We start from the raw sequence: 57,671 nt of genomic DNA on the forward strand, positions 1-57,671 counted from the left end.
GAGCAGCCTCGCTCCCACATTGGATCTGTGTCGTTCACAAATCCCCTGTGGGAGCGAGCCTGCTCGCGATGCTTTTAGGCGCCGAAGGCGTCTTTGAGGAAACCAGGCGCAATGTAGCGCTGGTAATGCGCTTCCGAGAGCAGAAAAAATTCCCGATCAATGGCATCGCGCAGTTCCGGCAGGTTCCAGTCGCGAAACTCCGGCAGCAGCACCATCCCGTAGGCTTCCAGATTGTTGATGACCCGCGCGCCCCGGGCGATCAGCTGATAAGCCCAGCAATATTCCGACTGATGCGGCACAAAGCGGATCTTGCGCTGCTCCAGTTGCAGACGCAGCAAGGCGGGGTCGAAAATTTCCACCTTGCTGGCCATCACTTGCGATAACAGTTGCTCAAGACGCAGCCACACCGCGCGTTTTTCTTCCTCGTTGTAACCGTTCCAGTGAATCACTTCATGGTGGAAACGCTTGCAGCCACGGCACACCAGGTCACCGTAAACAGTGGAGCAGAGGCCGACGCAGGGGGTCTTGATGGTCTGATTGGGCATAGGTAGGCAAAACACGGGAAAGCAGAACAGGTCGGCATGTTAGCCCTTTGTCTAACATTCATCACCCCTCAAAATTTTGGGGCTAACTTACCTTTAATTTTTTTTTGCCGTAGAATCAGCCAGCCTTTTAAGGCGCCAATGTCCGTTAGAAGCTGTTTTCAAAGCGTCACGAGCACAGTCGTTCCTTCAGAGCGGTGTTGGCGAAGGGTTTTTCAGCGGTGAAAAACCTGACGCCAACCCTCATCAGCTCCCCGTTCTGCAGGCGTAAAACTTTGAAAGCAGCTTCTGTAAGGAATTGCCGGTAATTCTGGCTAAGCGGCCCACAACGCCACGCAGCGCATGAGTACGGCAATTTCGGGATGAGCGTCCCGGACACCCATTTGGGACCACTGATGAGGGTAATAACTGTGCTTGAAGCCTACCGCAAACATATCGAAGAGCGTGCAGCACTGGGTATCGTTCCCCAGCCGCTTAACGCCGAACAAACTGCAGGCCTGGTCGAGCTGCTGAAGAATCCCCCGGCTGGCGAAGAAGCTTTCCTCGTTGACCTGATCACCAATCGCGTTCCGCCAGGCGTGGACGAAGCGGCCTATGTAAAGGCCGGTTTCCTCTCTGCCCTCGCCAAAGGCGAAGCCAAATCCCCTCTGATCGACAAGAAACGCGCTGTTGAACTGCTCGGCACCATGCAGGGCGGCTACAACATCGTGACGCTGGTCAATCTGCTGGACGACGCCGAACTGGCACCAGTGGCCGCCGAAGAACTCAAGCACACCCTGCTGATGTTCGATGCTTTCCACGATGTTGCTGAACGCGCCAAGAACGGCAACGTTCACGCCAAAGGCGTTCTGCAATCCTGGGCCGACGGCGAGTGGTTCAAGAATCGCCCTGTGCTGGCCGACAAGATCAGCCTGCGCGTGTTCAAGGTGACTGGCGAAACCAACACCGACGACCTGTCCCCTGCTCCTGATGCCTGGTCCCGCCCGGACATCCCGCTGCACGCCCTGGCCATGCTGAAAATGGCTCGCGACGGCATCGTGCCGGACGTGCAAGGCTCCATCGGTCCGATGAAGCAGATCGAAGAAATGCGCAATAGCGGCTTCCCGATCGCCTACGTCGGTGACGTGGTCGGTACCGGTTCGTCGCGTAAATCGGCGACCAACTCGGTGCTGTGGTTCTTCGGCGACGACGTTCCTTTCGTACCGAACAAGCGTGCTGGCGGCTTCTGCTTCGGCAGCAAGATCGCTCCGATCTTCTACAACACCATGGAAGATGCCGGCGCACTGCCAATCGAATTCGATGTAACCAACATCAACATGGGCGACGTGATCGACCTGTACCCGCACGCTGGCAAAGTCTGCAAGCACGGTACCGACGAAGTCATCACCACCTTCGAAATGAAGACCCCGGTGCTGTTGGACGAAGTCCGTGCCGGCGGTCGTATTCCGCTGATCATCGGCCGTGGCCTGACCGACAAGGCTCGCGCCGAACTGGGTCTGCCAGCGTTCGACCTGTTCAAGAAACCGGATGCCCCGATCGAAAGCACCAAGGGTTTCACCCTGGCGCAGAAAATGGTCGGCAAGGCATGCGGCGTAGCCGGTGTGCGTCCAGGCACCTACTGCGAACCGAAGATGACCACCGTCGGTTCCCAGGACACCACCGGTCCGATGACCCGTGACGAACTGAAAGACCTGGCGTGCCTGGGCTTCTCCGCTGATCTGGTGATGCAGTCGTTCTGCCACACCGCGGCTTATCCAAAGCCGATCGACGTGACCACCCACCACACCCTGCCTGACTTCATCATGACCCGCGGCGGCGTTTCCCTGCGTCCGGGCGACGGCATCATCCACAGCTGGCTGAACCGCATGCTGCTGCCGGACACCGTCGGTACCGGTGGTGACTCGCACACCCGTTTCCCGATGGGCATTTCGTTCCCGGCCGGTTCCGGTCTGGTCGCATTCGCCGCTGCCACCGGCGTAATGCCGCTGGACATGCCGGAATCGATCCTGGTGCGCTTCAAAGGCGAAATGCAACCGGGCGTCACCCTGCGTGACCTGGTTCACGCCATTCCATACTTCGCGATTCAGGCTGGCCTGCTGACCGTCGAGAAGAAAGGCAAGAAGAACGCCTTCTCCGGCCGCATCCTGGAAATCGAAGGCCTGGACAACCTGAGCATCGAACAGGCTTTCGAGCTGTCCGACGCCTCGGCCGAACGTTCGGCTGCCGGTTGCACCATCAAGCTGTCGAAAGAGTCGATCACCGAGTACCTGCAATCGAACATCACCCTGCTGCGCTGGATGATCGGTGAAGGCTACGGTGATGTGCGTACCCTGGAACGTCGTGCCCAAGCGATGGAAGCCTGGATCGCCAACCCTGAGTTGATGGTTGCCGATGCTGACGCCGAATACGCTGAAGTCATCGAAATCGACCTGGCCGACATCAAGGAGCCTGTGCTCTGCGCGCCAAACGATCCGGACGACGCCCGTCTGCTGTCCAGCGTTGCTGGCGAGAAGATCGACGAAGTGTTCATCGGTTCGTGCATGACCAACATCGGTCACTTCCGCGCTGCCGGCAAGTTGCTGGAACAGGTCAAGGGTCAGCTGCCAACCCGTCTGTGGTTGTCGCCGCCGACCAAAATGGACGCTCACCAGCTGACCGAAGAAGGCTACTACGGCATCTACGGCAAGGCCGGCGCACGCATGGAAATGCCAGGCTGCTCACTGTGCATGGGTAACCAGGCACGTGTAGAGCCGAACTCGACTGTTGTGTCGACGTCGACCCGTAACTTCCCGAACCGTCTGGGTGACGGCGCGAACGTCTACCTGGCTTCGGCCGAGCTGGCGTCCGTTGCGTCCATCCTGGGTCGCCTGCCGACCGTCGAGGAGTACATGGAATACGCTGGCAAGATCGACAGCATGGCGGCCGATGTTTACCGCTACCTGTCCTTCGACCAGATCGCCGAGTTCCGTGAAGCTGCTGCGAACGCCAACATCCCGGTCGTTCAAGCCTAACGCTGCAACGCAATAAAAAACGCCGCCCATCGTGAGATGAGCGGCGTTTTTTTATGCCCCACAAAAACCTGTAGGAGCGAGGCTTGCCCGCGAAAGCCATCACACGGACAAACTGCAGGACCGCGTCATCGTTCTTCGCGGGCAAGCCTCGCTCCTACGGGGGATATGTCAGGCTGTCAGGGAGTAGATCAACGCCGAAATCGCCACCAGGCCCACCGCCGTCACGAAGACGTTAGAGGCTTGACCACGAAAGCGCGCCATCGCCGGAACCTTGCGGATCGCGTACATCGGCATCAGGAACAGGATCGCCGCGATGATCGGGCCACCGAGGGTTTCGATCATGCCGAGAATGCTCGGGTTCAGCGTGGCAACGATCCAGCAGACCACCAACATGAACGCCGCAGTCATGCGGTCGAGCGTCTTCGGTGCCGGGCGTTTGCCGCTCTTGACGATCAGGCCCTTCAAGCCTTCGCTGGCGCCGATGTAGTGGCCCAGGAAAGACTTGGAAATAGCCACGAAGGCAATCAACGGCGCCGCGAAGGCGATGGTCGGGTTGCTGAAGTGGTTGGCCAGGTACGACAGGATCGACAGGTTCTGCGCCTTGGCTTCCGCCAGTTGCGCCGGCGACAGGGTCAGCACGCAGCTGAAGACGAAAAACAGCACCATCACCACCATCAAGAGGTGGGCGCGGGACAGGATCTGCGAGCTGCGCTCTTCGGCGTGACCACCGTAGCGACGCTTCTGGTCCACCGCGAACGCCGAGATGATTGGCGAATGGTTGAACGAGAACACCATCACCGGAATCGCCAGCCACAAGGTGTGCAGCAGCGCCGACGACTCAGGCAGCGTGGTCGCGGTGCTGAGGATGCCGCCATTCCAGTGCGGCACCAGGAACACCGCCAAAAACAGCAGCGCGACGATGAACGGATACACCATCAGGCTCATGGCCTTGACGATCACCTGCTCACCGCAACGCACCACTGCCAGCAGGCCGAGAATCAGCACGAACGACAGCACGGCGCGCGGCGGCGGCATGATGTGCAGTTGATGTTCGAGGAAACTGCCCACGGTGTTGGTCAGGGCCACGCTATAGATCAGCAGGATCGGGAAGATCGCGAAGAAGTACAGCAACGTGATCAACGCGCCGGCCTTGATGCCGAAGTGTTCTTCCACCACTTCAGTGATGTCGGCGCCTTCGCGGCCGGATAACACAAAGCGGGTCAGGCCACGGTGTGCGTAAAACGTCATGGGGAACGCCAGCACTGCCAGGATCAGCAGCGGCCAGAAGCCGCCCAGCCCCGCGTTGATCGGCAAAAACAGGGTACCGGCCCCGATTGCCGTGCCAAACAGGCCCAACATCCAGGTGGTGTCATGGCGATTCCAGCTTTCGAGAGTCGCTGGTGTCGCCGCTACATAGCGTTCGTCGACGCTATTGGCCTGATCATTCATCCGCTCGGATCTCCGCTTTCCGGTCACTTGCTACCCGGTCAGGACGAGTCGGAAAAACCCGACAGGCAGCGCCCTGGCCGAAACAGGGGCGCGATTGTCCGGGATTAATGAGCAGAAGCAAAGACTTAGCTGAGGAATGGTTATGCGGATCAGATGCAGGTGGCGAAACACGCGCTCCCCCGTAGGAGCGAGGCTTGCCCGCGAACCAGTCGCCTCGGTCCATCAGGAATACCGAGTAATCGTTCTTCGCGGGCAAGCCTCGCTCCTACGAATCGCGGACAAATGATCTAGTGTTGTCATTAGAAGGATCGCAGGCTTCTCCAGCTCCGACACCGGGAGCCAAAAACCCTGGCCATTGCCAAACCGCTCTGGAGTCAGCAATCTGAAGCGACGTTCGAGCCCCCCGACATTCCGCTGCCCGCAGGAGCCCAGCATGACCGCAACTGTTCTGGTACTGGTTGAAACCATCAATGAATACCTGCCGATCCTCGAACATCAGGGGTTTCATCTGATCCTGGCCCCAACCCCGGCCGAGCGCGCCGCCGCCATTGCCCGACAGGGCAGTCAGATCGATGCAGTGCTGACGCGCGGTCCGTTGGGCCTGCACGCCAATGAAATGGCCGCCCTGCCCAACCTCAAGATCATCTGCGTGATCGGCGCCGGGTACGAGCACGTCGACCTGCAAGCCGCCGCCGACCGCGGTATCACCGTCACCAACGGCGCAGGCGTCAATGCCTCTTCCGTCGCCGACCACGCCATGGCATTGCTGCTGGCACTGGTGCGCGATATTCCTCGGGCCGATGCCGCCGTGCGTCGGGGCGAATGGCCGAAAATCATGCGCCCTTCCCTGGCCGGCAAACGCCTGGGCATCCTCGGCCTTGGGGCCGTTGGCATCGCTATCGCCAAACGTGCCGCCAACGGCTTCGACATGAGCGTGAGTTACCACAACCGCCAGCATCGCAGCGACGTGCCCTACAGCTTCTGCTCCACGCCGGCCGACCTGGCACGCCACTCGGACTTTCTGATCATTGCCGCACCCGGCGGGCTCGGTACCCAGCACTTGATCAACAGGCAGGTACTCGACGCTTTAGGGCCCAACGGATTTATCGTCAACATCGCGCGGGCCAGCGTGATCGTCACGGCAGACCTGATCAGCGCGCTGGAACAACGACGGATCGCCGGCGCCGCGCTGGATGTCTTCGATAACGAACCCCAGGTGCCGGACGCCCTCAAGGGACTGGCCAACGTGATTCTGACCCCGCATGTCGCTGGATTGTCCCCGGAAGCCACCCAAGGCACCGTGGAACTGGTCGGCAAAAACCTGACGGCGTTTTTTTCCGGTCAACCGGTACTGACCCCCATTGCTTTACCGCCGCCGTCTGCAGCCACCCAGCACAATCACTAAAGGACGCCCAACAGCGTCCAGAGTCGCCGGGATTCGGCATCGGCGCTGATCAGTTCGCCAAGCAGCTCGCTCAGGGGCTTGTTGCCCCACTCCACCCCCCGTTTGATCAAATAGGGCACCGGGCTGTGGGGTTCGGTGCGCGCCAGGTACTCGGCGATCAACAGCAATTGCCGGTACGCCTCTTCACGATTCGCCGGCTCGCTGAACACCTGAGGCGCCGCAATGACGGGCGGCACGTCGGCCGGGCTCGATGCAACCACCGCTGGAGTTTCGACAGGCGCCGGGGTCGGTTTTCGTGGATGCATGGCGATGAACTCCTGAACCAGCGTCAACAATGCTTCGATCACATCCTGCAGCGCTTTGAAGCCTGGGGCCTGATTGCCGAGATAAGCGTCGCTCCACACCTCCAGGCGTTGCAGGTGCTGCTGGCTGAGCAGCAACGTGCCCTGGCTGCGCAACCAGAATGACAACGGGGTGGCGCGAATCTGTTCGGTGAGTTTTTTCTGTTCGTTACGCGCGTTCTCCGCCGAGGTCTTCGCCGTTTTACTGTCGCTGGCCTGCACCTGTTGCAGCTGCAACCGACGCCAGGCATCCAGACAGAAGCCATCGAACTCGTTGTTGCGCGGCTCGAACACCGGCACTCGGGTCAGCAACACTTCAGCGTAGCGTCGAGCCAGCCATTCGAGCGGAATCACCCGCCATGACTGATCGCCGTCCTCAGCCTGTGGGTGCAGGTGCTCGGGATAGCGCTCACATAACCCGGCCACCAGCGCCAAGCTGCCCGGCAAGCCTTCAAGCCCATCCTGATGCAGCCAGGCCTCACCCAACCAGGCGCTGAGCATCAAATCCTTGCTGCGTTCAAGCAGCAGGCTGGTGGTCAGTTTTTCCAGTTCCGGCCATTGGGCGCGTTTGATCGACGACTGCCACACCCCCGTGGGCAAACTGGTGTCGTCCTCGCGGCGCAGTTCGCGCAACCGGTCGAACTCGGGCTCATAACGCAGATCCTGACCACAGGGCGCCTGCTCGCTGATCGGTTCGAGCAGTTGGCTGATCAGTTCCGGCAACGGCGTTGAAGGTTGATTCACAGGCCCTCCTTATCCGATTCGATGTCATGGGCCTCAATGCCCGCGGTCGATCTCGTCACCATGAACGGTGAGCGTGGGGCACGGGTTGGCAAGGGCTGAATGGACAGCGGCAATTTCGAGCCCTGGGTCATCAACGACAGGCGCACAAACATCAGGGTTTGCTCGGCGGTGGTGGTGCTGGCCTGCGTCGTCACGGGCAGGCGCAAGGTCAACGGAAAGTCCGTGTAGTCCATGTTCGGCTGGCGCTGCACCGACACGTGCGAACGCATCATGCGTAATAACGACCACGGCCCGCTGTACTCCCAGCCCGCTTCCAGATCCCGCACCACCAGGCTCGGCTGCAACGGATCGTTGGCCGGACGCTGGTAGCCATTTCTGGCCCAACGCAAGGTCAGCCGAATCGGTTGGCCAACCATCCAGCGCAGGTTCTGCTGAGCCTCGCCGGGATAGCTGAGCTGTTGATTGCCGGCATTCAAGCCCCAGGCAATCACCTGATCGGCACCGCGTTCTTCCTCTCGATCGGTGCGCCAGCGCACGTCCATCTCCAGCCCCAACACACCGCTTTTGTCGCGTACAAACATCGGCCCCAGCCACGTGCTGGCTTGCTTCAGACGATTGAGAAAGTCCTCGGCGGCCAGGCGCTCCGGGGTCTGACTCAGCAACAATCCGGCCTGCGCCACCGGCAAACGCTTGTCGATCAGCTCCAGTAAATGCTGAACCCTGGCCGGATCGGCGTCGGCGGCCTGAAGGCCATTGGCAAACGGAAAGCGCTCCGCCAGGTACTGATTGAAATAATTGGCCAGGTCGTTCCACGCCGCCGCAGCCTGTTGCTGTTGCAGGAACTGGCAGCGCTGCATGGCGGCTTGTTGCAGATCCACCGCCCGCAACGCCAGTGTTCCGCGCCCGCCAGACAGGTTGGCGGTTTGCAGGATCTGGCCACAGGACGTGGCGTCCATTTCGATGAAGTCGCGACTGACCAATTGCTCGATCTGCGCCGGCGAACTGGCGGGATTCTGTTCCTTGTACTTGAGCAGTTCGTCGTTGAGCGCACTGAACTGCGTCACGCGTTCATAATCCAGCGCCGAGAGGTTCTGTTGCTGGACTTTGAGCCATTCCAGCGCCGAGGTGCGGCGCTCGGTGATGCCGAGCATGGTGTTGAATTGCTGCTTGAGGCTCAGTTTCAAATCCTGCACGTCGTTGGCGCCATACAGTTGCAGGCCGAGGTTCTTCGAGCCGTCCCACTGGCTGATTTCGGTGCGCCCGCTGAACAGCGGCTGGGCGACGATTTCGTCGAGGCCGCTGACGACTTCGGCCAGGGCGCGGCGGTTCAAGGCAGTTTGCAAACGCGTGGCCAGATCGCTGCGACGCACCTCGATAAAGGCTTTCTGCAAGGCAATCGCCTGGGAGGCCTGCACATTGAAGACGCCCCTGTTGGCCTGTGCATTGTGTTCGCGCAGGCTCGACAACATGGCCTTGACCACTGCGCCTTCGGCCGCTTGCAACAAGGCGCCGCGATACGCCGGGGGAATGCGTGGCAACTCTTCGGCGGCGTAACTCTTGTAGCTGGCGAAATAGTTCAGCGCACTGTCGAGGTCGTCGCCATCAACGCCCTGCCCCTGCCCATCCGGGGCTTCGGAGCGATCCGCCTGTAAGGCGATGGCCACAAAGTCACGCTTGAACAGCGCCTGCACCGCGTTGTTGAGCTGCACCACATGTTCCTGCAAGACCAGTTGCCCGCTGCCTTGCTGAATCAATAAATTGTCCCGGGAGCCGGCCTGGACGATCCATTGATCGCGAAAACTCTGTTGCAGCTTGGCCGCCTGCATTTCCAACTGTTGCTCCAGTTGCGGTCCGAGCAAGGCGCTTTTGCGCACGTTGTCCAGCAACTCGCGATAGCCAGGCACCAGGTCCTGGCCCTTGCCGCGACCCCACGCCGAATTCGTCAAGCCGATCACCGTTTGCAAGTCATCGACCAGTGCGCGCAAATCCTCGAGCTCGGTGAGGGAGTTGCCACTGCCGGCCTCCAGCCGTTCCAGATGCAACTTGAGATAACCGGCCTGGCGCACGAAATTGTCGGCCAGGAAATACTGGTCCAGCCAGCGCTCCATGAGCCCGAGGAAATTTTCCTCGATCACCGGGCGCTCGACGGTCAGGTCCAGCGGTCGCAAATCGCTGCCATCAGCATCGAACAACGCACGGTTGTAAAAACCGGCGCGGTGCAAAGTGCCGACGTTGAGGTTCAGCGACAATGCGTTGTTGCTCAACAACACCAGGTCTTCGAGGGGAGCCTTGGGGTTGTTCAGCGCCTGACTGAACCACTGGTTCTGCTGTTCCAGATTCACCGCACGCTCCACCAGATCCTTGGCCTTGACGTAGTTTTGCCATTGGGCCGGATCTTCGCTTTCGACATTGCCCCGTCGTTCGGTGTTGCGGATGGTCTTGAGTTGCGCCAGCTCCGCGCTCAACAGGTCGCGTAACGGCAACATCAAATGGCTCTGGGCGGTCAGGCGCAACTCGCTCGCCAACTGCGCATCCAGCGAAGAGAACCAGGAGGTCGGAAATACCACTGAAGAGAAGCTCCAGCCCGGCGCCTTTTCCAGCACCCGCCAGAAGCTCTGGACATTGCGCCGGGTCGACTCCAGCCGATGAGATTCATCGGTGACCGCCGCGTAGTTTTTCTGCGCCCCTTGCAGCAGGCGCGAGAGTTCATGGGCCTCTTTGACCGAATCCTGCCAGACCCACAGCATGCCCGCGCCCCAAACCACCGCGACCACCAGCGCCACTCCACCGGTCACGCGCTGCCAGCGTTGACGCAGGCGTAACAGACGCGGCACCACCTGGGCCAGACCGCGCTCGGCGACCACCCGCCGCTGCCACAATTGCCGGGCAAAGGCGCTCTGCTGCAACCCGGTGTCATAAGCCGAAAATCCGTCAGCGCTGTCTTCCGAGGGCTGATTGGCCGTGAAATAGATACCGCGAAAGCGTGGCGCCTCACCTTGCGCATTGCCCTGGAAAACCGGCTCCAACAAGGATTGCAGATGGCGCCGCATAGCTTCGAAGCGTTCCGGCAAGCCATACAGCTCAGTGCTCAGTTGCCCGGACAAGGCACCGATTTCGATGATCGATTCCGCCAGCGCCCGAGTCACCTGATCCAGCGCCTGATCGCTCCACTGCGCCTGCCAGACCGCATCGGGTCCGTGGGGCGACGACCAGCCCAGCGTGCGTTCGCGGGCCTCGACCGGCAGCGCGGTGATCAACTCCTGAAAGCCCGGCAACTCTTCCATGCCGGTAATCACCACGTACACCGGCAGGCTCAGCCCGAACCGTTGCAAAACATCGATGAAGCGTCGACGCGCCGCCAACCCGAGGGTCGCGGCTTGCTCGACGTTGCCCAGTCGACTGACCGGCACCGTCCAGATCACTCCGTCCAGCGGACGTTGACTGCGCAAGCGCAGGATCAATCCCAGCAAGCGCCACCAGCCGCCGCGTTGCAAGTGCATGCCTTCGTCCGGCAAAAACAGCGCCTGTGGCACCACCAACACTGCACCTTCAGGGTCCGACCACCAGCGACCGAACCAGGCCGGTTTGTCGGTGGGCTGCAAGCGCCACTGAGTACATAACTGCGTGCCCTGGGTTTCGTTGCCGAGCATCAGCAGCCATGGAACCTGGTAGCGGTCCTGGGCGCCCTGCTCCTGCTCCATGTGCCGCACCGCCAGGTAAAAACTGCGAATCGCCGCGCCGCTTTGCGTGCGCAACCACCAGACCGCTACCCCGACAATCGCCAGCAGCAACAGCACGGCGATGATGAGGCCGATAATCCCCAGCGTGCTCATGAGTCTTGCTCCGAGGCGGCCACGGAATCGGTCATCTGCAACACCGGTTCGAGCTCCAGACGAATGTCACGCCAGAACAGCTGCCCCAACCCGGTCAGCAGCAGGACCATGGCGAGAATCCCCACGCCCAGGCGAAAACCGTCGGGCAACGAAAGGCGCACTGGCAATTGCAGCGGCGGCACGGCCGAAGGCTGTTCGAGCCGGGCACTGACGTCGGCATAATCCGCCTCGTGCTGCCAGGCAAAGGTGAACAGCGCCAGGCGCCATTTTTCATGTTGAGTCTGATTCTGTTCGCCGCGCAGACGGCCCTGAAACCCCAGCACCAGACATTGCAAATAGACATTGGCCAGATCGCGAGTGGTGGGGATCTGCTCGTCCAGCAGTTCCTTGATCGCCAGCGGTATCCGCTCACCGGCCTGACGGCTGGCGTACAAGCGCGATTCCAGCGGTTTTTCCTGCCAGGCCGACTGGCCCGGCCACGGCGTGAACAGCAAGGCTTCATCGACCAGCGCGACGAAGGCATAGACCAGCGCCTTGACTTGCTCGGTGGCGGCGTCGCCGACTTTAGCGAATGCCGTTCGCCACAGTCGTTGGGAGATTTGCGTAGACAGTTCGACCACCGCCTCCACCAGCGCTTCGTCCTCGCTGTCCTTGGGCAACTGGTTCCAGTCCTGGGACCATTGCTGCCAGGCCTGGCGAAAAGCACTGCTCAGCGGTGCTTCGTGGAGGCCTCGTGTACCCGACCCGGCATTCCCCTCAGACATAGGACGTTCCTTCCTTGATCAAGCACTTTCACTCGCCTGGGCCACAAACAACACCACTTGCCATGGACTGCTGGCCAGCCTGGAAGCCGGTGCGGCAATTAGCAACGGCAACTGCCCGTCGAACCATTGGCCTTCGGCCGTCACCACAAACAACCGCGTATCGTCGCCAACGCTGTAGGCCACTTGTTCATTGCGACTCATGGCCTGATGGGACAAACCGCTCATGCGCTGGCGACTGAGCAGCGCGATGTGCGGCTGCGACGCGATGATCGCCCCGCGCAACCATTCGCTCGCGGCCTGCTCGCTGGCACCGTTGGGCATGCGCAAACCGATGACCAGCCGTTGGCTCGGCTGATCGTCGGGCAATTGAATCGAGAAGGTCTGTTCGTTGCGTTCGAACGCCAGGCTGCGATAACCGGCGCGGATCAGTTCGAGGGTCTTTTCAAGCCAGTCGAGCACCGCTTCATAGCCACGTTGCAGCTCAAGAAAGTCCAGCGGCGCGAACGCTGGAACGCCAGCCAATGGATCGAGCGCCGACCACGCGCCGGCCAGCCCGAGCAACAAACCATACAACGCCTGGGGCGTGGCCAGGCGACTGTTCAGCAGGCCTTCGACTTCCGGCAGCCGCGCCCAGAGCGCCGTCAACTGGCGACGAATTTCCAGCGCGTCGTCCTGATTGCCGGCCTGCTGCGCCTGGCGCAAACGACCGGCGAGGAACATGCATTTCTCACGCGCCCTGGCGCACAGCCCCACCACTCGACGCCCCAACACCGAGTCGGGCAATAGGCATGGCGTTGGCGGTGTGTAGGGCAACGAAAGAAAACCGCCGCCCTCCTTGCGAATCCTCAGCAGCGGCAGGCAGACAGAATCCGCCTTGTTCAGTTGCGTGCATAAGCGCGGGTTCGGACGCCACACCGTGATTGATTCGGGGTACTCGCCGCTCGTGAGATCCGGCAGCGCATCGCCGACCACCGATTGCAGTCGCCCCTTGAGCGGCAGCAACTGCCCGGCGCGCCACAGCGGGCTGATCGCCAGGTACACGGTGACGGTGGCGTTGTCGGTGGCGTCGATCGCTTCACTGACGTCGAGCTCCAGCATCGGCCCCACACCGGCCTGCAGATTGACCGGCAAACCGTCCGGCAAGGTCGCCTGCAAATTGATCAGCCGGACGAGCCCGGCGCTCAATGCCGAAGGATCGAACTCGACTCGCGTCACGCCCCAGAACCACGGATTACAGGCCTGGGCGAAATGCGCCACCAGCGCTTCGGCCCGCAGCCCTTGCAACTGAAAATGCTGGGGCAACAACTGCATGCCCTCATGCCAGCAAACCGCGTCAGGTAGCAGACTCATACGACTCCTTTCGACCTCTTGTGGTGCCTGACTTGAACATCAGCCCTTGTGGGAGCAATCCTGTGGCGAGGGGGCTTGCCCCCGTTGGTTTGCGAAGCAGCCCCAAAATCGCTGATGCACCAACAATCTTGTGAGTGCTACGCACTCAAACGGGGGCAAGCCCCCTCGCCACAGAGCCCCCTCGCCACAATCCTGTGTTCAGTTCGGGTGGTCGCTGACCAGCGTCATCTCGCGACTGTCGAACTTGAGCCAGGCGCTGTTCTGATCGTCCAGCCGTAACCGGTGTGCTCCGGGAGTGTTATAGCTGGCGAAGACTAAAAGTCCAGCCGCCCGCTGGCCCCCCAGCGGGAAGGGTTGTTTGTCGATGAATTGACCGGGCACCAGCTCCAGTCCCCAGACCGTCATCAGCTGTCGGTAGTCGCGCTGAAACTGCTCGCGCTCGGCGAACCATTGGCGGGCGGTAATACCCGACAACTGCTTGAGCAGATCCGGGTCGTTAACCGCAATGAAGTCCACCGCAATCGGCGTGTCATCGTTGGCGCGGGGCGCGACGTCCAGCGTCAGGTTATCGAGGTCGACACGAGGCCCGAACAACGAACACCCGGCGAGTGACAGGAGCAGAACCAAAGAAAAAAAACGTACGTACAAAATGAATTTTCCTTTTCTCGATACAGTCCAAAAAAGCTTTTTGTTTGCTTTTTTATAGACCTGTTCTAGCGTCTTGGGTAGTTCGGTCGGCACGACGAATGTGGAAGGTTCGTCAAAGGAATGACAGGTCCTCTGCCCTCCCTTTCTAACCTACGGTCCAGTAAGGGAATGCGATGAAACGGGCCTCCCGATGCATTGCGCCCGCCTCATGCATCGGAGTCAGCCACCATGGCAGAAAGTACTCAGCACAAGCTCGACAGGGTTCGCCCGCCCCGGGTGCAAATCACCTACGACGTCGAAATCGGCAACGCCATCGAGAAGAAAGAATTGCCATTGGTGGTCGGCATTCTTGCCGACCTCTCCGGCAAACCTCTCGAACCACTCCCGAAATTGAATGAACGGCGCTTCACCGAAATCGACCGCGACAACTTCAACGAAGTGCTCGCCTCGATCGGCCCGCGCGCCACCTTGCAGGTCACCAACACCCTCACCGGCGACGACAGCAAGCTCAACATCGAGCTCAACTTCAAACACATCGACGACTTCGATCCGGTCAAGGTGGTTGAGCAAGTGACCCCGCTGCGGCGTCTGTTCGAAGCCCGTCAGCGTCTGCGCGATCTGCTGACCAAGCTCGATGGCAACGATGATCTGGACAAACTGTTGCGCGATGTCATCGCCAACACCGAGGGACTGCAAGAGATCAAGTCAGCCCGCCCGGAAACGGTCGCCCCCGCAGGCGATGCAGAAGTACCGGCCGAACCGCAAGCTTGATCACCTATCCACGTAGGGAGAAATTGCCATGCCAGCTTCATCCGCCGCCCAGAGCCAAGCCAGCGACAGTACCGCCCAGACCTTGTCTCTGCTCGATGAAATAATCGCCAAAGGCCGCATGGCCCATGACGACAGCCAGCAAGATTACGCCCGTGACATGCTCGCGGAATTCGCCACCCAGGTACTCGACGAAGGCATGGCCATCGACAAGGACACCGTGGCGATGATCAACGACCGCATCAGCAAGATCGACAAGCTGATCAGCGCTCAGCTCAATGAAGTGCTGCACCACCCGGACCTGCAAAAGCTCGAAGCTTCCTGGCGCGGCCTGCACCTGCTGGTGAAAAACACCGAGACCAGTTCCCGGCTGAAATTACGGTTGCTCAACGTGACCCAGAAAGAGCTGCAGAACGATCTGGAAAAAGCCGTCGAGTTCGACCAGAGCGCGCTGTTCAAGAAGATCTACGAAGAAGAATACGGCACCTTCGGCGGCCACCCGTTCAGCCTGCTGGTGGGTGACTACACCTTCGGCCGGCACCCGCAGGACATCGGCCTGCTGGAGAAACTCTCGAACGTTGCCGCAGCCGCTCACGCGCCGTTCATTGCTGCCGCCAGCCCCCGGTTGTTCGACATGAACAGCTTCACCGAACTGGCCGTGCCGCGTGACCTGTCGAAAGTCTTCGAAAGCCAGGAGCTGATCAAATGGCGTTCGTTCCGCGAAAGCGAAGATTCGCGTTATGTGTCGCTGGTGCTGCCGCACTTCCTGCTGCGTCTGCCCTACGGCCCTGACACGTCGCCGGTGGAAGGCATCAACTACGTCGAAGACGTCAACGGCAGCGACCACGGCAAATACCTGTGGGGCAATGCCGCGTGGGCCTTGTCGCAACGAATCACCGAAGCCTTCGCCAAGTACGGCTGGTGCGCGGCGATTCGCGGTGCCGAAGGCGGTGGTGCGGTGGAAGGCTTGCCGGCCCATACCTTCCGCACAACCTCTGGCGACCTGTCACTCAAATGCCCGACTGAAGTGGCGATCACCGACCGACGCGAGAAAGAACTCAACGACCTCGGCTTCATCGCCCTGTGCCACAAGAAAAACAGCGACGTGGCAGTGTTCTTCGGCGGCCAGACCACCAACAAATCCAAGCTCTACAACACCAACGAAGCGAACGCCAACGCGCGGATTTCGGCGATGCTGCCGTACGTGCTCGCGGCCTCGCGTTTCGCGCATTACCTGAAGGTGATCATGCGCGACAAGGTCGGCAGCTTCATGACCCGCGACAACGTGCAGACCTACCTCAATAACTGGATCGCCGACTACGTGCTGATCAACGACAACGCGCCGCAAGAGATCAAGGCGCAATACCCGTTGCGTGAAGCCCGGGTGGATGTAACCGAGGTGGCCGGCAAACCGGGTGCCTACAAGGCCACGGTGTTCCTGCGGCCGCACTTCCAGCTCGAAGAGCTGACCGCATCGATCCGCCTGGTCGCGACCCTGCCGCCACCGGTAGCCGCCTAAAGTCGGTGAAACCTCTGTGGCGAGAGGGCTTGCCTCCGTTGGGGCGTGCAGCGGCCCTTGCTTTTAGGTCTGCTGCGCAACCCAACGGGCGCTAGCCCCCTCGCCACAGGTCTAAATTGAATTTCTTCAGGAGTTTCATGCGATGGATGCAATCATTCTCGACCTCGGCGGCGACATCAAAGGCGATAGCCTGCTCGAGGGTTACAAGGACAAGATCGAAGTCATGTCCTACAGCCACAACGTGGCGATGCAGGTGACCAATGACGTCAGCAACTCGGAGCGTACCTCCGGCAAGCCGCACATCGGCGAGTTCACCCTGACCAAATTCGTCGACAGCTCGACGCCCTCTCTCAACGAGTATTGCTGCGCCGGCAAACCAATCCCGGAAGCCAAAATCACCATCGGCCGCAACGCCGCCGAAGGCAGCGGTCAGCTGATGCCGTTCATCATCTACACCCTGACCAACGTCGTGCTGTCCAACGTCAGCGTCAGCGGCGGTACCGGTGGTAAACCGGTGGAAACCCTGTCGCTGAACTTCACCAAGATCAAATGGGAACTCACCGCCCAGAAAGACGACGGCACCAAGGAAGGCACGGCCGCCTCGACCTGGGACATGGCCGCCAACAAGCTCGTCAAGTAAGCGGACGCGTCGGCCATGGCAGGCACCGGCATCCTCCCACCGTTGTTCGAGCGCCTCGCTTCAAGCGAGGTCGACACCGTGCAGGTGTTCGATCGCCAGGGGCTGCTCGACTCGGTACACACGGAGTTGCTGCGCCTGTTCAACACCCGACGCGGCCAACGTCCACTGACCTCCCCGCCGAGCATTCTCGACTACGGCATCGCTGACTGGACCGCCTTGCAACAGCAGCGCAGCGATGACCGTCGTCAGTTGGCACGGGAAATTCGCGAGGCCATCACCCATTTCGAACCGCGTCTGCAACTGGGCGAGGTCCAGGTCAATCCGGTCCCCGGCCATCCGCAGCAACTGAGCATTCGGCTCCTGGGCGAGTTGCGCAGCGGCCAGCAACACTGGCCCGTGGCATTTGTCATCGAGAAGGCCGGCAATGGCCTTGAGGTGCGTCATGAGCGACTCGATTGACCCGCAACTGCTCGATTACTACCAGCGCGAACTGACCTGGTTGCGGCACGCCGGGAGCATTTTCGCCGAGCGTTATCCCAAGGTCGCCAGGCGCCTGGAATTGTCCCCCGGAGAATGCCCCGATCCGCATGTCGAACGACTGCTCGAAGGTTTTGCCTTGCTCGCGGCGCGTTTGCAACGGCGGCTTGATGACGACTACGCCGAATTCAGCGACGCCTTGCTCGAACAGCTTTACCCGCTGGCCATGCGGCCATTACCGTCCTGCGCGATCGTGAAGTTCGAGCCGGACCCGAGCAAAGGCAACCTCGCCGGTGGTTACCCGTTGCCCAGGGACACGCCGCTGTTCGTCACCACCACTAAAGGCGAAAGCATCCATTTTCGCACCAGCGCCGCGGTTCGCTTGTGGCCGCTGGAAATCAATGAAGCGCTGTTGCTGGGCAGCGACGAAGCGCAGGCCCTGACCGGCGTTGCACAGGCGCGCTCAGCGCTGCGCCTGAGCCTGCGCTGTCTCGGCGAAAGCCAGTGGTCGGAGTTGGCGATCAAACAGTTGCGCGTGCACCTCGCCGCCTCCCCGGTGATCAACGCCTGCCTGTATGACCTGCTCGGCGCCCATGCCGTGAAGGTGCTGGCCGGCCCCGTCGGCAGCGTGCCTAAAGTGCTTGCGGGGCTGCCAGACATCGTCGGTTTCGCCAGCGACGAAGTGCTGTTGCCGGACGAGGACGGCGTGCATCCGGGCATGCGCCTGCTCGCCGAGTATTTCGCCTTCCCGGACAAATTCAATTTCTTCGATATCCCGTTGGCCGGTGCCACCAGCGACAGCCAGACGCTGTACCTGTACATCGTCTTCGACCGCGCCCCGGCCAACCGTCTGCACCTTCAGGCCAGCGACTTCGCCTTGGGCTGTGCACCGGTGATCAACCTGTTTCCGCGAACCTCGGAGCCCCTGCGCCCGGACGGCACCCGCAGCGAGTACCGCCTGGTCGCCGACAGCCACCGGGAAAACAGCGTCGAGATCCACAGCATCCGAGCGATGCGCGCCAGTTCCAGTCAAGGTGTGCTGCGCGTTCCCGCTTATTACGGCAGCCAGCACATCGGCGGTGAAAAGCAATGCTACTGGCACGCGCGACGGGTCAGTGGCATGACCCCGAATCGCCTGGGCACCGACCTGATGGTGAGCCTGGTGGACACCCGACTCGATCCATTGTCGGAGACCACCGAATACAGCCTCACCGCCGAACTGCTGTGCACCAACCGACACTTGGCCCAGAGCCTTCCGGCCGGGACACCACTGGGTTTCGAACGACCGGGGCCAGTGGCCTGGGCACGCCTGCGCAATCCACCCAGCCCGCAAAGCCTGCCGCGACTGGACGGTGAATCCCGTTGGCGGTTGGTATCGCAACTGACCCTCAATCATTTGTCGCTGGTCGAGGGGCCGCAGGCGCTGGATGCCCTCCAGGAAATCCTCCAACTGCACAACCTGCGTGACGAGGCCAGCGCCCTGCGGCAGATCGAAGGCTTGCTCGGCCTTGGCTGTGAACGGGTGATCGCCCATGTCGGCGAAGATGCGTGGCGCGGCTGGCGCAATGGGCTGGAGGTTCAGCTGCAACTCGATCCGCAGCATTTCGTCGGCAGCAGCGCCGTGTTGTTCTCAGCGGTGCTGGCGCAATTCTTTTCACTCTATGCCACGGCCAATCGCTTTGTGCGCACGGTCCTGGTCCAGTCAGACAAGGAGGTCAAGACATGGCAACCCCAAGCCGGCATGCCACTCTCCCTCTGAGCCTGAGTCAAAAGCTGCGGCGCGATCCACAGGCGTTTGAGTTATTGCAGGCGTTACTGCTGCTGGAACGCGAACACCCACAAGCCGAATCCCTGGGCAGCGGCACCGCGCCTCAAGCGGAAGCCCTGCGACTGCGCGGGCCGTTAACGGCGCTTTTTTCCGCCAGCGAAATCGAAAGCCTGACCCAGGAACCCGGTCAGCAACCGACGCTCAGTACTCCGGTGTTTGGCCTCGGCGGGCCCGACGGTCCCCTGCCCTACGCTTATCAGGAATGGCTGCAGCAACGGGCCCGCGCCAAGGACCATGCACCGGCCGAGTTCCTCGACCTATTCCAGCATCGCTTGCTGAGCCTGCTGTACAAAGTGATGCGCAAACACCGGATTGCCGTCGGCTTTACGGCCCCCGGCGCATCCCCGGTGCAGGCGCAACTGCGGGCGCTGACCGGGTTGTTGCCCAAAGCCTTGCAGGAACGCCAGGCCGTTCCCGATTCCGCCGTACTGGCATGCAGCGCGCTGTTTGCCGACGGTCGTCGCTCCCTCGCCGGCTTCGCCGCGATTGTGCGCGAGCACTTCGAACTGCCGGTCGCACTCAGCGCCTATGAAGGTGCCTGGCGGGAAATCCCACCCGCCAGTCGCAGCCGCCTGCAACCGGGAGGCCGCAACCTGCAACTGGGCCGCAGCGCCGTGGCCGGCACCCGGGTCTGGGATGAACACGCCGGCATCCGCCTGACGCTCGGCCCGCTGACCTCGGCGCAGGCGACGCGGTTTCTGCCGGACGGCGAATCCCACCCAGCACTGGCCAGCCTCAGCGCGCTGTATTTCGGTCCCGATCTGGATTGCACCCTGGTGCTGTTGGTGCGCGGTGCCAGCCCGATCAAACTCGGTCGCCAGGCCCCGCCCTTGCTCAGTTGGAACGGCGGCCTGCAACGCCAGACCAGCCTCGCCGTGCAACAGATCGAAACCCGCCTTCGTCAGCTGGAGATCACCTGAACATGGAACTGGCCAGCCTGATCGGACGCCTCAACCCGGACAACCGCCGCGCCCTTGAACGGGCCGCGCAACGCTGCCTGCAACGGGGTCATCATTACGTCGAAATCGAGCACCTGCTGCTTGAGTTGCTGGACATTGAGGGCGGTGACTTCGCCTACCTGCTGCCGCGCTTCGGCCTGGAGCGCGATGCCCTGACGGCGGAAATCAACAAGGCCCTGGAACTGTTCAAATCCGGCAGCACCCGCACCCCGGCGCTCTCGGCGCAAACCATCGGCCTGCTCGAAGACGCGGTGGTTCAAGCCAGCGTGCTCGGTCTCGACAGCATTCGTTCCGGCTTGCTGCTGCTGGCTTTGCTCGACCGCGATGAACGCCGCAGCCTGCTGCTCAATAGCGCCTCGTCGCTGTTGAAAATTCCGCGGGAAGCCTTGCGCAGCAACCTGCTGGAGTGGACCGAAAACTCTCGCGAACACGTCGGCGGCACGCGGCCTGTCAATGCCGGCAAGCCGCAGCCGAAACAGGATTCGGTGCTCGATCAGTTCACCCAAGACCTGACCGCCGACGCTCATGCCGGGCGCATCGACCCCATCGTCGGGCGCGACGGCGAGATTCGTCAGTGCATCGACATCCTGCTCAGGCGTCGGCAGAACAACCCGATCCTGGTCGGCGCGCCGGGCGTGGGCAAGACAGCCGTGGTCGAAGGCCTGGCCCTGCGCATTGCCGCCGGCGATGTACCGCCGTCGCTGCAGGAAGTCAGCCTGCGGGTACTCGACCTCGGTTTGTTGCAGGCCGGAGCCGGGGTCAAAGGCGAGTTCGAACAGCGGCTCAAAGGCGTGATTGACGCGGTGCGCAGCGCCGATAAACCGATCATTTTATTCATCGACGAAGCCCACACCCTGATTGGCGCTGGCGGCGCGGAAGGCGGCAGCGACGCGGCCAACCTGCTCAAACCGGCGCTGGCCCGTGGCGAGTTGCGCACCCTCGCCGCCACGACCTGGCTTGAGTACAAAAAATACTTCGAGAAGGACCCGGCCCTCGCTCGGCGTTTTCAATTGGTGCAAGTCGAGGAACCGGACGAAACCACTGCCGTGGAAATGCTCCGTGGCGTGGCCGCGAAACTGGAACAGCATCATGGCGTGCAGGTACTGGACGCGGCGATCCACGAAGCAGTGAAACTGTCCCACCGCTACATCTCCGGGCGTCAGTTGCCGGACAAAGCCATCAGCGTGCTCGACACCGCCTGCGCCCGGGTCGCCCTCGGCCAGCACGACGTGCCGCCGCCGCTGGAAAGCCTGCGCCATCGCCAGAACAGCCTCAAGGATGAAGTCGAACGCCTGCGTCGCGAACAAGCCACCGGGCTCGATCATCGTGAGCGCATCACCCTGCTGGAAACCGAATCAGTCGGTAACGTGCAAGCCATTCGCGACCTGGAAATCCGCTGGAACGAAGAACGGATCGCCGTGCGCGAACTGCTGGAAACCCGCCGCGAGTTACTCACTTTGAGCGAGCGCGCCGACAACGAAAAACCGGACGAAGCTACTGACAGCCGCATCGATCATCTGGCCGCTGAACTGGTACGACTCGAGGCTGGTCTGGATGCCATTCGCCAGGACGATCCGCTGGTGCCGGAACAAGTCGATGCGAAAACCGTAGCCGCCGTAATCGCCGGCTGGACCGGAATTCCGGTGGGCAAGATGCTCGCCGACGAAGCCCACGCCGTACGCACCCTCGGCCAGCGCATGGGCCAGCGGGTCATGGGCCAAAGCACCGCGCTGAACACCATCGCCCAACGCCTGCAAGCCTACCGCGCCGGCCTCACCGACCCACAGAAGCCGGTCGGCGTGTTCCTGCTGGTCGGCCCCACGGGCGTGGGCAAAACCGAAACCGCTTATGCGTTGGCCGATGCGCTGTATGGCGGCGAACGCAACCTGATCAGCATCAACCTTTCCGAATACCAGGAAGCCCACACCGTCAGCCAACTCAAAGGCGCCCCCCCCGGCTACGTCGGTTACGGCAGCGGTGGCGTGCTCACCGAAGCGGTACGGCGCAAGCCCTATTCGGTGGTGCTGCTGGACGAAATCGAAAAGGCCCACCCGGATGTGCTGGAGGCGTTCTACAACGTCTTCGACAAAGGCGTCATGGAAGACGGTACCGGGTTGGTCGTGGATTTCAAAAACACCGTGATGCTCGCCACCAGCAACGTTGGCGCTGAGTTGCTGCTCGATACACCGGTCGCGCAACTGGGCACTGATGCCTTCAACGAAGCGTTGCACAAAGTGCTGCTGAAAGCGTTTCGACCAGCGTTTCTGGCGCGCATGACGGTGGTGGCGTATCGGCCGCTGGATGAGGCGACGCTGGAAGGGATTGTGTTGGCGAAGCTGGAGAAATTGCGCGGGCGGTATAAGGCTGCCACCGGGAAACAGTTTGAATTTGATGCCGGGATTGTGCAGGCGGTGTTGGCCAAGTGCAGTGCGGCTGGGGCAAGGGATGTTGAGAATGTGTTGATGACGCAGGTGACGGGGAAGTTGGCGGAGTGGGTGTTGGAGTGAGTCCCGTCGGGAGACTTCCATGGCGTCAATGCAGCCAAAAAGAAGCTGAATAAAAGGCAGATCATTCTGAATGACTTAAGGAGCCCACCATGCCAATCACCATCATTATCGGCACAGGTATTTCGTCAGCCGCCTATCTCCTGTCCGTAAAACAGTACTTAACATCCACGAATCAAGCGTTAGGTAATGTAGGCGTGGTGGGTGGCGCCGACCTCTGGCAAAAAATGAGTCACGCCCATGCCATGGGACAACCCACGCAACTCCTGACCGGGAACCTTTTGGGCCGTGGCCGGGAAGTCAGAGGATTCACCCCTCAGCAACTGTCAGACCGGGGCTTCCTGACCGCAGGACAATTTTCGAGAACAATACAGCACTACCTGACTCAACATTCTTGCGCCCAACTTGCTGACTCGTATGTTTATCGAATAACCAAAGAGGGATCAAAGTACTTGCTTGCCACTCATGTCGAAGGTGAAATCGGCGGCATCATTACCTGCGACAGGGTCATTTTCGCGCCGGGACCGGGGCCTGCCCGGCCACTCGCTACCGAAGCGGGAATCCTGTCGGAAGAAGAGATCGCAGGCTTTGGCAGACGCATTATCAAAGGCAATGACTTCATGTCCCCGGATTGGACAACGCCGCTCAGTCTCTCACCCGAAGAAACCATTGTTGCTGTGTACGGTGGGTCTGCGACTGCGGCGTGGGCTGTAGAATTGGCTGACATGCGGAAAATGAATGTAACTTGCTGGTTCACTCGCCCGGGGAGAGATAAAGACGCCTGGAATGCCAAGGTCAGGTTCAGCGAAGCATTTCCGGCGGGCGACAGAAACAATACCGTAGAAGAAGTTTATGAAACGCGTCGGCATGTTTATAAACTCAAGAAAGTAGAGAGCGTAGAAAACTCAACAAAAATTCGACTGATTTTCGAACAACAAGATGGGCGTGACGTTGTAACGTATGTCGACCTTCTGATTTATGCTCTGGGCGCCGAACACACGCTGACACAAGGCGTAAGAAGCGTACTGGCGCCTGCACTTTGCGATAGCCTTGTGGCGTATTACGACAAAAACCGTGCCATTAGTTCAACACCCTCATTATTGGCTATCGGAACCGAAGATCGTTCATTAATGGTTGTCGGCTCGGCAATGAGCAGTGCAGGCGGTTTTGGAGGAAGTACGCTGCAGGTACAAGGCGATGCGAGCCGAACTATTAGTACGCTGGCCCCTTACAGAGAGATCAACAAAACACTTCCCGATGCAGCCAAGCCCCCAGAGGGGATTGCCATGGTCATGGCAGGCATAGAAGCCCTGAACGAATACGTACCGGCCAGGCCCGTCAGGGGAGGAAGAAAAGCGGTCTTCATTCCACCCCGATTAACAACAAGTGAGGGGAGAAGGCTACCTAGAGGCTCGGCGAACCCTGATGCCAACCGTATCTCCTCCCACGATATCGACTTCGAATGGGACATCAACTTCAACACCAGCAATCGCACCCAACTGGCAATTTATATTGCCCAGACGACGGACCTCTCACCCTTTGCCGCCAACCTGGCAGTGGCGTTGATCGTGTATTTCAGGACGCGCCCCGAAAACGTGCGGGGGCTAAGCGACCCACAAGTGACCACCATTATCACTTGCGCGGATTTGATCTATAAAAAACTGGCCGAATTAAATCATGACCTTGACGCACAACTATTGCACTTTGACAAAAAATGGGGAGCCGAACAGCACGTCGTCAACTGCGTTGGATACGTAACCACTACAACTGAATGGAAAGTGTTCTGGCGCAACGAGGGGATATCACTAACATGAGCGGCGGGGCCATTCCCGACTTGGCCAGTATTTGCCATGAATCCTCTTCAACTCGTCGCGCCCTGGCCGGGTCGGGAGCGTCTCATGGAACCTGTTTCGCCCTGGTCGAACATTTCGATGCCGCACGGGGCGTGCTGATGTACAAATTCGGCGACAGCGCATTGAAGCTGGATCTTCTCGGCAACTACACCACCACGACCAAGAAAGTCGTCACTACCCTGCGCGGGCATGCGGAAATCAGTGCATTGGTCCAGGCGATCAATAGCGTCGCCCTTCCGGACGGTGATTACAGCAACTTCGTCACCCGTATCTATATCGAACTCAGCCCCTGCCCTCTTTGTGCACCACAACTCGGCCCCTATGTCGGTAACTCGGTATTGATGTACAGCTACGTCTATGGAAATGAGAGAGCGATGGATGGGTGGGTCAGCGACAACCAGGCTGCAATCCATGAAAAAGGCGGCACGTTCAAGTGGTAAATCTTCCCCTTACCCACCACCTGAGGCCATTCAATGCCCCGCACCACCGACAGCAATACCAGCCTTTCCCTCACCGCCGCCTCGCTGTCGGCGCTATACCCTGAGTCGCTGTCCGGCGAAGAAACCCTCAATTCGCTGGGCACGCTAACCCTCAATGGCCTCAACGACGGCACCTCGCTCACCCTGACCACGGCCGTCGCCACACACGTCACGACCACCCTGCACAACGACGCCCTGACCCGTCCAATGGACGCCCTGGTCGCCGAAATCCGCCAACTCCCGGCCGACGCCACCGCTGAGCGCTATCAGCTTGTACTGCGACCATGGCTCTGGTGGCTGACCCTGGCCAGCAACAACCGCGTATTCCAGAACCTCAGCACCTCTGACATCGTCACCACGATTTTCAAGGCTCATGGTTTTACCGACTTCCTGCTGAAGCTCAGCGGCAGCTACACCCCACGCGAATACTGCGTGCAGTACGGCGAAACCGATTTCGCGTTCGTTTCGCGGTTGTTGGAAGAAGAAGGGATTTTCTGGTTCTTCACTCATGAAGACGGCAAGCACACATTGGTGTTGGGTGACAGCAGCGATGCTTTCGTGCCGATCCCCAATGGCCCAAAGGTGAGTTATCTCGGCCAGCACGTGGGCGAGCGCGAACTGCACGGCATTCGCTCCGGGCAGGTCTGCGTGCAAGCGGTGGCCGGAGTGTATCGGGCAACGGATTACGAGTTCACCACCCCGACCACTTCACTCTACGGCCAGGCCGAAGCCGTCGCCGGGCCTCGGTCGATGTACGAACATCCGGGCGGCTACAACGCCAAGGCCCGGGGCGATGCGCTGACCAAGCAGCGCGTCGATGGATTGCGCAGTCAGGAGAAGCGTTTTGTCGGTGAGAGCGATTGCCGCTGGCTGGTGCCGGGGCACTGGTTCACTCTTGCAGAGCACGATGATTCGACGTTGAACATCGATTGGGTGGTGACGGCGGTGACTCATGAAGCCAGCCACGACAGCTATCGCAATCGCTTCGAAGCCATCCCCAAAGCCACGCCTTTTCGCCCGGTGAGAACCACACCAAAGCCGCGAATGCACACGCAAACCGCCATCGTGGTCGGCAAGTCGGGCGAAGAAATCTGGACCGACGAATACGGCCGCATCAAGTTGCAGTTCCCGTGGGATCGCGACGGCAAGAACGACGAAGCCAGTTCCTGCTGGGTCCGTGTGGTGCTGCCTTGGAGCGGTAAGGGTTTCGGCATGCAGTTCGTGCCGCGCATCGGCCAGGAAGTGATCGTGACGTTTATCGATGGCGACCCGGATCGGCCGCTGGTGACCGGTTGCGTCTACAACGGCAACAACGCCCTGCCCTATGCGCTGCCGGCCAATCAGACCCAGTCCGGAATCAAGACCCAATCGTCCAAGGGCGGTGGCGGTTTCAACGAGTTGCGCTTCGAGGACAAGAAGGATGCCGAAGAGGTGTTTTTGCAGGCGCAGAAGGATTTCAAGATCAATGTGCTCAACGACACCACCGCCACTGTCGGCCACGACGAAACATTGACCGTACAGAACGCCCGCACGCGCACGGTGAAAGAAGGCGACGAGACCGTGACCCTTGAAAAAGGCAAACGCAGCGTGACCATCCAGACTGGCAGCGACAATCTGGATGTGAAGGACAGTCGCACAGTGACTGTGGGCGCTGACCAGACCCACAGCACCGGTGGTAATTACACGCACAAGGTGACCGGTGATTACAGCCTGACGGTGGACGGCAACCTGACCATCAAGGTGACCGGCACCCTGACCCTGCAGAGCGGCGGCAGTTTCACGATCAAGAGCGGCGCCGATCTGGCGGCCGAGGCCAGCACCTCGATCAGCCAGAAGGCCGGCACCTCCCTGAGCAATCAGGCCGGTACCTCATTGGAAAACAAGGCAGGCACGACAATGACCAACGATGCCGGGATCAGCCTGACCAACAAGGCCGCCGCTTCACAGACCGTGGATGGCGGCGGCATGCTGACCATCAAGGGTGGGCTGGTGCAGGTCAACTGACAAGGAGAACCCATGGCCATCACCCCGCTGGACTTGCAGCAGAACGATAAACAGCTCAAAGGTCGCTTGCTCGATGGCCAGCTCGACGGTGCGTTGCACATCAAGGATGACGGTCGCGCGCAGGCTGATTTGCACTACAGCCAGGGCGAGCTGCAAGGCACTACCCTGCTCTATCACTCCAACGGCAAGGTCTCGGCGCAACTGCCGTTTGTTCGTGACAAGCTGCAGGGGATCGCCAGTTTTTATGCGCCGCAAGGCTGGCTACAGCGCAAGGCGACTTACCGCCGAGGGCTGCTGCATGGCGAGGCGTTCAATTACTTTCCCGACGGGCAACTGGCCGAGGCCGAGTTCTACCGCGATGGCGTGCGCGAGGGGCGGTATCAGCGTTTTCACCCCAACGGTAAACCGGCCGTGGAGGCCCGTTATCTCAACGGTCAACTGCTGGAACCGGAACAGGGTTTTGCTGCTGATGGGCGACCGCTGGACGCCGAAGGCAAGCCGATCTCACGGGTGCGCTGGTGGTTCAGACGCTGGAGTGATCCGGCCGAGGCCTGAGCCTGTTGTGGTGAATATCATGGCCTCATCGCGAGCAGGCTCGCTCCCACAATTTGATCCGCGCCGTATACAGATACTGCATCCACAGAAGATCCCTTGTGGGAGCGAGCCTGCTCGCGATGAGGCCCGCGCATCCAATATCGATATCGCCTGACACCCCGCCTTCGCGGGCAAGCCCGCTCCCACAGTGATCACTGTTATTCACAAATACTGCATTCACAGAAGATCCCTTGTGTGAGTCAGGGAATCAGCATTTGCATCTGCCCCGGCATCACAATCTTGATCACGCCGGCCCAGTTGCACATCAGGGTGCTGTTGGCATCGATGGCCGGCATGCCGCCCAGCAGCAGGGTCGGCGCGCCACCGGGAATCCAGGGGGTGGCGGTGGCCGGGATGCAGGGCATCGGCGTCAATACGCCAAGCGCTGCGGCAGTGGCGGCCGCGACCATCGGGTTGGCCATGCTCATGCACGTGCCGAACGGCATGACGTTGACCAGCGGAATGTGATCCATGATGTTCGCCGCTGGCATGCCTCCGGTCAGCGTGCGATTCACCGGCAGCACGTTGAGTACCGCTGGTGCCGCGCCGAAACTGCATTGCAGGGTCGCGGTGGCGCAAACTTGCGGACAGCCCATGTCGAATCTCCTTCCTGGAAGCGGCGCTCCCCTGAAACCATAGCCCGCCTGGCCTGTTCGTGCACATCAGGAACGCTGATTATCCGGCAACACGCTAACCTATAAGACCGTGCCGCGCTTGTGGCCACCCCGGCGCACCATTAGATTAGCCAATGATGTCTGGCCTCCAAAATAAGCAGAAGGGATAAGCATGGCGCTTACTGACCAGTCCACCCGTATCCGCTCTGGCGAAGAACTCGATGCCAGCCTGATCGATCCGTACCTCAAGGCGCACATTCCGGGCCTGAGCGGCTTACCGAAAATCAGCCAGTTTCCGGGCGGTGCGTCGAACCTGACTTACCTGCTGGAATACCCCGTACAGGAATTCGTCCTGCGTCGGCCACCGTTCGGCCACAAGGCCAAATCCGCCCATGACATGGGCCGCGAATTTCGCATTCTCAATCAGCTGCGGGACGGCTTCCCCTATTGTCCAAAAGCCTATGTGCACTGCACCGACGAATCAGTGATCGGCGCCGAGTTTTATGTGATGGAACGGGTCAAGGGCATCATTCTGCGCTCCGAACTGCCACCAGAACTGGGGCTTGATTCAGCGAAGACCGAAACCCTGTGCAAGAGCTTCATCGACAAGTTCGTGGAATTGCACCGGGTCGACTACAAGGCCTATGGCCTGGGCGACCTCGGCAAACCCGAAGGCTATGTGGCACGGCAAATCAAAGGCTGGAGCGAGCGCTACGAAAAAGCCCTGACCCCGGACGCGCCCAAGTGGGAAGCGGTCAAGGCCTGGCTCAACGACAAGATGCCGGCCGACCACCCAACGTCGAGCATCGTCCACAACGATTACCGCTTCGACAACGTGATCCTCGACCCCGACAACCCGATGCAGATCATCGGCGTGCTGGATTGGGAACTGACCACCCTCGGCGACCCGCTGATGGACTTGGGCAACACCCTCGCCTACTGGATCGAAGCCGACGACCCGGCGCCGGTGCAACTGATGCGGCGCCAGCCAAGCCACGCTCCCGGCATGCTGACCCGCCGTGAGTTCGTCGATTACTACGCCGAGCGCGCCGGCATCCAGATCGACAATTTCGACTTCTACTACACCTATGGCCTGTTCCGTCTGGCCGGCATCGTGCAGCAGATCTACTACCGCTTCTTCCATGGTCAGACCCAGGACAAACGCTTCGCACAGTTCATTCACATGAACAAACTGCTGGAGCAGATGAGCCTGCAAGTCATCCAGAAATCCAGCCTCTGATCGCGCCCATAACAAGGAAAAATCATGTCCAAGACCCAGTTGTTCGACCTCGATGGCAAGATCGCTTTCGTCTCCGGCGCCAGCCGCGGCATTGGTGAAGCCATCGCCAAACTGCTGGCGCAGCAAGGCGCTCACGTGATCGTCTCAAGCCGCAAACTCGACGGCTGCCAGCACGTCGCCGACGCGATCATCGCCGCTGGCGGCAAGGCCACCGCAGTCGCCTGCCACATCGGTGAGATGGAGCAGATCACCCAAGTCTTCGCCGGCATCCGCGAACAGTTCGGGCGCCTGGATATTCTGGTCAACAACGCGGCGACCAACCCACAGTTCTGCAACGTACTGGACACCGACCTCAGCGCCTTCCAGAAAACCGTCGACGTGAACATTCGCGGCTACTTCTTCATGTCGGTGGAAGCCGGCAAGCTGATGCGCGAACACGGTGGCGGCAGCATCATCAACGTCGCCTCGATCAACGGCATCTCGCCGGGGATCTTCCAGGGCATCTACTCGGTGACCAAGGCAGCGGTGATCAACATGACCAAAGTCTTCGCCAAGGAATGCGCGCAATTCGGCATCCGCTGCAACGCCCTGCTGCCGGGTCTGACCGATACCAAGTTTGCTTCGGCGCTGGTGAAAAACGACGCCATTCTGAAAACCGCGCTGCAGCAGATTCCGCTCAAGCGCGTGGCGGACCCGAGTGAAATGGCCGGTGCGGTGTTGTACCTGGCGAGTGATGCGTCGAGCTACACGACAGGGGTTTCGTTGAATGTGGATGGTGGGTTCTTGTCCTGATTCGACTCCACCAGATACACAAAAGGCAGCCTCAGGGTTAATGCCGGTAAGTTAAGACGCAGAACCTGTGGGAGCGTGGCTTGCCCGCGAAGAACGATGACGCGTAATACCTGAAAAACCGCGGTGCATTCTTCGCGGGCAAGCCACGCTCCCACAGTATTTTCGTCGTTCAAATTTCTTAACTTACCGGCATAGAGCCTCGGGGCTGCCTTTTGGGAACCACACTGTTCATCCCCGCACAAATTCAACCGGCTTCCCAGTCAAATCCAGAACTCTAAAATAACCCTTGATACTCTTTACGTTACGGATCGCCAGCTGAACATGCGTTTCATGCGTAAAGTCCGTCCCAGGATAAAGACGTTCACCCTCCCAGAATGGTGAACGAACAGAGTCGTACGCAGGTGCCTCCGTAAACTCCCGGAAGGTGTGTAAAGCGTCAATGACCTGACAATCCAAACGACGTAGGTACGGATTATTTTTCTTGAGAGGTTGACCGCCCTTTTCTTTTGAGGCGGCTTCAAGCCAGAGGTAGGTCTGACGGATTTCACACAACGCACTCTCAGTCGTGAAATCCAGGCAACGACCCAAGTCAATCACGGCCCCAATCACAAATGGATTTTTGATAGTGCTCCGCTTTTGCGCATTGGTCGCAAAGCTCAACGCGCGCTGTGGGTTGTTTTCCCAAAAATAGGCGCCGCGACCAAGCCAATCATAGTCATTAGTGCTATCAAGTAGCGTTGCTTCGCCAGCCAGTACGCGTTCGCCAATTTCTCGCTCGCACCCATGGAAACCAAGAACAAAAGAAGGAGAAATGCAATACATCAGCGAACCTTGGCGTCCCCATTTACACGTTTGAAAAACTCCCGAACCTTGTTCGGATCCTTGAGCATTTCAGTAGCGTACTCATCTATACGCACCGAAGCGCAAGTGTCGGCTGATATCTTGTTGCCGTTAGAACCGACCATGATCCAGCCGGTTTCAGTCGATGTTTTGTGTCCTGCGCGTTCCATATCAAGCGTCACTCCTGACCCACTTTTTGCAACTGCGGCTGCGATTAGTCCGTATAACCTCTCGGCGTTTATTTTGACAGTACTGGCATGACCGCTAACAATTTTACCGTTCGTTAGCCGGACAATACCGCCGCGCTGGAATCCTGCCGAATCACGCACAGCCTTAGCTTCGTGACGATCACCATCAACGAAAACATAGGTCGTTTTACCGAGATCCTTCGACATTGCCACCTCTATTCGAGCGTTGGTGCATTGCTCAAATTTGATTAGTTAGTGGCCAATATAGTCCGCGGTGTATGTCCCGTCATTAAAGTCCGCGATTTGTCGTTGATCTGCGCACATGGAAACGATAGAGGCCGGGAGCAAGACGCGCAAGCCAGCGGATTCCGGCGTGGTTGTAGGCAATGTCGTAAGGCGTTGTAGCCATTTCGTGTGCCTTCCTGACACCGAACACAAAGAGAATATTTATTCCACAGTGTTGCCATTTGAGAATATTTATTCCATAAATAGCCCTCCTGAAAATAAAATCCAAAGGACCCCGGCTATGCGCGAACTCGGTATCGGACTCATCGGCACAGGTTTCATGGGCCGCGCCCACGCCTTGGCCTTTCGCAACGTCAGCGCCGTTTTTGAATTGCCGCTGAAGCTCAAACTCGCTGCCCTCGCCGACGCCGATCCGCAGCGCGCCCGGCACTGCGCCGACGCCTGGGGCTTCGATACCGCTCACAGCGACTGGCAACAGCTGATCAATGACCCCAAGGTCAACCTGATCGCCATCACCACCCCTAACCATCTGCACTACCCCATGGCCATGGCCGCCCTCGCCGCCGGTAAACCGGTGTACTGCGAAAAACCGCTGGCTGTGAGCCTCGAACAGGCCTGCGCGATGCGTCTTGCCGCCAAAGCCGCAGGCGTGGTGACGCGGGTCGGTTACAACTATCAGCACAACCCGATGATCGGGCTGGCCCGGGAGCTGATTGAAAACGGCGACTTGGGTCAGATCATCAGTTTCCAGGGTGAATTCAGCGAAGACTTCATGGCCGACCCCGCGTCGCCCTGGTCGTGGCGTTGCGAGGCCGATCATGCCGGTGGCGCACTGGCCGATCTGGGCAGTCACTTGTTGGCCATGGCCCGTTATCTGGTGGGCGATGTCGATGCAGTGAGCGCCGACACCCAGACCGTGCACCGGCAACGTCCCGCCACGGTTGGCAGTCCGGAACAACGCAGCATCGCCGTCGATGATCAGGTCCATGCCTTGTTGCGGTTTGCCAACGGCGCCCGTGGCACGTTCAGCAGCAGTTGGCTCAAGCACGGCTACAAGAATCACCTGAGTTTTGAAATCAGCGGCACCCGAGGGACGTTGGTATTCGATCAGGAACGCTTGAATGAACTGCGTCTGTTTCGTGCCGGTCAGGACGGTTTCCAGCGCTTGCTGGCAGGGCCGAATTTGCCGGGTTATGCGGCGTTCAGTCCGGCGGCAGGGCATCAACTCGGATACAACGAACTCAAGACGCTGGAAGTCCATGATCTGGTGATGGCGCTGGCAGGCTTATCTCAGGGTGGAACGGATTTCGAACAGGCGTGGGAAGTCGAACGCCTGGCGACGGCGATCCGGTTGGCAGCGCGGGAGTCGCGTTGGGTCAGGATTGAGGAAGTCTGAGCGACGCGCGCGGATACCCGCCAGCAGCACAGCGCTGCTGGCGGTTCGACGTGAGCCGATGGATGCTTATTGCGTGACGCAACGAGTGAGCGTCGTTTCCCGGGTCACCTGCCCCTCAGCCCTCACATCGCCTTGTACATCGATGTTTTCAGTGGTTTGGCAGGTGCGCACCGGGGGTGGAGGCGGCGCAGCCGGAGGTGGCGGTGGAGGACTGGCACAACCACCCAGAATCGCTATCCAGAGTGCGAACGACAGTGTTGTAAAAGTGCGTTTCCCAAGACTTTTCATAGGTTGACCCGCGGTAAGTGATCGACATATTTCCGCGACCCAACACGCTCACCGCGTACCCGCGGACCGGTCACAGAAAAAATACTCTCGTATTCCTTATACGACCGCCGGCAAAACCTGACAGTTCCTAGGACGTCTCGCGACAATGCAATGTGTTGCTTTCGAGTTCATAACGCAGCTCTTCGATCAACGCTGCCACCGCCTCCGGCGTTCTGAGGTTGGCCACGCTCAACCCACTGACCACCAGATCCACCTGCCCCGACACCGGATGATAGAGCTTCACCGTCAGTGAATGATCACCCGTTACCTTGCACTCACAGGCCAACGGCGAAAAGCTCCGCTCCAGTTGCATACGCAATTGCGCCACATAAATCATCCGGCAGTTCCTGTCGCTGTTTTGAAAAGGACGCGATACCCGAAGACCTGTATCGCACCCTTACAGCCTAAGAACCGCCGCCCCCGTCCAGAACATCAATTTGCACCCCCTCGAGTAGTGCATTTGCACCTAACGCTGGGCCTTGGGCCGCCACTCGCTGGAGAACAAACCGCGCTCGCGAGCCCAGACAATTGCCTCGCTACGACTGTGAACGTCGAGCTTGGAATACACCGTCGAGACATGGTTGCGCACCGTGTTCGGCGCAAGTTTGAGCCGTGCGGCGATTTCCTTGTCGGCCAGGCCTTCGCAGATCAGGCCGAGCACATCGCGCTCGCGGGCGGTCAGGTCGGTGAAAGACACACTGGGCAACTGCGGCGAGTTGACGTTTTTCACGTTAGCGAGTTTCTCGATGAGCGTGCGGCTGAACCAGGAGGCGTCTTTCATGACCTCTTCGATCGCCGACACCAACTCCAGCTCCGTGCGTTTACGTTCGGTGATGTCCATAAACACCAGCAGGTAGCAGGGACTGTCCTGAATGTTCACGGTGTCGGCCGAGACCGCACAATCGATCAATCCGGCGCCTTTCTTGCGTACCCGGACATCAACACGATCGACGCTTCCGTTTTTTTCCAGCGCCGTAAACAGTCGTGCGCGTGCGCCTGTGTCATCGATAAAATCGATCTGCGTCACCGATTTTCCAAGCACTTCTTCACTGGAATACGCGAGCGTATCGAGGAAGGCTTCATTGACGTCCATCACCACCTGATCGCCGGCGTTGCACACCAGGATCGGCACCGGGGTCAGTCGGAAAGCCTTGGCAAAACGTTCCTCGCTCTGGCGCAGGGCGACTTCGGCCTTATGCCGAGGCTCGATGTCGACGAAGGAAAAGAGCATGCAGGCTTCGTCGTTCAGCTCAAGGGGCTGGCCGGCGACGATCACCTGTTTGCTGCCACCTTCGGCTAACTGCAGCTGCGCCTGCATTTGTGGAATGGTCACCCCTTCGCGCAACCGCTGCTTGGCCAGGTCTTTGTTTTCGGCCTCCTCCAGCACGTCCAGTTCATAGGTCGAACGGCCGATCACCTGATCACGGGTATAGCCGGTCATCTCCAGGAAGCCCGGGTTGACTTTGATGTAACGCAAATCGCTGAGGCGACAGATCACCGCCGGGGCCGGGTTGGCATTGAAGGTTTTTTCGAAACGCTGTTCGGCGCTGGCCCACTCCGTGACATCGTTCATGATCAGCACCAGCGATTCCGGCTTGCCAGCGCTGTCGGCCAACACCATGCTGCGCACGCTGTGGACCCAGGTGCGCTCTCCGTCGTCGGCAGGCGTCACTTCAACCAACACATCGCTGAAGGTCTCGCCTCGGGCGACGCGGCTGATCGGATAATTGTCGGTCTGAACCGGGTGATTATTGCGATAACGCAAGGCGAAGCGCTTGGCGTACTCCTTGGCATTCGCCCCGAGCTCGCTGAGTTGCCCGACGCCGTGCATGGCCAACGCGGCATCATTGGCCCAGAGAAGGGTCTGGTCGAGCTCCAGCAGAATCACCCCATCGGACAGGCCGGCGATGATCTGCTGCAACTGACGGCGATTGGTTTCGGTGGTCAGGACGTCCTGGCTCATTGGATCTCCACGCGTACGGCGGCGCATTCATGCGCCGCCCTGTGAAGATTACGACCGCGGGGGGTTGGGATAGTGCAGCAAACATCCCAGATGCGGCGGCGCCACTGTGGCGAGGGGGGCTTGCCCCCGTTGGGTCGCGAAGCGGCCCCCTGCTATCTTTCAGACTCACCGAGTTGCCTGCATTTACGACTGCTTCGCAGCCGAACGGGGCGATGCGGCGTTCCGACAAGCCCCCTCGCCACAAAAGCGCCGTCTGTGTTCAATGACAAGGCACATCCAACGAATCCTGCAGCCCCGCCAACTTCTCCGGGTTGCGCATGATAAAAATCCGGCTCACCCGCCCCGCGTCATCAAAACCAAACGTCATCGACGCAGTAATGACCCCGTCCGCCTTGATGATCACGCCTTGTGCCCCATTGATTTCGCTGGGCAGCCATTCGCAAGTCTGCCAATAGACATGCAGCGACTGACCAATGAATGCCAGCACGCTGTTGATGCCGAACAGGGTTTCGCGGATGGCCGAGGCCTTGCCGCCGCCGTCGGCGCAGAGTTCGACGTCTTCGGCCAGCAGCGTGGTCAGGGACGCGGTTGAGCCGCTGGCGATGGCGCTGTGGAAGGCGCTCAGCAATTGGTCCTGACGCGCCGGCTCCGGCTGATAGCGGATTTGCCCGCTACCCAGACCGGCCTTGGCCCGGGATACCAATTTGCGGCAAGCCGCTTCCTGGACCCCGATCGCCTCGGCGACTTGCGCGTAATCCATGTCGAAAATTTCGTAGAGCAGGTACGCGGCGCGCTCCTTTGGAGTCAGCCGTTCCAGCAAGAGCAGGAACGCGGTGGACAATGACGAGGCCAGTTCATGCATGTGTTCGGGTGAATGCTGATGGGTGGTGTGAATCGGCTCTGGCAGCCAGGTGCCGATGTAATCGACCCGTGACGTGTGCGCCGAACGCAGCAGGTCGATGCATTGCCGGGTGCAGGCCGTGGTGAGCCAGGCGGCTGGCGTGGCGATGGAGGCCCGGTCGGCCTCCAGCCATTTGATGAACAGCTCTTGCACCACATCCTCGGCTTCGGTGCGCGAGCCGAGAATGCGATACGCCAGACCGAGCAAAAAGGGCCGGCGCTGCTCGAATACAGCGGCGGCGTTTTCAGCGGAGTTCATCGATCAGTGCCTCGACACCTGCAAACGGTTCCACAGGTTGATCATGCCGATCTCGGCCGTCAAGGCACCGATCTGAGCATCGTTGAAATGCTCGCGCAAGTCGCCGCGCAGGCTGGCGTAATCGGTTTTTTCATCGAGTACGGTCAGGGCTTCGGTCCAGGCCAGGGCGGCGCGTTCGGCGGCGCTGAAATCGCTGACATGGCGCCAGACGATCAGGCGATCCAGGCGTTCGTTGGTTTCATTGGCCTCCCGCGCCTCACGGGTATGCATCTTCACGCAGAAACCGCATTGGTTGATCTGCGAGGCACGCAGGTGCACCAGGTGTTTGAGGGTCGGGTCCAGGTCATGGCTGTCGAGGGTGACATGGACCTGGGTCAGGCTTTCGAAAACCTGAGGGATGGATTGCAGCAGATTGACCGGTTGGGTGTTGGACGACATCGTGTTGCTCCGCTATTTGAGGGGTTCAACAGGATGACGATCCAGCACCATGGTTTGTGACACATAAAGAGCAATATCAAAAGATCGCAGGCTGCGCCAGCTCCTACAGGGGTACGCATTCCCGTGTAGGAGCTGGCGTAGCCTGCGATCTTTTGACTTTCAGGCCGCCAATTCTCCATCCGCGATGGCCGCCGACGCCGCCAACATCGCCCGCAACAACACCGCACACCCCGCAGCCAAATCATCGGGTGCGGCGTTTTCGATTTCGTTGTGGCTGATGCCGCCTTCGCAAGGCACGAAGATCATCCCCGCCGGGCCGAGTTCGGCGAGGAAGATCGCGTCATGCCCTGCCCCGCTGACGATGTCCATGTGCGACAGCCCCAACCCTTGCGCCGCGCCGCGTACCGCTTCGACGCAGCCCTTGTCGAAGTACAGCGGCGGGAAGTCAGCGGTGGGCGTCAGTTCGAAGGTCAGGCCGTGTTCCTCGCAGGTGGTTTCGATGACCTCGCGGACTTCGGCGATCATTGAATCAAGTCGCGCCGGCTCCAGATGACGGAAGTCCAGGGTCATGCGTACTTCGCCGGGAATCACGTTGCGCGAGCCGGGGTAGGCTTGCAGGCAGCCGACGGTGCCGCACGCGTGGGGTTGATGGCCAAGGGCGGCGCGATTGACCGCGCCGACGATCACCGAGGCGCCGACCAGGGCGTCCTTGCGCAGGTGCATTGGTGTCGGGCCAGCGTGGGCTTCGACGCCGCGCAGTTTCAGGTCGAACCATTTCTGCCCGAGGGCGCCCATGACCACGCCGATAGTTTTGCGCTCATCCTCAAGAATCGGGCCTTGCTCGATGTGGGCCTCGAAATACGCGCCCACGGCATGGCCGCTGACCTGGCGCGGCCCGGCATAGCCGATGGCGTTCAGGGCTTCGCCGACGGTCACGCCCTCGGCATCGACCTTGGCCAGGGTTTCTTCGAGGGTGAATTTTTCCGCGAACACGCCGGAGCCCATCATGCACGGGGCGAAGCGCGAGCCTTCTTCGTTGGTCCAGACCACCACTTCCAGCGGCGCTTCGGTTTCCACCTTCAGGTCATTGAGGGTGCGCAAGACTTCGACCCCGGCCAGCACGCCGAAGCAGCCGTCGAACTTGCCGCCGGTGGGTTGAGTGTCGATGTGGCTGCCGGTCATCACCGGTGGCAGGTTCGGGTTGCGCCCCGGACGGCGGGCGAAGATGTTGCCGACAGCGTCGATGCTGACGGTGCAGCCAGCTTCTTCGCACCAGTTCACGAAGATGTCCCGGGCCTGGCGGTCGAGGTCGGTCAGGGCCAACCGGCAGACGCCGCCCTTGACCGTGGCACCGAGTTTGGCGAGGTCCATGAGCGACTGCCACAGACGGTCGCGGTTGATGTGCTGATGGGTGGACTGCAGAACGTCTACGGCAGCGTTCATGATGATCTCCTCAGGCAGTTGTTATGTTTTTTCAGGCATTTCTTTGGTGTATTCGAGGCCGTCATCGCGAGCAGGCTCGCTCCCACAGTTGAAATGCGTTCCCCTTGTGGGAGCGAGCCTGCTCGCGAAGGGGCCATCCCTCACACCGCCGATTTCACGGCCGTAGGACTCGGCCGCATCACACTCAACCCGTAATAAATCAGTCCACCCAGCACCGAGCCGGTGAACCAGCCATAGTCGTAGAACCAGCTAAACGCATCGCTGCCCAGCGACAGCAGTGTCAGCGCCACCGGCACGCCGAACGCGATAAAGCCGAACCAGTTCCACGCCGGATAAACGTCATCACGGTAAAGTCCGGCCAAATCAAGTTCCTGTTTCTTGATCAGGAAATAGTCCACCACCATGATCCCGGCGATCGGGCCCAACAGGCTCGAATAGCCCAGCAACCAGTTGGAATACACCGTCTCCAGGCTTAAATCCGAAACGATCAGTCCAAGCTTTTTCAGCAACTCATGGGCCATCAGCGCCAACCCGACCAGCCCCGTGAGCATCACCGCTGTGGTGCGGTTGATGTACTTGGGCGCGACGTTCTGGAAATCGTTGGTCGGCGACACGATATTGGCTGCGGTGTTGGTCGATAGCGTGGCGATGATGATCAGCGCCATGGCCAGGGCGACCCAGACCGGGCTCTGGATATGGCCGATAAGAGTGACCGGATCAGAGACAGTGACGCCCACCAGTTTTACCGAAGCAGCCGTCATCACCACACCAAGGGAGGCGAACAGGAACATGGTCAGGGGCAAGCCGATAATCTGCCCGACGATCTGATCCTTCTGGCTTTTCGCGTAGCGGCTGAAGTCCGGAATGTTCAGCGACAAGGTGGCCCAGAACCCGACCATGGCGGTCAGCCCGGCGGCAAAATAACTGGCCACGCTGGCCCCTTCCGGACGCTTGGCCGGGATCGCCAGCAACTCGGTCATCGACACATTCGGCATCGCCCACACCAGCAGCCCCACGCCCACCAGCACCAACAACGGCGCCGAGAGGGTTTCCAGCCATTTGATCGAGTCCGCCCCGCGAATCACCACCCACAGGTTCAAGGCCCAGAACACCATGAAGCCGATAACCTCACCGGTGCCGCCGAGGGCTTTCCAGTCATCGAACACCGAACCGAGAAACAGGTGAATGGCCAGCCCGCCGAACATGGTCTGGATGCCGAACCAGCCACACGCCACCAGGGCACGGATCAGGCACGGTATGTTGGAACCGAGGATGCCGAAGGATGAGCGCAGCAACACCGGAAACGGAATGCCGTACTTGGTGCCGGGAAAGGCGTTCAGGGTCAGCGGGATCAGCACGATGATGTTGGCGAACAGAATCGCCAGCAGGGCTTCGCCCACGGTCAGGCCGAAATAGGCGGTGAGCACGCCGCCAAGGGTGTAGGTCGGCACGCAGATCGCCATGCCGACCCATAACGCGGTGATATGCCATTTGTTCCAGGTTCGTTCGCGCACCTTGGTCGGTGCCATGTCGTGGTTGTAACGGGGACTGTCGAGGACGTCGCTGCCGGCTTCGAGCTCAAACAAGCCGTCGCGCTCGGTCACTTGCGATCTGATCTGTTGCATGGCCGCTCCACTGTTCTTTTGATTATTTTTGCTCATCAGAGGCTGGCGCGAGGTGCGCAAGCCGGACGATGGCCGGAGAAACTGACAACTTTCATGGACCGGCCAAGGTGTCAGCGGCGGCATCAATAAACGTGCCGGGTGCCCCGCTAGCGCATCGGGCAGTGCCATAAAACTTCGCTAACCAACTGATGTTAATCAGCTTTATTTACCCAACTATTGAATCCGCGGTGAGTTGCCATGCCACTCAGGCCGAATGTCAGGCAAGTTGTCCGAACAGTCAGGACTCAATCTGGTGCGTCGATCTTTTTTGAAAGATTGCGCATCAACCATAGACCATCCTCAAGCGGCTGATTTCACATAGAAAATCTCGTCTATTTTTTGAACCTGTCAAGTGCGTCAAAATGGTGAGAGGCCTCACCATTTTGGTGATTTTCAGTTTTTATCGTTATTTTTCAACCAGTTAAATAAGTAATAAGCTTATAAAAAATATTCTTGCTCAATCCACAAACTGCAGCTAGCGTCTATTCTTGACAGCGCTGACAGGAATACACCGATTGGCGTCTGCTTCATATAAAACATTTAGAACCGGCATCAGTCGGTCAATGCCTGCGAGGAACTCGGAATGTCTCTGTTGATCCGTGGCGCCACCGTTATTACCCATGATGAAAGTTATCGCGCCGACGTCTATTGCGCCGACGGCGTGATCAAAGCCATCGGTGAAAACCTCGATGTTCCCGCCGATGCGCAAGTGCTCGACGGCAGCGGACAATACCTGATGCCCGGCGGCATCGACCCGCACACTCATATGCAGCTGCCCTTCATGGGCACGGTCGCCAGCGAGGACTTCTTCAGCGGCACCGCGGCAGGGCTTGCCGGCGGCACCACCTCGATCATCGACTTCGTGATTCCCAACCCGCAGCAATCGTTGATGGAGGCGTTTCATCAATGGCGCGGCTGGGCGGAGAAGTCGGCGTCGGATTACGGTTTCCACGTCGCCATTACCTGGTGGAGCGAGCAGGTCCGCGAAGAAATGGCCGAGCTGGTCAGCCAGCACGGGGTCAACAGCTTCAAGCATTTCATGGCCTACAAGAACGCGATCATGGCAGCCGACGACACTTTGGTAGCGAGTTTCGAGCGCTGCCTGGAGTTGGGCGCGGTGCCGACCGTGCATGCGGAAAACGGCGAGCTGGTCTATCACCTGCAACGCAAATTGATGGCCCAGGGCATGACCGGGCCGGAAGCGCACCCGCTGTCGCGGCCTTCGCAGGTGGAAGGTGAAGCCGCGAGCCGGGCGATCCGCATCGCCGAAACCCTCGGCACGCCGCTGTACCTTGTCCACGTCTCGACCAAGGAAGCCCTCGACGAAATCACCTACGCCCGCGCCAAGGGCCAACCGGTCTACGGCGAAGTGCTGGCCGGGCATCTGCTATTGGACGACAGTGTTTACCAACACCCGGACTGGCAGACCGCCGCCGGTTACGTGATGAGCCCGCCCTTCCGTCCTCGCGGCCATCAGGAAGCCCTTTGGCATGGCCTGCAAGCGGGCAACCTGCACACCACCGCCACCGACCACTGCTGCTTCTGCGCCGAACAAAAAGCCGCCGGCCGTGACGACTTCAGCAAAATCCCCAACGGCACCGCGGGTATCGAAGACCGCATGGCGGTGCTCTGGGATGAGGGGGTGAACACCGGGCGCTTGTCGATGCAGCACTTCGTTGCCCTCACTTCCACCAACACCGCGAAAATCTTCAACCTCTATCCGCGCAAGGGTGCGATTCGAGTGGGCGCCGATGCGGATCTGGTGCTCTGGGATCCGGAAGGTACGCGGACGATTTCAGCCAAGACTCATCACCAGCAAGTCGACTTCAACATCTTTGAAGGCAAGACCGTGCGCGGCGTGCCGAGCCACACCGTCAGCCAGGGCCGAGTGGTGTGGGCCGATGGTGACTTGCGGGCCGAGCGTGGTGCCGGTCGGTATATCGAACGGCCGGCGTATCCGGCGGTGTTTGATTTGCTGAGCAAGCGGGCTGAGTTGTGCAGGCCGGTTGCTGTGAAACGCTGAGATCGAGGCCTTCGGCCTTCGCGGGCAAGCCTCGCTCCTACAGGGGTATGCATTCCAAATGCAGGAGCGAGGCTTGCCCGCGAAGAGGCCGGCCCAGGCAACAAAAAAACCAATGCCCACCAGAGGCAGCACCTCAAATAACCGTGAGGCCAACACCGTGATCAAGACCCTGAACCATCTCCCGCATCCCCATGAGGACGCGGCCGCCCTCGCCGGCCATTTCACCGATCTGGCGCCGCCACTCAACGACCGTCAGGCGCATCTGGAAGCCTCGCGTTGTCTGTATTGCTACGACGCGCCCTGCGTGAATGCCTGTCCGAGCGACATCGATATTCCGTCGTTCATCCGCAATATCCATCAGGAGAACGTTCAGGGCGCGGCGCAAAAAATCCTCTCGGCCAACATCCTCGGCGGCAGTTGTGCCCGGGTCTGTCCGACGGAAATCCTCTGCCAGCAAGCCTGCGTGCGCAACAACGCGCAGGAATGCGCACCGGTGTTGATCGGCCTGCTGCAACGCTATGCCGTGGACAACGCACACTTCAGTGAACACCCATTCCAACGCGCCGCCCCGACCGGCAAGCGCATCGCCGTGGTCGGTGCCGGCCCGGCCGGTTTGTCGTGCGCGCACCGCAGTGCCATGCACGGCCATGATGTGGTGATATTCGAGGCACGGGAAAAGGCTGGCGGCCTCAACGAATACGGGATCGCCAAGTACAAACTGGTGGACGATTACGCACAGAAGGAACTTGAGTTCCTGATGGGGATTGGCGGAATCGAGATTCGCCACGGGCACAAACTCGGCGACAACCTGACCCTCAGCGAACTGCATCAGCAATTCGATGCGGTGTTCCTCGGCCTCGGCCTGGCCGCCAGCAAACAGTTGGGACTGGCCCATGAAGATGCCCCCGGCCTGCTCGCCGCCACCGACTACATCCGCGAACTGCGTCAGGCCGATGACCTGACGCAACTGCCACTGGCCGAGCACTGCATTGTCCTTGGTGCCGGCAATACCGCCATCGACATGGCCGTGCAAATGGCTCGTCTCGGTGCCCGCGACGTCAATCTGGTGTACCGCCGTGGCGTCGAGGACATGGGCGCTACAGGTCACGAACAGGACATCGCCAAGGCTAATCAGGTGCGGCTGTTGACGTGGGCTCAACCTGAAGAAGTGCTACTCGATGATCAAGGCAACGTGCGCGGTATGCGCTTCGCTCGCACCCGGTTGGTGGAAGGTCGTCTGCAAACCACCGGAGAAACCTTCGAACTGGCCGCCGACGCGATCTTCAAAGCCATCGGCCAGGCTTTTGATGGCAGCGCCCTCGCCGATCCGCTGGCCCGTGAACTCAAGCGTCAGGGCGACCGCATCCTCGTCGACGAACAGCTGCGCACCAGCATCCCCGGCGTGTATGCCGGCGGCGACTGCACCAGCCTCGATCAGGACCTCACCGTGCAGGCCGTGCAGCACGGCAAGCTGGCCGCCGAGGCTATCAACGCTCAACTCATGCTCAACGTGGAGGCTGCGTAAATGGCCGATCTCTCGATTGTCTTCGCCGGCATCAAAGCCCCCAATCCGTTCTGGCTGGCCTCCGCGCCGCCGACCGACAAAGCCTACAACGTGGTTCGCGCGTTCGAGGCCGGTTGGGGCGGCGTGGTCTGGAAAACCCTGGGTGAAGACCCGGCAGCGGTCAACGTGTCGTCACGTTACTCGGCGCACTTCGGCGCCAACCGCGAAGTGGTGGGCTTCAACAACATCGAGCTGATCACAGACCGCTCGCTGGAGATCAACTTGCGGGAAATCACCCAGGTCAAAAAGGACTGGCCGGACCGTGCGCTGATCGTGTCGCTGATGGTGCCCTGCGTCGAAGAGTCGTGGAAACAGATCCTGCCGCTGGTGGAAGCCACCGGGGCCGATGGCATCGAGCTGAATTTCGGCTGCCCCCACGGCATGCCGGAACGGGGCATGGGCGCGGCGGTCGGCCAGGTGCCGGAATACGTCGAACAGGTCACCCGCTGGTGCAAGACTTATTGCTCGCTGCCGGTAATCGTCAAGCTCACACCGAACATCACCGACATCCGTGTCGCCGCCCGTGCCGCGCACCGTGGCGGGGCCGATGCGGTGTCGTTGATCAATACGATCAACTCGATCACCAGCGTCAACCTGGAACGCATGGTCGCCAATCCCGCCGTCGGCAGCCAAAGCACCCATGGTGGTTATTGCGGCTCGGCGGTGAAGCCGATTGCGTTGAACATGGTCGCCGAGATCGCCCGCGATCCTCAGACCCAAGGCTTGCCGATCTCCGGCATTGGCGGCATCGGCAGTTGGCGCGATGCGGCGGAATTCATTGCGCTGGGCAGCGGCTCGGTACAGGTGTGCACGGCGGCGATGCTGCATGGTTTCCGGATTGTCGAGGAGATGAAGGACGGTTTGTCGCGCTGGATGGACAGTCAGGGCTACGCCAGCGTGTCGGAGTTTTCCGGGCGTGCGGTGGGCAATACCACGGACTGGAAGTACCTGGACATCAACTACCAGGTGATTGCGAAGATTGATCAGGCGGCGTGTATCGGTTGCGGTCGCTGCCACATCGCTTGCGAAGACACCTCGCACCAGGCGATTGCGAGCCTTAAGCAGGCGGACGGGACGCATAAATATGAAGTGATCGATGATGAGTGCGTGGGGTGCAATCTGTGTCAGATCACGTGTCCGGTGCAGGATTGCATCGAGATGGTGCCGATGGAGAACGGCAAGCCGTTTCTGGATTGGAATCATGATCCGAGGAATCCGTACCATGTTGCCCCTTGAAATCAGCGGCGTCTGAACGGACGCCATCGCGAGCAGGCTCGCTCCCACAGGGATCTTTGTTGTACGCAGGATTGGTGTACGACATAAAACCACTGTGGGAGCGAGCCTGCTCGCGAAGAGGCCGGCAATAGCGCCAAAAATCTCAAGGCTCCAACCCGATCCCGCGCAGGATCACGCTGGTCACCGTCTGCACCGCCCGCTCGAACTGCATGTCCGACAGCGGCTGGTGATCGTTAAGAATATTCACCTGGTGATCGAAGTCCGCGTAATGCTGGGTCGAGGCCCAGATCATGTACAGCAGGCTGGACGGCTCCACCGGCAGGATGCGTTTGTCCTCCACCCACTGGCGAATTTTCGCTTCTTTCATCTTGGCCCAGTCGTACAGGCTGGCGTCGAGTTTCTCACCCAATGTCGGCGCACCGTGGATGATTTCGTTGGCCCAGACTTTCGAACCGTACGGCCGGCTGCGGGAATGGTTCATCTTGGCGCGGATGTAGCTGCTGAGCACCACTCGCGGGTCATCGAACATCTCGAAGCACAGGGCATCCTGCTTCCAGACCTCCAGCAAACCCAGGAGCACCGCGCTGTACAGCTCGCTCTTGGTGCTGAAGTAGTAATGCAGGTTGGAACGCGGCAGTTGCACTTCGGCGGCGATGTCGGCCATGGCGGTGCTGCCGAAACCTTTTTCGGCGAAGACTTTTTCGGCCCCCAGCAGAATCTTTTCGACGTTACTGCGACGAATCTCGATCTTGTGATTGCCCATGAGGGCTCCCTGACAACAACGTTGATCAAGACTAGCATCCGCTCTGGATCGGGGCGACAGGGGAAAACGAAACTTCGTACGGCGGTCTTGTGGCAGGTAAACTGGCCGCCTCTTTGAACCTGCCGTTGAGGTCTTCACGATGCTGCTCAAAAACGCCCTGACTGCCACCGCCCTCCTCGGCTCGATGCTCGCCGCCTCGTCGGTGTTTGCCCACGCGCACCTGAAAAGCCAGACCCCGGCGGCCGACAGCACCGTGAGCGCGCCGTCGGAACTGCGCCTGAAGTTTTCCGAAGGGGTTGAAGCGACGTTCACCAAAGTGACGATCAGCAAGGACGGCGCCTACGTCCCGGTAAAAAGCCTCGCCACCGAAGGCAGCGACAAGAAAACCCTGATCGTCACCCCGGCCGCGCCGTTGGCCGCTGGCGATTACAAAGTCGAATGGCACGCCGTGTCGGTCGACACCCATAAAAGCGAAGGCGCCTACCGCTTCAAGGTGGGTCAGTAATTCATGGCCGAGGCGCTGGTGCTGTGCCGCTTTGTGCATTTCACCGTGGTGCTGATGCTGTTCGGGGCCTGGGTGTTCAGGCCTCTGCTGTTGGGCCGTGAAACCGCGTGGCTGGATCCGTCCCTGGCGCGAGTGACTCGCTGGCTTACCGCTATAGCGTTGATCAGTGGGGTCGTCTGGTTGCTGCTGATCACCGCCAGCATGGCCGGCGCCCCGGAGGCGGCATTCGATCCGGCGACGCTAGGGTTGGTGCTGAGCAATACCTTTTTCGGTCAGGTCTGGCGCTGGCATCTGCTGCTCAATCTATTGCTCATGGCCCTGCTGCTGACGCCCTGGCGTTCCAGCGTGACTTGGCGCATCAGCCTTTCCTGCCTGCTGCTCGCGACCCTGGCCCCGGTCGGTCATGGCGCCATGCTCGATGGCCTGCAAGGCCAGTTGCTGATCCTTAACCAGATCATTCACCTGACCTGCGTCGGCGCCTGGCTGGGTGGGTTGATGCTGTTGGTGATGATCTTGCGCCAACCGGCCGATCATCCCTTGAACGCGATATTGCAACGCTTCAGCGGGATCGGTTACGCCTTGGTGGCGGGACTGGTGATGACCGGGCTGATCAACGTGCGGGTATTGACCGGCGCGCTCTGGCCGACGCCGTTACTGTCCGGGTTTGCGCTGATCCTGTTGATCAAGGTTGTGCTGGTGATCGGGATGTTGGGGTTGGCATTGTTCAATCGGCTGCGGCTCAAGGATTGCCAGCAGTGCCCGGACCTGTTGCGTGCCAGCGTCATGCTCGAGTGGTTGCTGGGGATTGGCGCGGTGGCAGCGGTTTCGCTACTGGGGACGATGCCCCCGATGACCACTGCCTGAACACAAATCCCTCCGTAGGAGCGAGGCTTGCCCGCGAAGAGGGACTGTCAGCCGACATCAATGCTGAATGACAGACCGCTTTCGCGGGCAAGCCTCGCTCCTACAGGGGGCGGTGTCAGTCAGCGGTGATCGCGGCGGCGGTATCAATACTCACCACCACCGACATCCCCGGTCGCAACCGCTCGCTCTGTTCCTGGTCGGCATCGACGGTGATCCGTACCGGCACCCGCTGGGCAATCTTGACGAAGTTGCCGGTGGCGTTGTCGGCCTGCAACAGGCTGAACTCGGATCCCGTGGCCGGCGAAATCCGCTGTACACGCCCGTGGAATTCACGGTGGTTCAGCGCATCGACCGTGAAGCTCACCGGCTGGCCGACCCGTACGTTGTCCATCTGGGTTTCCTTCATGTTGGCGATCACCCACAACTGGTTCGGCACCAGCGCCATCAGTTGTGCCCCGGAGTTCACGTAGGCGCCGAGGCGCACGCCGATCTGTCCGAGTTGCCCATCGCGCGGCGCCAGCACGCGGGTGTTCGACAAGTCGATCCGTGCCAGTTGCACCGCCGCTTCAGCGTTGGCCACCGCGGCTTCCAGGGAGCCGCGATTGACGATCACCGTTTGCAGATCCTGCCGGGAGATTTCCAGATTGGCCTGGGCCTGCGCCACGGCGGCAATGGTCTGCGCATTGGCGGCCAGGGTCACGTCCAGTTCGCGTTTCGACACCGAGCCATCGCTGATCAGCTCCTTGTTACGGCGCAAATCCGCTTCACTTTTGCGCAACTGTGCCTGGGCGTCGGCGACGGCGGCCTGACGCAACTTGATGGTCGCTTCGGCGCTGTTGCGTTGCTGCACCACGTTGGCCAGCGCGGCTTTCTCCACCGCCAACTGCGCCTGGGACTGATCGAGGCGCTGCTTGTAGATGCGGTCGTCGAGGCGCACCAGCAAATCCCCGGCCTTCACAAACTGGAAATCCTGCACCGGCACTTCGTACACGTAACCGCTGAGCTGCGGGCCGATGATCGTCACCTGGCCTCGCACCAGCGCGTTTTCCGTGGTCTCGACCGCACTGCTGAACGGCGGCAGTTGCCAGGCGTACAACACGATCAGCACGCCGACGATGGCAATCGCTGCAAAGCCCAGGGACGAGATAATCCGCACCCGCAGCGAACGGGGCTCGGTGGCCGGCGAGGACGGCGGCGTCTGGTCTTCCGGGGTGGCGGCGATGGCGTTGGTGGTCGTGGTCGGTTCGGTCATGAAGAAGTGGCACCGCTGGGTTGTACGGTTGGAGTGGCAGGCTCTGGGGCGACGGTGGTGCTCATCAGCCACAGGGCGCGAATGGAAATCCAGATCATGGTCAACACCGCGATCACGGCAATCAGCATGAACACATCGTTGTAGGCCAATACATTGGCCTCGCGGGTGGCGGCGGTGGCCAGGCTGCGAATGCCTTGCAGGTTGCGCAGGCTCGGGTCAGCGATCATTGAGGCGACCGCGTTACCGCCGCTCTGTACCCGCGCCGCCACCCGCGGGTCGAGCAGGGTCAATTGCTCGACGATGTGGCTGGAGTGGAATTTCTCGCGCACGATCTGGAACGTCCCCAGCAATGCCGCGCCGATCAAGCCGCCGAGGTTCTGGCAGATACCGAACAGCACCGAGAAACTCACCAGATTGCGCGGGCTGCTCAGCACGTTGCGCATGCCGAAGACCATGGTCGGCCCGAGAAAAAACGTCCCGCCGAAGGCCAGCAGGAACTGGCTGAAGTACAGGTTTTCCGGGCGGGTCAGGTTGTTCGAATAACTGTCCATCACCGACCCGACCGCCATCAACGCGAGAGAGATGATCAACGGCATGATCAAGTGTTTGGGATCGATGGTCAGGGCGCTGGTGGCCAGACCGGCAATACTGCCGATCAACATCACCACATACAGGCTGTGCAGCTGCTGGCTGCTCATGTTCAGCGCCTGCATGAACCCCACCGCGCCAGTGGATTGTTCCGAGGTCACCATGCGGATCAGGATCACCGCCAAGGCCAGGCGAACCATTGCGCCGCTGCCGAGCCAGCGGGTCATCAGCATCGGGTTGCTGCGGTTGTGCTCGATGGCCAGGCCCGTGAGGATCAACACGATCGAGGCCGCCGAGGCCACGCCGATCCACTGCGCTTCGAGCCACCAGTCGATCCGCCCCAGGGACAACACCGCGCAAAGCAAAGCCACGCCGCTGGCGAGGATGGCGAAGGTCAGGAAGTCGAGTTTTTCGAAGGTCTTGAAGCGATCACCTGGTGGCAGTTTCAGCAGGAACACGCAGCCAAGGGACAACAGCGCCATGCCCAATTCGAACAGATACAGCCCGCGCCACTCGGCGATCTGCAGCAGGTCTTCGGAGAACAACCGCGCCATGGGCAACGCCAGTTGCGAGGTGCCCAGGCCCAACACCAACGCCTTCATCCGCCATTTCGCCGGGAAGGCCTGGATCATGTAATACAGGCCCAACGAACTCAGCGCCGCACCGACCATGCCGTGGGCCGCGCGCACGGCGATCGCCGAACTCAGGTCATTGACGAACAAATGGCCGAAGGTCACCAGCGCATAGAGCATCAGGAACACTTCGGTGAACGCCCGCAGGCCGAACTGCTGACGAAACTTCACCAGCAGCAGGTTCATCGATACGTTGGTCATCACATAAGCCGCCGGCAACCAGGCCATCTCGGCGGTGGTCGCCCCCAGCGCGCCTTGCAGGTAAGGCAGGTTGGCGATCACCAGCGAGTTGCCGAGGCCGCCGGTCAATGCCACCAGCAAACCCACCAGCGCGTAGGCCAGCCGCTTGGGGTTGGCGTGCAATGGCGTCGAGGGTGAACCGGGCAGGCTGGGCCGCTCGTGGGGCTGCCAGTTGCGCGGGGCGTAGTGATCCATTCGATGGCCTTGGTTCAAGGAGTGTTGTCAGTTTGCCACAGCTGAAACACAAATCCCTTGTGGCACTACCTGTGGCGAGGGGGCTTGCCCCCGTTTGAGTGCGTAGCACTCACAAAACTTTTGTTTACATCAGAGATTTTGGGGCTGCTTCGCGGCCCAACGGGGGCAAGCCCCCTCGCCACAGGCTTACTCCCGCATTGGATTGTGTACTCAGGAGGATTCGTAAATTCTGTTTAAAAGTCTTCTCGCCCGCGGCGGATTTTTCCTGGGCAAGCCAAATGACACCCTAACGGCACTGTTCAACTCAAAAGGTGGCCCCTATGACCACTGCCCGTTGGCAACGCTCCCCCCGCCTGCTGAAAAATCTGCTGGCCGCCGCCGTTACGCCAAGTCCCATCCGAAAGTCAGTTTCATGCACAAGGATCAGATTGCCCAGATCGTGCTGACCGAAAAGAACCCTCTGACCGATAACACCGAGGCAGCGTACAACCATTGACTCAGGTGAATGCAGCCCTCGCTGGGCTGCATCCTTCGCCAAGTCATCGTATAACCAACCCTTGGCCGGACGTTTATCCGGCTCACTGATAGGTCATCATCACGACGATCTATTTCTGCACTCGGTCGCCTGCAATGTGGAATGACCCTCCGTCAATTTCCATGAACCTGTCGTTGACAAGCACCGGAAAGCCTACCAATACTTCGCCTAGTCATACGACAACCTACAACAAACCAATAACAACAACTTCATGTACAGGGACTTTCATGATGACCACTCCCCCAGTCCGTGCGCCTTTCAATCGCCTGCTCCTGACCGGCGCCGCCGGTGGCCTCGGTAAAGTCCTGCGCGAACGCCTGCGGCCATACGCCAACGTACTCCGTCTGTCGGACATCGCCGCCATGACACCGGCAATCGATGAGCGCGAAGAAGTCGTGCCGTGCGACCTCGCCGACAAGCAAGCAGTACATCAACTGGTCGAAGGCGTGGATGCGATCCTGCACTTCGGCGGCGTGTCGGTGGAGCGTCCGTTCGAAGATATTCTCGGCGCCAACATCTGCGGGGTGTTCCATATCTACGAAGCGGCCCGTCGCCATGGCGTGAAACGGGTGATTTTTGCCAGTTCCAACCACGTCATCGGCTTTTACAAGCAGGACGAAACCCTCGACGCCCACTCCCCTCGCCGCCCGGATGGCTATTACGGCTTGTCCAAGTCCTACGGCGAAGACATGGCCAGTTTCTACTTTGATCGCCATGGCATCGAGACGGTCAGCATCCGCATCGGCTCCTCGTTCCCGGAACCACAGAACCGCCGAATGATGAGCACCTGGCTGAGCTTCGACGACATGACCCAACTGCTCGAACGCGCGTTGTACACCCCGAATGTCGGCCACACCGTGGTGTATGGCATGTCCGACAACAAGAGCATCTGGTGGGACAACCGTTTTGCCGCGCACCTGGGTTATGCGCCACAGGACACGTCCGAAGTCTTCCGCGAAAAAGTCGAAGCCCAGCCAATGCCTGCCGAAGATGATCCGGCCAGGGTTTATCAGGGTGGTGCCTTTGTCGCGGCCGGGCCGTTCGGCGACTGAGCCCTCGCCAATCCCCACATAACAAAGCCAAGGGAATGCGTTGCCATGCAAGCCGAATTGATTGTCGATGCCCGCAATGCGGTCGGTGAAAGCCCGGTGTGGGTCCCCGAGGAAAACGCCCTGTACTGGGTCGATATTCCGACCGGTGGATTACAGCGCTGGAATGCCGACAGCGGGCACGTTCACGCCTGGAAAGCCCCGCAAATGCTCGCCTGTATCGCTCGTCACAGCGCGGGTGGCTGGGTCGCCGGCATGGAAAGCGGATTCTTTCACCTGCACCCGCACAACGATGGCAGCCTCGACAGCGAACTGCTGGCCCACGTCGATCACGCCCGCCCCGACATGCGCCTGAACGATGGCCGCTGTGATCGCCAGGGCCGTTTCTGGGCCGGCAGCATGGTGCTGAACATGGGCGCCAACGCCGCCGACGGCAGGCTCTATCGCTACAGTGCAGGACAACCCGGGCCGCTCGACGCCAGGCTCAGCGGTTTCATCGTGCCCAACGGCCTGGGCTTCAGCCCGGACGGCAAGACCATGTACCTCTCGGATTCGCACCCGAATGTGCAGCATATCTGGGCCTTCGATTACGACATCGACAGCGGCACGCCGTCCAACCGTCGGCTGTTCGTCGACATGCATCACTTCCTTGGCCGCCCCGATGGCGCGGCAGTGGATGCCGAAGGTTGCTATTGGATTTGCGCCAACGACGCCGGGTTGATTCACCGTTTCACCCCCGATGGCGGACTGGATCGTTCGCTCCCCGTGCCGGTGAAAAAACCGACCATGTGCGCCTTCGGTGGCAGCCAGCTCGACACCCTGTTTGTGACCTCGATCCGCCCCGCTGACGACCATGACGAACAGTCGCTGGCCGGCAGCGTCTTCGCCCTCAACCCCGGCGTCAAAGGCTTGCCGGAACCGGTGTTCAACGAATTGCTTTAACCCCTCTGCTGCATTGCTGTGCCTTGAATAAAAAAACAACAAGACTGGAGACACACCCCATGGACTTCAAACGCACCTTGCTCGCCGCCGCACTTCCCATCACTGCAGCACTCACCTTCACCCTCAGCAGCGCCGCACAGGCACTGGAAATCAAATTCGCCGACATTCACCCCGCCGGTTACCCGACCGTGGTCGCCGAGGAACAGTTGGGTAAAACCCTGGTGGCCGACAGCAACGGCAAACTGACTTTCAAGATGTTCGCCGGCGGTGTGCTCGGTTCGGAAAAAGAAGTCATCGAGCAGGCCCAGGTTGGCGCCATTCAGATGGCCCGGGTCAGCCTCGGCATCGTCGGGCCGGTGGTGCCGGACGTGAACGTGTTCAACATGCCATTCGTATTCCGCGACCAGGCGCACATGCGCAAAGTCATCGACGGTGAGGTCGGCGATGAGATCCTCGACAAGATCACCAACTCCGAATTCAACCTGGTCGCCCTGGCCTGGATGGACGGCGGCACGCGCAATATCTACACCAAGAAACCGGTACGCAGCCTCGCCGACCTCAAAGGCATGAAGATCCGCGTGCAAGGCAACCCGATGTTCATCGATACCATCAACGCCATGGGCGGCAACGGTATTGGCATGGACACCGGCGAGATCTTCAGTGCATTGCAGACCGGGGTGATCGACGGCGCGGAAAACAACCCGCCGACCCTGCTCGAACACAACCACTACCAGAACGCCAAGTTCTACAGCCTGACCGGGCACCTGATCCTGCCCGAGCCAATCGTGATGTCGAAAATCACCTGGGAAAAACTCAGCCCCGACCAGCAGGTGCTGGTGAAGAAAGCCGCCAAAGCCGCACAGGCCCAGGAACGCACACTGTGGGATGCGAAGTCCGCCAGCAGCGAAGAAAAACTCAAGGCTGCCGGCGTCGAGTTCATCACCGTCGACAAAAAACCTTTCTATGAAGCCACGGCGTCGGTCCGGGAAAAATACGGCGCGCCTTACGCCGACCTGATCAAGCGCATCGAAGCCGTTCAGTAACCCTCCCTGCATTCATGAAAGGCCCGGCACCGTTGACGAGTGAATCGTCAGCGGCGCCCGGTTACGGTGAAACCCGATGAAGAATCTGCTGCTGCGCATCAACGACAGGATTTACATGACCTGCATCTGGGTTGCCGGCCTGTCGGTCCTGGCTATTTCCCTGATCATTCCCTGGGGCGTCTTCGCCCGTTACGTCCTTGGCACCGGTTCCAGTTGGCCGGAGCCCACCGCGATTTTGCTGATGATGGTCTTCACCTTCATCGGCGCCGCTGCCAGTTATCGCGCCGGAGCGCACATGGCCGTGGCCATGCTCACCGACCGCATGCCCCCCGAACTGCGCAAGGCCATGAGCATCGTTTCGCAGCTGCTGATGGCGACCATTTGCCTGTTCATGGCCATCTGGGGCACCAAGCTCTGTATGTCCACCTGGAACCAGTTCATGAGCTCTCTGCCCACTCTGCGCGTGGGCATCACCTACATGCCGATTCCCGTGGGCGGTGTGCTGACGCTGATTTTCGTGCTGGAAAAACTCTTGCTCGGTGACCAGAGCAACCGTCGGGTCGTGCGTTTCGACCTGGTTGAAGAAAGCGAAGGAGCCGCATAAATGGACGCTCTGATTCTGCTCGGCAGTTTTATCGCTTTGATCCTGATCGGCATGCCGGTCGCCTACGCCCTGGGGCTTTCTGCCCTGATCGGTGCGTGGTGGATCGACATCCCGTTCCAGGCGCTGATGATTCAGGTCGCCGGTGGCGTGAACAAATTCTCGTTGCTGGCGATTCCGTTCTTCGTGCTCGCCGGTGCGATCATGGCCGAGGGCGGCATGTCCCGGCGACTGGTGGCTTTTGCCGGGGTGCTGGTGGGGTTCGTGCGCGGCGGGTTGTCGCTGGTGAACATCATGGCCTCGACCTTCTTCGGCGCGATTTCTGGCTCTTCGGTGGCGGACACGGCGTCGGTCGGTTCGGTGCTGATTCCGGAAATGGAACGTCGCGGCTACCCGCGGGATTTCTCCACCGCGGTGACGGTCAGCGGTTCGGTGCAAGCCCTGTTGACGCCGCCCAGCCATAACTCGGTGCTCTACTCGCTGGCCGCTGGCGGGACCGTTTCGATCGCTTCGCTGTTCATGGCCGGCGTGGTGCCGGGCCTGCTGATGAGCGCGTGCCTGATGGTGCTGTGCCTGATCTTCGCCAGAAAGCGCAATTACCCCAAGGGCGAAGTCATTCCGCTCAAGGAGGCGCTGAAAATCTGCGGTGAAGCGATGTGGGGCATGATGGCGATGGTCATCATTCTCGGCGGCATTCTCTCGGGCATCTTCACCGCCACCGAATCGGCGGCGATCGCGGTGCTGTGGGCGTTCTTCGTCACCATGTTCATTTACCGCGACTACAAGTGGAGTGAGCTGCCCAAGTTGATGCACCGCACGGTGCGCACTATCTCGATCGTGATGATCCTGATCGGCTTCGCCGCCAGCTTCGGCTACATCATGACGCTGATGCAGATCCCGGCGAAGATCACCACGATGTTCCTGACCCTGTCGGACAACCGTTACGTGATCCTGATGTGCATCAACGTGATGCTGCTGTTGCTCGGCACGGTGATGGACATGGCGCCGCTGATCCTGATCCTCACGCCGATTCTGATGCCGGTGATTCTGGGCATTGGTGTGGACCCGGTGCAGTTCGGCATGATCATGCTGGTGAACCTGGGGATCGGCTTGATCACGCCGCCAGTGGGCGCGGTGCTGTTTGTCGGCTCAGCGGTGGGCAAGGTCAGTATCGAAAGCACCGTAAAAGCGCTGCTGCCGTTCTATGGCGTGCTGTTCCTGGTACTGATGGCCGTGACCTACATTCCCGCCATTTCGCTGTGGTTGCCGCATTTGGTGTTGTAACCCTTTATTTGCAGGAGCCAGGCTTGCCGGCGAAAGCGTTCTTGAGTACGCCTTCGCCGGCAAGCCTGGCTCCTGCAAAGGCCATTCATTCATGTCCCACAAACCTTCATATCGCTGGTCAACATGACGCCAACAATCCTCGAACTCGAAGACGAACTCACCCGCCTCACCCTCGCCCCCGAACTCGGTGCGAGCATCGTCAACTGGACGGAACGCAGCACCGGCCAACCGCTGTTGCGCCACAGCGATCAGCACGCCTTGAACACCGGCCTGCCCGGCAAACTCGCCTGCTATCCCTTGGCGCCGTGGTCGAACCGAATCTCGGAGGGTGGTTTCGATTGCCCGGATGGCTGGCTCGCGCTGGCGCCCAACAGCCTCACCGATCCCCTGCCGATTCACGGCAGTGCCTGGCAACAGCCGTGGCAGATCGTCTCGCACACCCGCGATGAAATCGTCCTGCAACTCGACAGCACCACACCCTTCGCTTATCGCGCAAGGCAACGTTTCCATCTGAGTGAGGGCAAGTTGAGCATCGATTTGCAGGTCACCCATCTGGCTGAACACGCCGCCTGGCATGGCCTCGGTTTACACCCCTACTTCCCGCGCACTGCAGGCACTCGGTTGCAGACGCAGGCGCGACAGGTCTGGTTGTGCGACAGCACAAAACTGCCAACACAACTCACTTCGATACCCAAGGATTGGGACTTCAGCCAGCCCCGGGCATTACCCGAAACGCTGGTGGACAACGGCTTTTGCGAATGGGACGGCCACTGCCTGATCCAGCAACCCGAACTGGGTTATGAACTGGAATGCCAGGCCACCGGCAGCGACTACTACCTGCTCTACTGCCCCGTAGGCCTGGAATTTTTCTGCATCGAACCGGTAAGCCACCCGGTCAATGCCCATCACTTGCCGGGTCGGCCAGGGTTGCGTTTGCTGGAGCACGGCCAATCTGCCGAGCTCGGTTTCAGCCTGCGCTACCGCTACGCCAACAGCTGAGTCAGCACCGCGCGCAACTTGCCGGGTTTCACCGGTTTGTTCAGCAGCGGCGCGTCGAGTCGCTGCAGTGAGCGCCGACATTGGTCGGTGCGGTCGGCGGTGATGATCACCGCCGGAATCGCCTGGCTGAAATGCTCGCGCAAATGCCGCACCACTTCACAGCCCACCACCCCGTGATCCAGGTGATAGTCCGCCAGAATCACTTCCGGCGCCTGTCCCTGCAAAGCCACCAGCGCGGTGGCCTCGTCGGTGGCGGTGACCACCTCGCAGCCCCACTGGCCGAGCAGCGCGCTCATGCTTTCAAGAATGCTGACCTCGTTGTCCAGCACCAACAGACGCCGGCCCGGCAATGGGTTGCCGGTACTTGGCTGCGGCGCGACCTGACTGATCGGCAGTGGGATTTCATGGGAAATCGGCACCTCGATGCTGAACATCGAACCGCGCCCCGGCAGCGAATGAACCTGAATCCTGTAGTCGAGGATCTTGGCAATGCGTTCGACAATCGCCAGCCCCAGGCCCACGCCCTTGCGATCGGCGGCGCGCCCGACGTCCAGTTGGTTGAACTCGAGGAAGATCGAGTCAAGACGAGCCGCCGGGATCCCGCGCCCGGTGTCCCAGACTTCGATACGCAGCGCATCGCCCCGGCGTCTTGCCCCCAGCAGAATGCAGCCTTCGTCGGTGTAGCGGCAGGCATTGCTGAGGAAGTTGCGCAAAATCCGCGTCATCAAGCGCAAGTCGGTATGAAGGGCGTAATCGCCCATGTGCACCCGCAGGTTCAACCCGGCTGCCGCAGCCACCGACTGAAACTCCGAGACCAGTGGCGCGAACAATTCGTCGAGGCGGTACAGGGCAATATCCGGCTTCACCGCGGCCTGATCGAGCCGGGAAATATCCAGCAGATCGGTGAGCAAATCTTCAGCCCCTTCCAGCGCCTGATGCGTGCGCTCCACCAACACCTGCTCAACGTCGGGCAGTTTGCGCTCGCGCAAGGTCGAGATCAGCAAACGCGCGGCGTTGAGCGGTTGCAGCAAGTCGTGACTGGCAGCGGCGAGGTATTTGTCCTTGCTGCGATTGGCCGCCTCGGCGGCATCACGGGCATCGCGCAAGGCTTCTGCGGCGTCCAGCAACTCGTTGGTGCGCGCGGTGACCCGCTGCTCCAGTTCGTCATTGAGTTGTTGCAGGCGTTGTTGGGCCAGTTTTCGCTCAGTGATGTCGGCGACAAAACCCTCCACCAAACCTTCCTGATCCGGTTTGAGCAGCAGGTTCATCAATACGTCGAGGACGCTGCCGTCCTTGCGCCGCAGCTGAGTTTCATAGCCCAGCAGGCTGCGCTC

48 protein-coding genes (1 of these 48 running past the window's edge) are annotated in these 57,671 nt (G+C 60.3%); 28 read left to right on the forward strand and 20 right to left on the reverse strand.

The window, feature by feature from the left end; genetic code table 11:
- Window positions 1-74: 74 nt before the first annotated feature.
- Complete coding sequence (locus PMI30_RS15640; RefSeq protein WP_007906319.1) at window positions 75-545, reverse strand: DUF1289 domain-containing protein; 471 nt, start codon at window positions 543-545, stop codon at window positions 75-77.
- A 407-nt stretch (window positions 546-952) separates the two neighbouring features.
- Between PMI30_RS15640 and acnB the strand changes: the two genes are divergently transcribed.
- The gene (gene acnB, locus PMI30_RS15635) at window positions 953-3,553 is read left to right on the forward strand and encodes a bifunctional aconitate hydratase 2/2-methylisocitrate dehydratase (RefSeq protein ID WP_032835413.1); all 2,601 of its coding nucleotides are present in this window, start codon (window positions 953-955) and stop codon (window positions 3,551-3,553) included.
- A gap of 168 nt (window positions 3,554-3,721) precedes the next feature.
- Here acnB and PMI30_RS15630 read toward each other — a convergent pair whose 3' ends face one another.
- A complete protein-coding gene (locus PMI30_RS15630; protein ID WP_008009659.1) occupies window positions 3,722-5,002 on the reverse strand; it encodes a serine/threonine transporter in 1,281 nt (426 codons plus the stop codon).
- A gap of 433 nt (window positions 5,003-5,435) precedes the next feature.
- On the opposite strand from PMI30_RS15630, the gene PMI30_RS15625 reads away from it, so the two are divergent.
- Entirely contained in the window at window positions 5,436-6,407 is a 972-nt protein-coding gene (locus PMI30_RS15625) for a 2-hydroxyacid dehydrogenase (protein ID WP_008009660.1), read from the forward strand.
- Here the strand turns inward: PMI30_RS15625 and tssA are convergent.
- The 5 genes from tssA to PMI30_RS15600 all read right to left on the reverse strand — a co-directional run bounded on the left by tssA (window position 6,404) and on the right by PMI30_RS15600 (window position 14,087).
- Window positions 6,404-7,492: a type VI secretion system protein TssA gene (tssA, locus tag PMI30_RS15620; RefSeq protein WP_008009661.1), complete on the reverse strand. Its 1,089-nt coding sequence runs from the start codon at window positions 7,490-7,492 to the stop codon at window positions 6,404-6,406. The genes PMI30_RS15625 and tssA overlap by 4 nt on opposite strands.
- Window positions 7,489-11,325: a type VI secretion system protein gene (locus PMI30_RS15615; RefSeq protein WP_008009662.1), complete on the reverse strand. Its 3,837-nt coding sequence runs from the start codon at window positions 11,323-11,325 to the stop codon at window positions 7,489-7,491. Before PMI30_RS15615 ends, tssA begins: the two co-directional genes overlap by 4 nt.
- Window positions 11,322-12,089 (reverse strand): DotU family type IV/VI secretion system protein, encoded by a 768-nt coding sequence (locus PMI30_RS15610; RefSeq protein ID WP_008009663.1) that lies wholly within the window; start codon window positions 12,087-12,089, stop codon window positions 11,322-11,324. Before PMI30_RS15610 ends, PMI30_RS15615 begins: the two co-directional genes overlap by 4 nt.
- 18 nt (window positions 12,090-12,107) lie before the next feature.
- Window positions 12,108-13,439: a type VI secretion system baseplate subunit TssK gene (gene tssK / locus PMI30_RS15605; RefSeq protein WP_008009664.1), complete on the reverse strand. Its 1,332-nt coding sequence runs from the start codon at window positions 13,437-13,439 to the stop codon at window positions 12,108-12,110.
- 198 nt (window positions 13,440-13,637) lie between these two features.
- The gene (locus PMI30_RS15600) at window positions 13,638-14,087 is read right to left on the reverse strand and encodes a hypothetical protein (protein WP_007906309.1); all 450 of its coding nucleotides are present in this window, start codon (window positions 14,085-14,087) and stop codon (window positions 13,638-13,640) included.
- A gap of 228 nt (window positions 14,088-14,315) precedes the next feature.
- Between PMI30_RS15600 and tssB the strand changes: the two genes are divergently transcribed.
- From tssB to PMI30_RS15545, 11 genes are all read left to right on the forward strand, one after another.
- Complete coding sequence (tssB, locus tag PMI30_RS15595) at window positions 14,316-14,858, forward strand: type VI secretion system contractile sheath small subunit (protein WP_008009666.1); 543 nt, start codon at window positions 14,316-14,318, stop codon at window positions 14,856-14,858.
- A gap of 28 nt (window positions 14,859-14,886) precedes the next feature.
- Window positions 14,887-16,374, forward strand: coding sequence for a type VI secretion system contractile sheath large subunit (gene tssC / locus PMI30_RS15590; RefSeq protein ID WP_008009668.1), 1,488 nt, complete (start codon window positions 14,887-14,889; stop codon window positions 16,372-16,374).
- A 142-nt stretch (window positions 16,375-16,516) separates the two neighbouring features.
- On the forward strand, window positions 16,517-17,014 hold the full coding sequence (locus PMI30_RS15585; RefSeq protein WP_007906301.1) for an Hcp family type VI secretion system effector: 498 nt from the start codon (window positions 16,517-16,519) through the stop codon (window positions 17,012-17,014).
- Between the two features lie 15 nt (window positions 17,015-17,029).
- On the forward strand, window positions 17,030-17,473 hold the full coding sequence (gene tssE, locus PMI30_RS15580; protein WP_008009671.1) for a type VI secretion system baseplate subunit TssE: 444 nt from the start codon (window positions 17,030-17,032) through the stop codon (window positions 17,471-17,473).
- A complete protein-coding gene (gene tssF / locus PMI30_RS15575) occupies window positions 17,457-19,250 on the forward strand; it encodes a type VI secretion system baseplate subunit TssF (protein ID WP_008009672.1) in 1,794 nt (597 codons plus the stop codon). The genes tssE and tssF overlap by 17 nt, the downstream gene beginning before the upstream one ends.
- Window positions 19,214-20,239, forward strand: coding sequence for a type VI secretion system baseplate subunit TssG (gene tssG, locus PMI30_RS15570; protein ID WP_008009674.1), 1,026 nt, complete (start codon window positions 19,214-19,216; stop codon window positions 20,237-20,239). Before tssF ends, tssG begins: the two co-directional genes overlap by 37 nt.
- A gap of 2 nt (window positions 20,240-20,241) precedes the next feature.
- On the forward strand, window positions 20,242-22,785 hold the full coding sequence (gene tssH, locus PMI30_RS15565) for a type VI secretion system ATPase TssH (RefSeq protein WP_008009675.1): 2,544 nt from the start codon (window positions 20,242-20,244) through the stop codon (window positions 22,783-22,785).
- A gap of 89 nt (window positions 22,786-22,874) precedes the next feature.
- Window positions 22,875-24,596 carry a hypothetical protein gene (locus PMI30_RS15560; RefSeq protein ID WP_008009677.1) on the forward strand — a complete coding sequence of 574 codons (1,722 nt, stop codon included), beginning with the start codon at window positions 22,875-22,877 and terminating at the stop codon, window positions 24,594-24,596.
- Entirely contained in the window at window positions 24,593-25,075 is a 483-nt protein-coding gene (locus tag PMI30_RS15555; RefSeq protein WP_008009679.1) for a hypothetical protein, read from the forward strand. Before PMI30_RS15560 ends, PMI30_RS15555 begins: the two co-directional genes overlap by 4 nt.
- A 33-nt stretch (window positions 25,076-25,108) precedes the next feature.
- Window positions 25,109-27,118 (forward strand): type VI secretion system Vgr family protein, encoded by a 2,010-nt coding sequence (tssI, locus tag PMI30_RS15550; protein WP_008009680.1) that lies wholly within the window; start codon window positions 25,109-25,111, stop codon window positions 27,116-27,118.
- A 12-nt stretch (window positions 27,119-27,130) separates the two neighbouring features.
- Window positions 27,131-27,673: a toxin-antitoxin system YwqK family antitoxin gene (locus PMI30_RS15545; protein ID WP_008009682.1), complete on the forward strand. Its 543-nt coding sequence runs from the start codon at window positions 27,131-27,133 to the stop codon at window positions 27,671-27,673.
- A gap of 239 nt (window positions 27,674-27,912) precedes the next feature.
- Here PMI30_RS15545 and PMI30_RS15540 read toward each other — a convergent pair whose 3' ends face one another.
- Window positions 27,913-28,308, reverse strand: coding sequence for a DUF4280 domain-containing protein (locus tag PMI30_RS15540; protein WP_007899527.1), 396 nt, complete (start codon window positions 28,306-28,308; stop codon window positions 27,913-27,915).
- A 190-nt stretch (window positions 28,309-28,498) separates the two neighbouring features.
- Between PMI30_RS15540 and PMI30_RS15535 the strand changes: the two genes are divergently transcribed.
- Window positions 28,499-29,566 (forward strand): phosphotransferase family protein, encoded by a 1,068-nt coding sequence (locus PMI30_RS15535; protein WP_008009685.1) that lies wholly within the window; start codon window positions 28,499-28,501, stop codon window positions 29,564-29,566.
- 24 nt (window positions 29,567-29,590) lie between these two features.
- Complete coding sequence (locus PMI30_RS15530) at window positions 29,591-30,358, forward strand: SDR family oxidoreductase (RefSeq protein ID WP_008009686.1); 768 nt, start codon at window positions 29,591-29,593, stop codon at window positions 30,356-30,358.
- Window positions 30,359-30,586: 228 nt separating this feature from the next.
- On the opposite strand, the gene PMI30_RS15525 is transcribed toward PMI30_RS15530, so the two are convergent.
- Both PMI30_RS15525 and PMI30_RS15520 read right to left on the reverse strand, forming a co-directional pair.
- Window positions 30,587-31,180, reverse strand: a complete 594-nt coding sequence (locus PMI30_RS15525; protein ID WP_008009689.1) for a hypothetical protein — start codon at window positions 31,178-31,180, stop codon at window positions 30,587-30,589.
- Window positions 31,180-31,593: a hypothetical protein gene (locus PMI30_RS15520; RefSeq protein WP_008009691.1), complete on the reverse strand. Its 414-nt coding sequence runs from the start codon at window positions 31,591-31,593 to the stop codon at window positions 31,180-31,182. The genes PMI30_RS15525 and PMI30_RS15520 overlap by 1 nt, the downstream gene beginning before the upstream one ends.
- Before the next feature lie 319 nt (window positions 31,594-31,912).
- On the opposite strand from PMI30_RS15520, the gene PMI30_RS15515 reads away from it, so the two are divergent.
- Window positions 31,913-33,028 carry a Gfo/Idh/MocA family protein gene (locus tag PMI30_RS15515; protein ID WP_008009692.1) on the forward strand — a complete coding sequence of 372 codons (1,116 nt, stop codon included), beginning with the start codon at window positions 31,913-31,915 and terminating at the stop codon, window positions 33,026-33,028.
- A 415-nt stretch (window positions 33,029-33,443) separates the two neighbouring features.
- Here the strand turns inward: PMI30_RS15515 and PMI30_RS15510 are convergent, their stop codons facing one another.
- From PMI30_RS15510 to PMI30_RS15485, 6 genes are all read right to left on the reverse strand, one after another.
- Window positions 33,444-33,692 (reverse strand): DUF1652 domain-containing protein, encoded by a 249-nt coding sequence (locus PMI30_RS15510; RefSeq protein ID WP_008009694.1) that lies wholly within the window; start codon window positions 33,690-33,692, stop codon window positions 33,444-33,446.
- A 129-nt stretch (window positions 33,693-33,821) separates the two neighbouring features.
- Entirely contained in the window at window positions 33,822-35,318 is a 1,497-nt protein-coding gene (locus PMI30_RS15505; RefSeq protein WP_008009696.1) for a helix-turn-helix transcriptional regulator, read from the reverse strand.
- A gap of 259 nt (window positions 35,319-35,577) precedes the next feature.
- Window positions 35,578-36,477, reverse strand: coding sequence for an RNA polymerase sigma factor SigJ (sigJ, locus tag PMI30_RS15500; RefSeq protein ID WP_008009697.1), 900 nt, complete (start codon window positions 36,475-36,477; stop codon window positions 35,578-35,580).
- 3 nt (window positions 36,478-36,480) lie between these two features.
- On the reverse strand, window positions 36,481-36,915 hold the full coding sequence (locus PMI30_RS15495; RefSeq protein ID WP_008009699.1) for a carboxymuconolactone decarboxylase family protein: 435 nt from the start codon (window positions 36,913-36,915) through the stop codon (window positions 36,481-36,483).
- 159 nt (window positions 36,916-37,074) lie between these two features.
- Window positions 37,075-38,358 (reverse strand): Zn-dependent hydrolase, encoded by a 1,284-nt coding sequence (locus tag PMI30_RS15490; RefSeq protein WP_008009702.1) that lies wholly within the window; start codon window positions 38,356-38,358, stop codon window positions 37,075-37,077.
- 140 nt (window positions 38,359-38,498) lie between these two features.
- On the reverse strand, window positions 38,499-39,983 hold the full coding sequence (locus PMI30_RS15485; protein WP_008009704.1) for an NCS1 family nucleobase:cation symporter-1: 1,485 nt from the start codon (window positions 39,981-39,983) through the stop codon (window positions 38,499-38,501).
- Between the two features lie 622 nt (window positions 39,984-40,605).
- On the opposite strand from PMI30_RS15485, the gene hydA reads away from it, so the two are divergent.
- The 3 genes from hydA to preA all read left to right on the forward strand — a co-directional run bounded on the left by hydA (window position 40,606) and on the right by preA (window position 44,845).
- Window positions 40,606-42,045, forward strand: coding sequence for a dihydropyrimidinase (gene hydA / locus PMI30_RS15480; RefSeq protein ID WP_008009707.1), 1,440 nt, complete (start codon window positions 40,606-40,608; stop codon window positions 42,043-42,045).
- A gap of 157 nt (window positions 42,046-42,202) precedes the next feature.
- Complete coding sequence (locus PMI30_RS15475; RefSeq protein WP_032835420.1) at window positions 42,203-43,570, forward strand: NAD(P)-dependent oxidoreductase; 1,368 nt, start codon at window positions 42,203-42,205, stop codon at window positions 43,568-43,570.
- Window positions 43,571-44,845: an NAD-dependent dihydropyrimidine dehydrogenase subunit PreA gene (preA, locus tag PMI30_RS15470; protein ID WP_008009712.1), complete on the forward strand. Its 1,275-nt coding sequence runs from the start codon at window positions 43,571-43,573 to the stop codon at window positions 44,843-44,845.
- 142 nt (window positions 44,846-44,987) lie between these two features.
- On the opposite strand, the gene PMI30_RS15465 is transcribed toward preA, so the two are convergent.
- On the reverse strand, window positions 44,988-45,608 hold the full coding sequence (locus tag PMI30_RS15465; RefSeq protein ID WP_007899508.1) for a TetR/AcrR family transcriptional regulator: 621 nt from the start codon (window positions 45,606-45,608) through the stop codon (window positions 44,988-44,990).
- A gap of 139 nt (window positions 45,609-45,747) precedes the next feature.
- On the opposite strand from PMI30_RS15465, the gene copC reads away from it, so the two are divergent.
- Window positions 45,748-46,113 (forward strand): copper homeostasis periplasmic binding protein CopC, encoded by a 366-nt coding sequence (gene copC / locus PMI30_RS15460; protein WP_008009714.1) that lies wholly within the window; start codon window positions 45,748-45,750, stop codon window positions 46,111-46,113.
- Between the two features lie 3 nt (window positions 46,114-46,116).
- On the forward strand, window positions 46,117-46,977 hold the full coding sequence (gene copD, locus PMI30_RS15455) for a copper homeostasis membrane protein CopD (protein ID WP_032835418.1): 861 nt from the start codon (window positions 46,117-46,119) through the stop codon (window positions 46,975-46,977).
- Window positions 46,978-47,092: 115 nt separating this feature from the next.
- Here the strand turns inward: copD and PMI30_RS15450 are convergent, their stop codons facing one another.
- Together PMI30_RS15450 and PMI30_RS15445 are read right to left on the reverse strand one after the other, a co-directional pair.
- Window positions 47,093-48,229, reverse strand: coding sequence for an HlyD family secretion protein (locus PMI30_RS15450; RefSeq protein WP_008009717.1), 1,137 nt, complete (start codon window positions 48,227-48,229; stop codon window positions 47,093-47,095).
- Complete coding sequence (locus tag PMI30_RS15445) at window positions 48,226-49,884, reverse strand: MFS transporter (protein ID WP_008009718.1); 1,659 nt, start codon at window positions 49,882-49,884, stop codon at window positions 48,226-48,228. The genes PMI30_RS15450 and PMI30_RS15445 overlap by 4 nt, the downstream gene beginning before the upstream one ends.
- Before the next feature lie 334 nt (window positions 49,885-50,218).
- Between PMI30_RS15445 and PMI30_RS31290 the strand changes: the two genes are divergently transcribed.
- The 7 genes from PMI30_RS31290 to PMI30_RS15415 all read left to right on the forward strand — a co-directional run bounded on the left by PMI30_RS31290 (window position 50,219) and on the right by PMI30_RS15415 (window position 56,337).
- A complete protein-coding gene (locus tag PMI30_RS31290; RefSeq protein ID WP_238541990.1) occupies window positions 50,219-50,380 on the forward strand; it encodes a hypothetical protein in 162 nt (53 codons plus the stop codon).
- Window positions 50,381-50,646: 266 nt separating this feature from the next.
- Complete coding sequence (locus PMI30_RS15440) at window positions 50,647-51,471, forward strand: NAD-dependent epimerase/dehydratase family protein (RefSeq protein WP_008009720.1); 825 nt, start codon at window positions 50,647-50,649, stop codon at window positions 51,469-51,471.
- Between the two features lie 45 nt (window positions 51,472-51,516).
- Complete coding sequence (locus PMI30_RS15435) at window positions 51,517-52,410, forward strand: SMP-30/gluconolactonase/LRE family protein (RefSeq protein ID WP_008009722.1); 894 nt, start codon at window positions 51,517-51,519, stop codon at window positions 52,408-52,410.
- Between the two features lie 59 nt (window positions 52,411-52,469).
- Window positions 52,470-53,453 carry a TRAP transporter substrate-binding protein gene (locus tag PMI30_RS15430; protein ID WP_008009724.1) on the forward strand — a complete coding sequence of 328 codons (984 nt, stop codon included), beginning with the start codon at window positions 52,470-52,472 and terminating at the stop codon, window positions 53,451-53,453.
- Between the two features lie 76 nt (window positions 53,454-53,529).
- A complete protein-coding gene (locus PMI30_RS15425; RefSeq protein ID WP_032835419.1) occupies window positions 53,530-54,057 on the forward strand; it encodes a TRAP transporter small permease in 528 nt (175 codons plus the stop codon).
- Window positions 54,058-55,338, forward strand: coding sequence for a TRAP transporter large permease (locus PMI30_RS15420; protein WP_008009728.1), 1,281 nt, complete (start codon window positions 54,058-54,060; stop codon window positions 55,336-55,338).
- A 123-nt stretch (window positions 55,339-55,461) separates the two neighbouring features.
- Window positions 55,462-56,337 carry an aldose 1-epimerase gene (locus PMI30_RS15415; RefSeq protein WP_008009729.1) on the forward strand — a complete coding sequence of 292 codons (876 nt, stop codon included), beginning with the start codon at window positions 55,462-55,464 and terminating at the stop codon, window positions 56,335-56,337.
- On the opposite strand, the gene PMI30_RS15410 is transcribed toward PMI30_RS15415, so the two are convergent.
- Window positions 56,322-57,671 carry the 3' portion of a PAS domain-containing hybrid sensor histidine kinase/response regulator gene (locus PMI30_RS15410; protein WP_008009731.1) on the reverse strand. It continues 336 nt past the right edge of the window, so the window shows 1,350 of its 1,686 coding nt (coding positions 337-1,686); its start codon lies off the right edge, out of view; the stop codon is at window positions 56,322-56,324. The two genes, PMI30_RS15415 and PMI30_RS15410, sit on opposite strands and share 16 nt — an antisense overlap.

Origin of the sequence: Pseudomonas sp. GM50 (genome assembly GCF_000282375.1) — a bacterium.
Classification (GTDB): domain Bacteria; phylum Pseudomonadota; class Gammaproteobacteria; order Pseudomonadales; family Pseudomonadaceae; genus Aquipseudomonas.

Excerpts from the sequence above, each read along its gene's own strand:
- PMI30_RS15440 (WP_008009720.1), top strand. The coding sequence starts at position 50,647 with ATGATGACCACTCCCCCAGTCCGTGCGCCTTTCAATCGCCTGCTCCTG.
- PMI30_RS15495 (WP_008009699.1), bottom strand. The coding sequence starts at position 36,915 with ATGTCGTCCAACACCCAACCGGTCAATCTGCTGCAATCCATCCCTCAG.
- PMI30_RS15520 (WP_008009691.1), bottom strand. The coding sequence starts at position 31,593 with ATGTCGAAGGATCTCGGTAAAACGACCTATGTTTTCGTTGATGGTGAT.
- PMI30_RS15625 (WP_008009660.1), top strand. The coding sequence starts at position 5,436 with ATGACCGCAACTGTTCTGGTACTGGTTGAAACCATCAATGAATACCTG.
- tssC (WP_008009668.1), top strand. The coding sequence starts at position 14,887 with ATGCCAGCTTCATCCGCCGCCCAGAGCCAAGCCAGCGACAGTACCGCC.
- PMI30_RS15615 (WP_008009662.1), bottom strand. The coding sequence starts at position 11,325 with ATGAGCACGCTGGGGATTATCGGCCTCATCATCGCCGTGCTGTTGCTG.
- PMI30_RS15510 (WP_008009694.1), bottom strand. The coding sequence starts at position 33,692 with ATGATTTATGTGGCGCAATTGCGTATGCAACTGGAGCGGAGCTTTTCG.
- PMI30_RS15640 (WP_007906319.1), bottom strand. The coding sequence starts at position 545 with ATGCCCAATCAGACCATCAAGACCCCCTGCGTCGGCCTCTGCTCCACT.
- tssK (WP_008009664.1), bottom strand. The coding sequence starts at position 13,439 with ATGAGTCTGCTACCTGACGCGGTTTGCTGGCATGAGGGCATGCAGTTG.
- PMI30_RS15560 (WP_008009677.1), top strand. The coding sequence starts at position 22,875 with ATGCCAATCACCATCATTATCGGCACAGGTATTTCGTCAGCCGCCTAT.
- tssF (WP_008009672.1), top strand. The coding sequence starts at position 17,457 with ATGAGCGACTCGATTGACCCGCAACTGCTCGATTACTACCAGCGCGAA.
- PMI30_RS15450 (WP_008009717.1), bottom strand. The coding sequence starts at position 48,229 with ATGACCGAACCGACCACGACCACCAACGCCATCGCCGCCACCCCGGAA.
- PMI30_RS15505 (WP_008009696.1), bottom strand. The coding sequence starts at position 35,318 with ATGAGCCAGGACGTCCTGACCACCGAAACCAATCGCCGTCAGTTGCAG.
- PMI30_RS15435 (WP_008009722.1), top strand. The coding sequence starts at position 51,517 with ATGCAAGCCGAATTGATTGTCGATGCCCGCAATGCGGTCGGTGAAAGC.
- PMI30_RS15610 (WP_008009663.1), bottom strand. The coding sequence starts at position 12,089 with ATGTCTGAGGGGAATGCCGGGTCGGGTACACGAGGCCTCCACGAAGCA.
- PMI30_RS15445 (WP_008009718.1), bottom strand. The coding sequence starts at position 49,884 with ATGGATCACTACGCCCCGCGCAACTGGCAGCCCCACGAGCGGCCCAGC.
- PMI30_RS15555 (WP_008009679.1), top strand. The coding sequence starts at position 24,593 with ATGAGCGGCGGGGCCATTCCCGACTTGGCCAGTATTTGCCATGAATCC.
- PMI30_RS15485 (WP_008009704.1), bottom strand. The coding sequence starts at position 39,983 with ATGCAACAGATCAGATCGCAAGTGACCGAGCGCGACGGCTTGTTTGAG.
- PMI30_RS15430 (WP_008009724.1), top strand. The coding sequence starts at position 52,470 with ATGGACTTCAAACGCACCTTGCTCGCCGCCGCACTTCCCATCACTGCA.
- sigJ (WP_008009697.1), bottom strand. The coding sequence starts at position 36,477 with ATGAACTCCGCTGAAAACGCCGCCGCTGTATTCGAGCAGCGCCGGCCC.
- copD (WP_032835418.1), top strand. The coding sequence starts at position 46,117 with ATGGCCGAGGCGCTGGTGCTGTGCCGCTTTGTGCATTTCACCGTGGTG.
- tssH (WP_008009675.1), top strand. The coding sequence starts at position 20,242 with ATGGAACTGGCCAGCCTGATCGGACGCCTCAACCCGGACAACCGCCGC.
- PMI30_RS15585 (WP_007906301.1), top strand. The coding sequence starts at position 16,517 with ATGGATGCAATCATTCTCGACCTCGGCGGCGACATCAAAGGCGATAGC.
- tssE (WP_008009671.1), top strand. The coding sequence starts at position 17,030 with ATGGCAGGCACCGGCATCCTCCCACCGTTGTTCGAGCGCCTCGCTTCA.
- PMI30_RS15415 (WP_008009729.1), top strand. The coding sequence starts at position 55,462 with ATGACGCCAACAATCCTCGAACTCGAAGACGAACTCACCCGCCTCACC.
- tssG (WP_008009674.1), top strand. The coding sequence starts at position 19,214 with ATGGCAACCCCAAGCCGGCATGCCACTCTCCCTCTGAGCCTGAGTCAA.
- copC (WP_008009714.1), top strand. The coding sequence starts at position 45,748 with ATGCTGCTCAAAAACGCCCTGACTGCCACCGCCCTCCTCGGCTCGATG.
- PMI30_RS15525 (WP_008009689.1), bottom strand. The coding sequence starts at position 31,180 with ATGTATTGCATTTCTCCTTCTTTTGTTCTTGGTTTCCATGGGTGCGAG.
- PMI30_RS15530 (WP_008009686.1), top strand. The coding sequence starts at position 29,591 with ATGTCCAAGACCCAGTTGTTCGACCTCGATGGCAAGATCGCTTTCGTC.
- PMI30_RS15535 (WP_008009685.1), top strand. The coding sequence starts at position 28,499 with ATGGCGCTTACTGACCAGTCCACCCGTATCCGCTCTGGCGAAGAACTC.
- PMI30_RS15545 (WP_008009682.1), top strand. The coding sequence starts at position 27,131 with ATGGCCATCACCCCGCTGGACTTGCAGCAGAACGATAAACAGCTCAAA.
- preA (WP_008009712.1), top strand. The coding sequence starts at position 43,571 with ATGGCCGATCTCTCGATTGTCTTCGCCGGCATCAAAGCCCCCAATCCG.
- PMI30_RS15420 (WP_008009728.1), top strand. The coding sequence starts at position 54,058 with ATGGACGCTCTGATTCTGCTCGGCAGTTTTATCGCTTTGATCCTGATC.
- PMI30_RS15515 (WP_008009692.1), top strand. The coding sequence starts at position 31,913 with ATGCGCGAACTCGGTATCGGACTCATCGGCACAGGTTTCATGGGCCGC.
- PMI30_RS15630 (WP_008009659.1), bottom strand. The coding sequence starts at position 5,002 with ATGAATGATCAGGCCAATAGCGTCGACGAACGCTATGTAGCGGCGACA.
- hydA (WP_008009707.1), top strand. The coding sequence starts at position 40,606 with ATGTCTCTGTTGATCCGTGGCGCCACCGTTATTACCCATGATGAAAGT.
- tssI (WP_008009680.1), top strand. The coding sequence starts at position 25,109 with ATGCCCCGCACCACCGACAGCAATACCAGCCTTTCCCTCACCGCCGCC.
- PMI30_RS15540 (WP_007899527.1), bottom strand. The coding sequence starts at position 28,308 with ATGGGCTGTCCGCAAGTTTGCGCCACCGCGACCCTGCAATGCAGTTTC.
- tssB (WP_008009666.1), top strand. The coding sequence starts at position 14,316 with ATGGCAGAAAGTACTCAGCACAAGCTCGACAGGGTTCGCCCGCCCCGG.
- PMI30_RS15425 (WP_032835419.1), top strand. The coding sequence starts at position 53,530 with ATGAAGAATCTGCTGCTGCGCATCAACGACAGGATTTACATGACCTGC.
- PMI30_RS15465 (WP_007899508.1), bottom strand. The coding sequence starts at position 45,608 with ATGGGCAATCACAAGATCGAGATTCGTCGCAGTAACGTCGAAAAGATT.
- PMI30_RS15490 (WP_008009702.1), bottom strand. The coding sequence starts at position 38,358 with ATGAACGCTGCCGTAGACGTTCTGCAGTCCACCCATCAGCACATCAAC.